Raw genomic sequence first — 57,671 nt, 5'->3', positions numbered from 1 at the left:
CGGAACGATTCAATACAGATTTGAAAAAGGCGCCGGAACGTTTTCCGTCTTCCCTCCATATGATATAGAAGAAACCAGGGCGCAAGAAGTAAAAAAGACTGCCGATTGACAGCAGCCCGGAATGCGGCTAAGAGCCGATAAGATGGATGGCTGTTGCCATCACGAACAAAAAGGCGAAAAATCCGAAGGACACGACAAAACCGACAGCTGAGTCAACAGCATCATTTCGTTTGCTTTGAACGTTTTTTTCAAAATCATTCAATTTCATCCCTCCTGACTTCCCTAAGTATACTGGAATTGTTTTGAAAAATCTAGAAGTGATGGTAACGTTTTCTGTTCTTGTGATTATCGCCTTTTTACAAGCAGACCCGGGAGCTTGTGAATCAGGCGTTTATTATAAATGAGGAAGCTGTCCTTTTTAAAGCTTCCTCTTTACTATTTGCCGAACTCAATTTAGGATAGAAGGGGATCAAGAAAGAGAGGAAGTCATACGATCATGGTATTTGATGTTTGGAAAGCCCTGAAAAAAGGGGATGTCCGCTCCGTTTATTGCTTATACGGAAAAGAAACGTATCTGCTCCAAGAGACTGTCAGCCGGATCAGACAAGCTGTCGTTGATGAGGAGACTAAAGATTTTAACCTGTCTGTTTTTGATCTTGAAGAGGATCCGCTTGACCAGGCCATAACCGATGCGGAAACGTTTCCGTTTATGGGAGAGAAGCGGCTGGTTATCGTAAAAAATCCGTCTTTTTTAACAGGGGAAAAAAAGAAAGAAAAAATAGAGCATAATACAAGCGCTTTGGAGACTTACCTGAAGGAGCCTGCGCCTTATACGGTCTTTGTGATTGTGGCTCCGTATGAAAAGCTGGACGAACGGAAAAAGCTGACGAAAGCGCTGAAGCAAAAAGCCCTTATGATTGAAGCTAAGGAGCTGAATGCAAAGGAGACGACTGATTTTACGATTAATCTGGCGAAATCCGAAAATAAAACGATGGATACAGAAGCTGCCGAGCATTTGGTTCTGCTTGCAAACGGCCATCTGTCTTCCATATATCAGGAAATACAAAAACTCTCCGCCTACACCGGTGACAGACATGAGATCACGCTTGAAGATGTCCGGGAGCTTGTCGCAAGAAGTTTGGAGCAGAATATTTTTGAGCTGATCAACAAAATCGTGAACCGAAAACGGACGGAAAGTCTTCAAATATTTTATGATCTTTTAAAACAAAACGAAGAACCGATCAAAATTATGGCGCTGATCGCCAACCAATTCCGTCTGATTATGCAGACAAAGTATTTTGCGGGACAAGGATACGGCCAAAAGCAAATCGCTTCCAACTTAAAGGTGCACCCCTTCCGGGTAAAGCTGGCGATGGATCAGGCGAGGCTATTTTCTGAAGAAGAGCTGCGGCGTATTATAGAAAGGCTCGCAGTAATGGATTATGAAATGAAAACGGGGAAAAAGGACAAGCAGCTCTTGCTGGAGCTCTTTCTCCTTGAGCTTCTCCGGACTGAATGAAAAAAACGATCCCCGTTAAAGGGATCGTTTTTGTATTATGCAGAAAGTCCGTTCACTTGTTTCGCAAGTCTAGATTTGTATCGAGCTGCGGCATTTTTGTGTACAAGACCTGTTTTCACTGCTTTATCAATGCGTTTCGCTGCTTCAGAAAGAGCAGTTTTCGCTTTATCCGCTTCGTTGTTAGCAACAGAAGCTTCAACTTGTTTGATTGCAGTACGCATAGCAGATTTGATTGTCGCGTTATGAGCGCGGCGTTCGTTGTTTGTTTTTGTACGTTTAATCGCTGATTTAATGTTTGGCATGTGTTTCACCTCCTAAGATACAACCTGTAGCACAGTGTCTTAAGGTTAAATCTTCTTCACAATAGAACAAATTGTATTCTATCAAACAGAACTTTAGATTGCAATATAAATGTAAAGTATTTTTCGTTGATGGGTAAATTCGCATGATTCGTTTTGTAAATGGCCACACTATGTACCACGATGATTGAAGGAGGTCTTTCCTGTGAAAAACAACGAACTGGATGTCAATCAATTTCTGATACGGACGGATTTAGCGGTAGAAACGAAACAGGCGGTAAAAGACGGACAAGCCGGTCAGACAAAAGAAATAAACGGGTTTATTGAAAAAGAACGCGACAAGGGCGGCATTAAAGTCAGAACCGTCGATATTACCAAAGAAGGCGCCGAGCTATCGGGGAAAAAGCAGGGACGCTATGTCACGATCGAGGCTCAAGGGGTTCGGGAACACGACTCTGACATGCAGGAAAAAGTAACGGAAGTGTTTGCCGAGGAATTTTCCGCCTATCTGTCGGCATTAAAGATTCCAAAGGATGCAAGCTGTTTGATCGTCGGTCTCGGCAACTGGAATGTGACGCCGGATGCGCTCGGCCCTCTCGTGACCGAAAACCTTCTTGTGACAAGGCATCTGTTCAGGCTTCAGCCGGAAAACGTGCAGGAAGGGTACAGGCCGGTCAGCGCGCTCGCTCCCGGCGTGATGGGATTAACGGGAATTGAAACGAGCGATATTATTCAAGGTGTGATCAAAGAATCAAAGCCGGATTTTGTGATTGCGGTAGACGCTCTTGCGGCAAGAGCCGTTGAAAGGGTGAACACGACCATCCAATTTTCTGATACGGGCATTCACCCGGGATCAGGCGTCGGCAATAAAAGAAAAGAATTAAGCAAGGAAACGCTCGGCATCCCCGTCATCGCAATCGGGGTACCGACTGTCGTTGATGCGGTTACGATCGCGAGCGATACGGTGGATTATATATTAAAGCATTTCGGCAGAGAGATGAAAGATGACAGCCCGTCAAGATCTCTGGTGCCCGCCGGAATGAACTTCGGCAAAAAGAAGGTGCTGACAGACGAAGACCTTCCCGGAGAAAAAGAACGCCAATCCTTTCTCGGTATTGTCGGCACACTGGACGAAAACGAAAAACGCCAGCTGATTCACGAAGTGCTCTCTCCGCTCGGCCATAATCTGATGGTCACACCGAAGGAGATTGACACCTTTATTGATGATATGGCGAACGTGCTTGCAAACGGGTTAAACACCGCCCTTCATGAAAAAGTGTCACAAGATAACAAAGGCTCTTATAATCATTAAAATGGTTCTACCTCCTCTAGCTTGTTCATAGAGTAATTACTAGACAAGCGCTGGAGGGATTCAAATCATGAGAAAAAAACGCAGAAACCGTCAAATTGTCGTTGCAGTAAACGGTGGAAATGCGCTCAAGGGCATGTTTTTGTTTATGACAAGCCTTATCGTTATTTTCGTATTATCGGGTGTGCTCACATCGCTTCGCCCTGAACTGAGGCTTTCTTCGGATTCTCTTCACGGAATTGCCGGAGAACTTCCGGGTGACGCGTTTGCACACCTCCTCGGTATGGAAAATCATTATTTCGCCTCAGAGCTTCCTGAAAAAGACTCTTTTCAGCTGTCCCGGCTTTCCTTAAAACTGGCGACAAGCATTAATATGGAAGACCCGCGGAGTTTCTTGGGACGTGAGCTGCCGGGATTTGCCCAATACGATACGGAGATCCTTCTGGCGGGGCAGGGGACTGATTATACGAATATGCCTGCTGAATCCCCGCCGCCGTCAAAGGTGATGGAAAAAGAAAAAGAAGTGAACCTGGCAGAAATCGAAAACAAAACGAAAAAAGAAGAAACGGCGCCGCCGAAACATTCAACAGGCAGCAAAAAAGTCGTTTTTATTTACCACACTCATAATACCGAATCCTATCTTCCTCTCTTAAAAGGGGAAACAAATCCGGATAACGCCCGCCATTCGAAGGCCAATGTCACGCTTGTCGGAGATATGTTCGGAAAAGCGCTTGAAGCGCAAGGTGTAGGAGCGACCGTAGATAAAACCGACATTCAGGCCCGCCTGAACAAAGACGGCTTAAATTATGCGCGAAGCTACGACGAATCAAGGCCGGTCGTAAAAAGCGCGCTCGCCAAAAATAAAAACCTGCAATATACCATAGACATTCACCGGGATTCCCGCCGCAAGAAAAATACGACAGCCGACATCAAAGGAAAAAGCTATGCCAGGGTCGCCATCGTCGTCGGCAAAAAAAGCGCTAATTTTGAAGAAAACTATAAACTCGCAAGTGAACTTCATAAGCTGATGGAGAAAAAATACCCAGGCTTAAGCGTCGGTGTTTTATCAAAAGGCTCTCCGGGAGATAATGGAGTGTACAACCAGGATTTAAACGACCGGTCGCTTCTGCTGGAATTCGGGGGCGTGGATAACAATCTTGAAGAACTGAGGCGCGCATCAGATGCCGCGGCCGATGTATTCAGCGAACTGTACTGGGATGCAGACAAGGTCAGCTCGCAATCAGGAGAGAAGAAAAAACAATAGAAATCAGGTGATGCAAATGATCCGTTTTACCGGCAAATGCCTGCTGATCGCTATTGTCATGTTTGTCGGCGTTTTGTTCGGCATGCAGCAGGCAAACAGCGGAATGCTTGATATGAAAGGATACAAAGATCCCTCCTTAAAAGGAGCATTCACGCTCGGCGGCGGAGAAGGACAGGAAAAAGAAGCTTCCATTTTGGGGCAAACCGTTACGGCGAAAGATCTGGAAGAAAAACAAAAACAGCTGGAACAGGCGGAAACCTTCAACCTGTTTTCAAAAGCGGGAGAAACCCTTTCAAATACCGTGACGGACTCGGCACAGGCGATGTATGAGTGGGTTTCGAAACTGAACCGTTAGCATTGATGAAGAGAAAAGCGGATGATTCCTTAAAGGAAGCTTTTCTCTTTCTTGTTTTAATTGAATGTTTACAATCCTATTGATATAATCTAAGCTAGTGTATTTTGCGTTTAATAGTAGGAGTGATAGATTGTGACAGATAAAGAAAAGCGTTTAGAGAGGCAGTCAAGAATCCGGAATTTCTCCATCATCGCCCACATAGACCACGGCAAATCGACCTTGGCGGATCGGATTTTAGAAAAAACATCGGCGATCACCCAGCGGGAAATGAAAGAACAATTGCTTGATTCAATGGACCTTGAACGCGAACGGGGAATTACCATCAAATTAAATTCCGTTCAGCTGAAATACAAAGCAAAAGACGGAGAAGAATATATATTCCATCTCATCGACACGCCCGGACACGTCGACTTTACATATGAAGTTTCGCGAAGCCTGGCTGCCTGTGAAGGCGCGATTCTCGTTGTTGATGCGGCTCAGGGAATAGAAGCGCAGACATTGGCGAACGTCTATCTGGCGCTTGATAATGATCTTGAGATTCTTCCTGTCATTAATAAAATCGATCTTCCGAGCGCAGAGCCAGAACGTGTGCGTCAAGAGGTTGAGGACGTTATCGGCCTTGACGCTTCAGATGCCGTCCTCGCTTCAGCGAAAGCGGGCATCGGCATCGAAGACATTTTAGAACAGATCGTAGAAAAAGTGCCGGCTCCCGCGGGAGATCCGGAAGCTCCGCTGAAAGCGCTCATCTTTGACTCGCTTTATGACGCGTACCGCGGAGTCGTCGCGTATATCAGAGTCGTAGAAGGAACGGTCAAACCGGGCCAGAAAATTAAAATGATGGCAACCGGAAAAGAGTTTGAAGTCATCGAAGTCGGCGTCTTCACGCCGAAAGCGCAGCCGGCTGACGAATTGACAGTCGGTGACGTAGGCTATTTGACAGCCGCAATCAAAAACGTCGGCGACACCCGTGTCGGTGATACGATCACGAGCGCGGTTAAGCCTGCGGCAGAAGCGCTTCCGGGCTACCGCAAACTCAATCCGATGGTATACTGCGGACTTTATCCGATTGACACAGCCAAATATAATGATTTGCGCGAAGCTCTGGAAAAACTTGAATTGAACGATTCATCTCTTCAATACGAGGCGGAGACGTCACAAGCCCTCGGCTTCGGTTTCCGCTGCGGCTTTTTAGGAATGCTTCACATGGAAATCATTCAAGAGCGGATTGAACGGGAATTTAAAATTGACCTTATTACGACCGCGCCGAGCGTTATTTATGACGTTTATATGACGGACGGCGAAAAGATCATCGTGGATAACCCGTCAAACATGCCTGACCCGCAGAAAATAGAGCGGGTGGAAGAACCTTATGTCAAAGCGACGATGATGGTACCGAACGATTACGTCGGAGCGGTTATGGAGCTTTGTCAGGGGAAACGGGGCAACTTTATCGATATGCAGTACTTAGACGCCAACCGGGTCAGCATTGTATATGAGATGCCTCTTGCGGAAATCGTATATGAATTTTTTGATCAGCTGAAATCCAGCACGAAAGGGTACGCCTCTTTCGATTACGAGCTGATCGGCTACAAACCGTCCAAACTCGTCAAAATGGACATTATGCTGAATGCAGAAAAAATTGATGCGCTGTCGTTTATCGTGCACCGCGATTACGCATACGAGCGCGGGAAAGTCATCGTCGAAAAATTGAAAGAATTGATCCCCCGCCAGCAATTCGAAGTGCCCGTGCAGGCAGCGATCGGACAGAAAATCGTGGCCCGCTCAACCATTAAGGCCATGCGGAAAAACGTCCTTGCAAAATGTTACGGAGGAGACATCTCGCGGAAACGGAAGCTTCTTGAAAAACAAAAAGAAGGAAAACGCCGGATGAAGCAGGTCGGCTCGGTAGAAGTGCCGCAGGAGGCGTTTATGGCCGTTCTTAAAATGGATGACAGCCCGAAAAAATAACGGAAGCCGCCGCAGTCCCGCGCTGCGGCTTCTTTCTGTAAAGAAGAAGGTGTTTCAAAATGAAATCAGCTTATATTCATATTCCGTTTTGTGAGCATATCTGCCACTATTGCGATTTCAATAAATATTTTATTCAGAGCCAGCCTGTCGATGAGTACTTAAACTCACTCGAAAAGGAAATGATAAATACAATAGAACGGACGGGACGCCCTGATCTCCGCACGATTTTTATCGGGGGAGGCACGCCGACATCGCTCTCACCCGCCCAGCTGGAAAAATTGATGGATTCCATTCACCGCGTGCTGAAGCCTTCTGACGGACTCATAGAATTTGCCGCGGAAGCGAATCCGGATGATTTGTCCCCGGAAAAATTAAAAATCATGAAAAATGCCGGTGTCAACCGGCTGAGCTTCGGTGTTCAAACCTTTGAAGATGAGCTTTTACAAAAAATCGGCAGAGTGCATAAACAAAAGGACGTATTCACTTCCTTTGAACGTGCGAGGGCTCTCGGCTTTGACAACATCAGTCTCGATTTGATGTTCGGCCTGCCGGGTCAGACGCTGGCCGATCTTGACAATTCCGTCAAAACGGCTTTGTCTCTTGATGCGGAGCACTATTCCGTTTACTCGCTGATCGTAGAGCCGAAAACGGTGTTTTATAATTTAATGCAAAAAGGCCGCCTGCATCTCCCGGCGCAAGAACAAGAGGCCGAGATGTATGAAACGGTCATGAGGCAGATGAGTGAAGCGGGCATCCGTCAATACGAGATCAGTAACTTTGCAAAGCCAGGATACGAGTCGCAGCATAATCTGACGTATTGGAGCAATGAAGCGTATTTCGGTTTTGGCGCAGGCGCTCACGGGTATATCAGCGGCACGCGCACCGTCAACGCCGGGCCTGTGAAACATTACATTCAGCTCATCGAAGAAAAGGGGCTGCCTTACCGTGACACGCACGAGGTGACACGGGAGGAGCAGATTGAAGAAGAAATGTTCCTCGGTCTCAGAAAAATGTCCGGCGTACAAAAGCAAGCTTTTCTCGATAAATTCGGACGCTCGGTCGACGAACTGTTTCCCGATGTTCTCAAAGATTTAACCGAAAAAGGCCTGATCTGTGACACGGAAGAATCGGTTGCATTAACGCATGAGGGCAAATTATTAGGAAATGAGGTTTTTGGCGCTTTTTTGGGTGAGTTATAATTGACATTTTTCTTTTGGTTTGTTACTTTTGATATAGAATTAGCACTCGCTGACCTTGAGTGCTAACAGGGGTGATGATGATGTTAACAAATCGTCAGCTGTTGATCCTGCAAGTGATTATTAATGATTTTATACAATCAGCGCAGCCTGTAGGATCAAGAACTCTTTCAAAAAAAGACGAGATTACATTCAGCTCTGCAACGATCAGAAACGAGATGGCTGACTTGGAGGAATTGGGCTTTATTGAAAAAACCCATTCATCCTCAGGACGGATTCCGTCGGAAAAAGGGTACAGGTATTATGTCGATCATTTGCTGTCACCCGTCAAGCTGACAAAAACCGATCTGGATTTAATTCACTCGATATTTAAAGAAAAAATCTTCGAGCTGGAAAAAACAGTCCAAAAATCAGCGCAAATCCTGTCCGACCTGACAAACTACACATCGATTGTCCTCGGGCCGACGCTGAGCGAGAACTATCTTAAACAGATTCAAATCGTTCCGATCCAGCCGGATAAGGCGGTCGCCATCCTCGTCACGAACACGGGGCATGTCGAAAACCGCACCATCAATTTCCCGGCTAAAGTGGATTTGGCCGATATTGAAAAACTGGTCAATATATTAAACGATCGATTAGCGGGCGTGCCGATGGACGAACTGAATGAGCGCATTTTCAAAGAGGTTGTCACATATTTAAGGCAGCATATCGCCAACTATGACAGCATACTTGAATCGCTCCGCTCCACATTCCATCCGGCGGCCCACGTTGAGAAATTGTTTTTCGGCGGAAAGATCAACATGCTGAATCAGCCGGAGTTTCACGATATTGAAAGGGTCCGCTCGCTCTTATCTTTAATTGAAAAAGAGCAGGATGTTCTGAAGCTGTTTCAGTCATCAAAAGCCGGGATTTCAATCAAAATCGGGAAAGAAAACGACTACGAAGAAATGGAAAACTGCAGCTTAATCACGGCCACCTATACAGTTGATACGAAGCAGATCGGATCAATCGCGATTATCGGGCCGACGCGCATGAATTATTCAAGAGTCGTCAGCCTGCTGCAGCACGTGACTTCGGACTTGTCAAAAGCATTCACAAGTTTGTATGATGAATAAGGGAATTTTGGCAATCATTTTCAGTCATCTTTTTACAGCATTTGAGGGAGGTGAACACAATGTCAGAAGAAAAACAAACCGCAGAACAGGTCGAAGCAGCAGAACAAGAAGAAGTGACAGAACAGGCAGAACAAGCGGCTTCACAAGAGCAGCATGAAGAAACGGCAGGTCAGGAAGAAGCCCTTCAGCACCAAATTGATGAATTGCAGGGTTTGCTTGATGAAAAAGAAAACAAGCTTTTGCGTGTTCAAGCAGACTTTGAAAACTATAAACGACGCAGCCGCCTTGAAATGGAAGCTGCTCAGAAATACCGTTCTCAAAACGTCGTAACGGAAATCCTTCCGGCTCTCGACAACTTTGAACGGGCGTTACAGGTAGAAGCTGAAAGCGAGCAGACAAAAAGCTTGCTGCAAGGTATGGAAATGGTCCGCCGCCAGCTGATGGACGCACTTGAAAAAGAAGGTGTTGAAGCCATCGAAGCTGTCGGTCAGGAATTTGATCCGAACCTTCACCAAGCCGTCATGCAGGTGGAGGATGAAAACTTCGGCAGCAATATTGTTATCGAAGAACTGCAAAAAGGCTACAAACTGAAGGATCGCGTCATCCGTCCTTCAATGGTAAAAGTGAATCAATAACTACATAGCAGGAGGTAATTCAAAGTGAGTAAAGTAATCGGAATTGACTTGGGTACGACAAACTCATGTGTGGCAGTGCTTGAAGGCGGAGAGCCTACAGTTATCGCCAACGCTGAAGGAAACCGTACGACTCCGTCAGTCGTTGCATTTAAAAACGGCGAGCGCCAAGTAGGGGAAGTGGCGAAACGCCAATCAATCACAAATCCTAACACAATCATGTCTGTCAAACGCCATATGGGTACTGACTATAAAGTGGAAATCGAAGGAAAAGACTACACGCCTCAAGAAGTGTCAGCTATTATCCTTCAGCATCTGAAAGCATACGCTGAAAGCTACCTCGGCGAAACAGTTTCAAAAGCCGTTATCACGGTTCCTGCATACTTCAACGATGCAGAGCGCCAAGCGACAAAAGATGCCGGTAAAATCGCCGGTCTTGAAGTAGAGCGTATTATCAACGAACCGACTGCAGCAGCGCTTGCATACGGACTTGATAAAACAGACGAAGACCAAACGATTCTTGTTTACGACCTTGGCGGCGGTACGTTTGACGTATCTGTTCTTGAACTTGGCGACGGCGTGTTTGAAGTCCGTTCAACTGCCGGTGACAACCGTCTTGGCGGGGACGACTTTGACCAAGTCATCATCGATCATCTCGTAGCAGAATTCAAAAAAGAAAACGGCATTGATCTTTCAAAAGACAAAATGGCGCTTCAGCGTTTGAAAGATGCGGCTGAGAAAGCGAAAAAAGATCTTTCCGGCGTATCATCTACACAAATTTCTTTACCGTTTATCACAGCGGGAGAAGCAGGTCCTCTTCACCTTGAGCTGACACTGACCCGCGCTAAATTCGAAGAGCTTTCCGCTCACCTTGTTGAGCGCACAATGGCTCCTGTCCGTCAGGCTCTTCAAGATGCGGATCTTTCTGCGAGCGAAATCGACAAAGTTATCCTTGTCGGCGGATCAACACGTATACCTGCCGTACAGGAAGCAATCAAAAAAGAAACGGGTAAAGAAGCGCATAAAGGCGTAAACCCTGATGAAGTTGTAGCGCTGGGTGCAGCGATTCAAGGCGGCGTCATCACGGGAGACGTAAAAGACGTTGTTCTTCTTGACGTTACACCGCTTTCTCTCGGTATTGAAACAATGGGCGGCGTGTTCACGAAACTGATCGACCGCAACACGACAATTCCGACGAGCAAGTCTCAAGTATTCTCAACTGCAGCTGACAACCAAACGGCTGTTGACATTCACGTGCTTCAAGGTGAGCGCCCGATGTCTGCGGACAACAAAACGCTCGGCCGCTTCCAGCTTACTGATATCCCGCCTGCACCGCGCGGCGTACCGCAAATCGAAGTTTCTTTCGATATTGACAAAAACGGTATCGTAAACGTAAGAGCGAAAGACTTAGGCACAGGAAAAGAACAAAACATTACAATCAAATCTTCTTCAGGTCTTTCTGATGATGAGATCGAACGCATGGTAAAAGAAGCGGAAGAAAACGCTGACGCTGATGCGAAGAGAAAAGAAGAAATCGAAGTCCGCAACGAAGCTGACCAGCTTGTGTTCCAAACGGAAAAAACATTAAAAGATCTGGAAGGCAAAGTGGACGAAGAGCAAGTGAAAAAAGCAAACGACGCGAAAGACGCGCTGAAAGCCGCTATCGAGAAAAACGAAATTGAAGACATCAAAGCGAAAAAAGATGAGCTTCAAACAATCGTTCAAGAGCTTTCTATGAAGCTTTATGAAGAAGCGGCAAAAGCGCAGCAGGCTGAAGGCGCAGCAAACGCTGAAGGCAAAAAAGCGGACGACAACGTTGTCGATGCGGAATACGAAGAAGTAAAAGACGACGAAACGAAAAAATAAGTTCTTTCCCGCATGGCTATAGGCGGAAGAACACACAGCATATTCTGATTCAACAGACAGAAAGTCAAAGTCAGGCATCTCTTGGCTTTGACTTTTTTTCTTGCCCGGGATAAAAGGAATTGAAAAAACATAATTCAAAATGATACAATCTAATTTATGTGAGAAATTCGGGAGAGTGAAGCGAGATGAGTAAGCGTGATTACTATGAAGTGCTTGGGGTAAGTAAGAGCGCTTCAAAGGATGAAATCAAAAAAGCCTATCGGAAGCTTTCAAAAAAATATCATCCTGATATCAATAAAGAATCCGGAGCAGATGAAAAATTCAAAGAGGTAAAAGAAGCGTACGAAGCGCTCTCAGACGACCAAAAACGCGCTCAATATGACCAATTCGGCCATACAGACCCTAACCAGGGATTCGGCGGCGGTTTCGGAGGCGGCGGAGACTTCGGCGGCTTCGGTTTCGATGACATATTCTCAAGCATCTTCGGAGGCGGCACGAGACGCCGTGACCCGAATGCGCCGCGGCAAGGCGCGGATCTGCAGTATACAATGACCCTGTCATTTGAAGACGCGGCTTTCGGAAAAGAAACGATCATTGAAATTCCGCGCGAAGAGAATTGCGAAACATGTAAAGGATCGGGCGCAAAGCCGGGAACAAAGCCGGATACGTGCTCGCACTGCGGAGGTTCAGGCCAGCTGAACGTCGAACAGAACACGCCGTTTGGCAAAGTGGTTAACCGAAGAGTCTGCCACCACTGTGAAGGAACAGGAAAAATCATCAAAAACAAGTGTTCTGACTGCGGCGGCACGGGCAAAGTGAAAAAACGGAAAAAAATCAATGTCACGATTCCTGCCGGTGTGGATGACGGACAGCAGCTGCGCGTTCCGGGTCAAGGTGAACCTGGCGTAAACGGAGGGCCTGCGGGAGATCTGTTTGTCGTATTCCATGTGCGCGCCCACGAGTTCTTTGAACGCGACGGAGACGATATTTATTGCGAAATGCCGTTAACGTTTGCCCAAGCGGCACTCGGAGACGAAGTGGAAGTGCCGACGCTTCACGGAAAAGTGAAATTGAAAATACCTGCCGGCACACAAACCGGCACGAAATTCAGATTAAGAGGCAAAGGCGTTCAGAACGTCCGGGGCTACGGACAAGGCGACCAGCACATTGTCGTCCGCGTCGTCACACCGACGAATCTGACAGACAAACAAAAAGACATCATCCGCGAGTTCGCTGAAGTCAGCGGAAACCTGCCGGATGAACAAGAAATGAGTTTCTTTGACAAAGTAAAACGCGCATTTAAAGGCGAGTAATGATTGGATAGGAGTTGGTAGTTTTGAAATGGTCCGAAATCAGCATTCACACAACACATGAAGCGGTCGAACCCATCTCAAATATTTTGCATGAAGCTGGTGCGAGCGGGGTTGTCATCGAAGATCCGCTTGATTTAATGAAAGAGCGTGAGAATGTTTACGGGGAAATCTACCAGCTCGACCCCAATGATTACCCCGATGAGGGTGTCATTGTCAAAGCGTATCTGCCGATTAACAGTTTCCTCGGCGAAACGGTGGACGGCATTAAAGAGACGATTAATAATCTGCTTTTGTACGACATTGATTTAGGCAGAAACACAATCACCATTTCTGAAGTTAATGAAGAAGAATGGGCGACAGCTTGGAAAAAGTATTATCATCCGGTGAAAATTTCTGAAAAATTCACGATCGTACCCACATGGGAAACGTACACACCCGTGAATACCGATGAACTGATTATCGAAATGGATCCGGGCATGGCATTCGGTACGGGAACGCATCCGACAACCGTTCTGTGCATTCAGGCGCTTGAGCGTATCGTTCAAAAAGGCGATCGTGTCATTGATGTCGGCACCGGTTCAGGAATTTTAAGCATCGCGGCCGCCATGCTTGAGGCCGAATCGGTTCATGCGTATGACCTTGATCCGGTCGCTGTTGAAAGCGCGCGTCTGAATCTAAAATTGAACAAAGTGAGTGATACGGCCGAAGTGAAGCAGAACAATTTGTTAGACGGCATCACGGGCGAACATGATGTCATTGTCGCAAATATTCTGGCGGAAGTGATTCTCCGCTTTACATCACAGGCGTACGACCTGCTCAAAGACGGAGGCCATTTTATTACTTCAGGCATTATCGGCCAGAAAAAACAGGAAGTAAAAGAAGCGTTGGAAAAAGCCGGCTTTACCATCACAGAAATTCTGTCTATGGAAGATTGGGTCAGCATCATCGCGAAAAAATAACAGTTAGTAGGTGTCACAGCGTATGCAACGATATTTTATCGAGCTCACGAAGCAGGAGATGGACGAAACTCCCGATTTTCAAATTACGGGGGAAGACGTCCACCATATAGCGAACGTCATGAGAATGAGTGCGGGAGACCGGATAATCTGCTGTTCGAAAGACGGCCATGAAGCGTTATGCCTGCTCAAAGCGGTTTCTAAAGATCATATATCATGCAGCATTGCTGAATGGACGGGTGAAAACCGTGAACTGCCGTTAAAAATCAGGATTGCCAGCGGCCTTCCGAAAGGCGATAAGCTTGAATGGATTATCCAAAAAGGGACCGAGCTGGGGGCTAGTATGTTCATCCCCTTTCAGGGCGCCAGATCCGTCGTTAAGCTAGACGACAAAAAGGCAAAGAAAAAGCGGGAGAGATGGGCGAAAATCGCGAAGGAAGCGGCGGAGCAATCGTACCGCAATGAAATTCCCGAAGTGAAAACCGTTCATACGTTCCGGCAGCTGCTTGAAATGGCGGAGAATGTCGATAAATGTGTCGTTGCATACGAGGAGTCATCAAAGCAGGGAGAAACGGGCGCTTTCGCCGCGGAGCTTAAAAGCCTTCCGCAAGGTTCGTCTCTTTTAATCGTATTCGGCCCTGAAGGCGGTCTGACTGAGTCTGAAGTTCATCAGCTTTCAGAAAAAGGCGCCGTCTTATGCGGCCTCGGACCGAGAATTTTACGGACTGAAACTGCGCCTCTTTACGCGTTAAGCGCAGTTTCCTATCATACAGAGTTATTAAGAGGTGATCAGTAATGGCAACTGTTGCTTTTCATACCCTTGGCTGCAAGGTCAATCATTATGAAACAGAAGCAATCTGGCAGCTGTTTAAAGATGCGGGTTATGAACGAAAAGAATTCGAACAGACAGCAGATGTATATGTCATTAATACATGTACGGTAACAAACACGGGAGATAAAAAAAGCCGTCAAGTCATCAGACGGGCGATCCGCCAAAATCCTGACGGCGTCATCTGCGTAACAGGGTGCTATGCGCAAACCTCTCCGGCAGAAATTATGGCCATCCCGGGTGTTGACATCGTCGTCGGCACGCAGGATCGTGAAAAAATGCTCGGTTACATTGAGCAGTACAGGGAAGAGCGTCAGCCGATCAACGGCGTCGGCAATATTATGAAAGCACGCGTGTTTGAAGAGCTGGATGTTCCCGCTTTTACTGACCGCACAAGAGCGTCGTTAAAAATCCAAGAGGGCTGCAACAACTTCTGTACGTTCTGCATTATCCCTTGGGCGCGCGGCCTGCTTCGTTCCCGCGATCCGGAAGAAGTCATTAAACAGGCGCAGCAGCTGGTGGATGCCGGCTATAAAGAAATCGTCCTGACGGGGATTCATACGGGCGGCTACGGCGAAGATATGAAAGATTATAATTTCGCCAAGCTTCTCCGCGAGCTTGATACACGTGTAGAAGGACTGAAGCGGATCAGAATTTCATCTATTGAAGCAAGCCAAATCACTGATGAAGTGATTGAAGTGCTGGATGCGTCTGATAAAATCGTCCGCCACCTTCATATCCCGATTCAGTCAGGATCAAACACCGTTCTGAAACGGATGAGACGCAAATATACGATGGAATTTTTCGCGGACCGTTTAAATAAGCTGAAAGAAGCGCTGCCGGGTCTTGCCGTCACATCTGATGTCATCGTCGGTTTCCCGGGTGAAACGGAAGAAGAATTTATGGAAACATACCGGTTCATTAAAGAACATAAGTTTTCAGAGCTTCACGTATTCCCTTACAGCAAACGCACCGGAACACCTGCGGCCAGAATGGAAGACCAGGTTGACGAGAACGTGAAAAACGAACGGGTGCATAAGCTGATTGCGCTGTCTGACCAGCTTGCCAAAGAATACGCCTCCGATTATGAAGGAGAGGTTCTGGAAATCATTCCGGAAGAGGCGTTTAAAGAGTCTGATGAGGCCGGCATGTTCGTCGGCTATACGGACAATTACATGAAAGTCGTCTTCAAAGGCACGGAAGATGTAATCGGCAAACTTGTCAAAGTCAAAATTCAAAAAGCGGGCTATCCGTATAACGAAGGACAATTCGTCCGCGTCGTTGAGGATGAAATGACCCGGAACATGCGCATGTCTTCATAACAGATAAAAAAACCGGTGCCTTCCCGCATCGGTTTTTTTACGGTTTCGGAGGAATCAGCCTGTCAATCAGCCGGTAAAACAAATGTGTGAACGGCAGAAACAATAAGGCGGTGACTACGTTAAATAACAGGCTGAAATGCGCAATCATCTGCGCGGGATCATCAGACAGGCGCTCCGTAATACCTGCTGATGCGGACAGGAAGGGAAAGACGAGCAGCACACCGAGAATATTAAACACTACGTGAGCACCGGCGGTCTGTCTGGCGGCATAACCGCCTGAAACAGCAGCCATGACGGCCGTGACGCATGTCCCGATATTAGATCCCAGAACGACGCTGACCGCTTGTTCAATGCCGATCACCCCTTCGTTCATAAAACTCATCAAAATGCCGATGCAGACGGAGCTTGAATGAATGATTGCCGTCAATATCATGCCGATAAAAAGAGCGGACCAGCTCGAATCATTCACATGGCGCAAAACCTCCGCCCCCGCCTTCATTTCTGTCAGCGGAACGGCAAGCCGGCTGAAGCATGTGATGCAAAAAAAGATGATGCCGAGACCGAGGAAGCTTATACCGATCTGCCTGAACGGATATTTACGGATGAGGGTAAACACAAGGCCTCCGATAAAAAGCACCCAAATGAGCACATCCATCTTTATGGCTAAAAACTCCGTCGTAAACGTGGAGCCGACATTCGTGCCGAGAATCATCGGAATGGTCCGTTTAAAAGATAAAGCGCCTGCGCTGACAAAGCCGATGACAATGACCATGAAGGCTGAGCTGCTCTGAAGAAAACCGGTGAATACGATGCTTATGAGAAAAGCTTTCAAAGGGTGGTCGGTAAATAAGAGCAGGCTTTTCTCAATTTTTGAATACGTTAATGCGATCAGGCCCTGCCTGAGCAGGCTCATTCCGAGTAAAAAAACCAGGATAAGTGCGGTAAAGAGAATCAGTATTATCAAACGAAACACCCCTTTCCATCATTATATAGACAAGCAGCCTTATTCATGACGGAAAAGTGAGCTCGCTTAGTTGACCTGACTGATGGCTTATATTATAATGTCAAAGTACATGTTTATATATGTATCTTTTTAAAGGTAGTCGATTGGTGTATTCGGAGGGAGGGAAAGAGAATGTCAAAAACGGTCGTTAGAAAAAACGAATCGCTTGAAGATGCTCTTCGTCGCTTCAAACGCAGTGTATCAAAGACAGGTACTTTGCAAGAAGCAAGAAAGCGCGAATTTTATGAAAAACCTAGCGTAAAGCGCAAGAAAAAGTCAGAAGCTGCTAGAAAACGCAAATTCTAAAAGAGGGTGGATTTATGAGTCTTCTTGAGCGACTTAACCAAGATATGAAGCTGTATATGAAAAGCCGTGAGAAAGACAAACTGACTGTCGTTCGAATGGTGAAAGCTTCACTTCAAAACGAAGCAATTAAGCTTAAGAAAGACAGTTTGACCGAGGATGAGGAACTTACTGTCCTATCTCGTGAACTTAAGCAACGTAAAGACTCCCTCCATGAATTTTCAAACGCTGATCGTTTAGATTTAGTAGATAAAGTTCAAAAAGAGCTGGACATTTTAGAAATTTATTTACCGAAGCAGCTTTCTGAAGAAGAGCTGCAGACAATTGTAAATGAAACCATCGCTGAAGTCGGTGCGAGCTCCAAAGCGGACATGGGCAAAGTGATGAGTGCTATTATGCCTAAAGTAAAAGGTAAAGCTGACGGCAGTGTAATTAACAGACTTGTCAGCAGTCAATTATCTTAATTGACAAGAAAAAAGACATCTTTCTTAGAGAGATGTCTTTTTTTATACATAAAAAAATGAAACTAAAGTACATTTGTTACGTATATAAAGAAGAACGAAACGGGAAGGAGGGTATATTTGCCTTGTTCCGAAAAAAAAACGGAATTGCTGTTGCTCTATTGGGCTTATTTGTATTATCTTTATTAGGGGTTCAATTGAACGCGAAAGCTGATCACCCATCGGTTTATGTCATCCCGGTTGAGAAAAATGTCGAACAGGGGCTCGCCTCGTTTTTATCGCGTTCTTTCAAAGAAGCGAAGGAGTCCGGCGCGTCACACATTATTCTTGACATCAATACACCGGGAGGCGCCGTTCAATCAGCCTTGGATATTGCGGATATCATCGGCCGCGCGGATGTGCCTGTTACCGCTTACGTTAATAAACGGGCGCTTTCTGCCGGAGCGTATATAGCGCTTCAGGCAGATGAAATCTATATGGCGCCGGGAGGAAAAATGGGTGCCGCAGCCATCATCGACGGAAAAGGAAACGCGGCGGACAAAAAGGCTCAATCACTGTGGCATGCAGAAATGGAGGACGCAGCGGTTAAAAACAACCGAAATCCGAAATACGCCCTTGCCATGGCAGATCCCGCCATCAATGCAAAGGAAGCGGGCGCCCCAAAGGGAAAACTGCTGACACTGACAGCTGAAAAAGCCAAGGAAGTCGGATATTCGGAGGGCACGGTTTCAAACCTTGATGCTTTATATACAAAGCTCGGTTTTGACAAAGCGGATGTTCACCATGCAAAAGAAGGTTTTGTCGGCAAATTGGGCAGATGGCTGACAAATCCGTTTGTTGTCCCCGTCTTATTAACGCTTGCTTTGCTTGGTTTGACCATTGAATTGTTCTCGCCGGGCCTCGGAATACCGGGTGCCGTCGGACTGACGGCCATGCTGCTGTTTTTCACCGGGCATATCGCTGCCGGATTCGCCGGCTATGACAGCGTATTCTTATTTTGCGCGGGCTTGGTTTTTATCCTTTTAGAGATATTTCTGCCCGGAGGCATAATCGGTCTTATCGGTATTGCAGGCGTCATCGCGAGCCTCTTTCTCGCTGCGGGCAGCTTTACCGTAATGGCGGTTTCTCTCTTGATCGCCATTGCTGTGTCTATTACAGCCTTTATCATATTAACAAGGGTGTTGGGGAAACGAATGAAATTCTTTAAAAAATTAATATTAACTGATTCAACAAACACGGAGAGCGGTTATGTTTCAAATCAGAACCGGACGGAGCTGTTGGGGAAAGTCGGCATTACCGCTACAGCCCTCAGACCGTCAGGCACCGTCATTATTGATGATGAACGTCTGGATGTCGTCTCGGAAGGATCATTCACTGAAAAAGACAGACAGGTGAAAGTAGTGAAAGCGGAAGGCTCACGCATTGTCGTGAGAGAAATATAGATGATAACCTTGAGGAGGAATTAGATGGAACTGTCAAGTTTGGCGATTTTAGCAATAGTTGCAGCTGCCATAATCGTGTTAGCCATATTCTTCACCTTTGTACCGGTGATGCTATGGATTTCGGCGCTTGCGGCAGGAGTCAGAATCAGCATTTTCACTTTGGTCGGAATGAGGCTGCGGCGCGTCATACCAAGCCGCGTTGTCAATCCGTTAATTAAAGCGCACAAAGCCGGCCTATCCGCAACAACAAATCAGCTCGAAAGCCATTATCTGGCCGGTGGTAATGTTGACAGGGTGGTCAATGCCCTGATTGCGGCACAGCGCGCCAATATTGAGCTGACATTTGAACGCTGCGCAGCCATTGACCTGGCCGGGCGTGACGTATTGGAAGCCGTGCAGATGAGCGTCAATCCGAAGGTCATTGAAACACCGTTTATCGCGGGTGTCGCCATGGACGGAATTGAAGTAAAAGCAAAAGCCAGAATCACCGTAAGAGCCAATATCGAGCGCCTTGTCGGAGGAGCGGGAGAAGAGACGGTTGTCGCCCGTGTCGGAGAAGGGATTGTCTCGACAATCGGTTCCTCGGGTAATCATAAAAAAGTGCTTGAAAACCCTGATATGATTTCGCAGACCGTACTTGGCAAAGGGCTGGATTCAGGCACCGCCTTTGAAATTCTTTCGATTGACATCGCCGACGTTGATATCGGCAAAAACATCGGAGCGATTCTTCAAACGGATCAAGCAGAAGCAGACAAAAACATTGCGCAGGCCAAAGCCGAAGAGCGCCGCGCCATGGCGGTCGCCCAAGAGCAGGAAATGCGCGCTCGCGTAGAAGAAATGCGTGCAAAAGTCGTGGAAGCAGAAGCCGAAGTGCCGCTTGCGATGGCAGAAGCGCTGCGTGAAGGAAACATCGGCGTCATGGACTATATGAACATAAAAAATATCGACGCGGATACGGACATGAGGGATTCTATCGGCAAGCTGACGAATGACCAGCAAGATGAAGACCAACAATAACCTCTCTATTAAGGAGGGAGCCGCTATATGCACGAGATTCTGACAAATCCGCTCGTCATTGCCGCCGTCATCGGCATTATATCGGCAATATTCGGCAAGAAAAACAAAGATGAAAAACGGCCGCCGGGTACACGCCCCGAAAATCAGGCAAAAAAGCAGGATCAAAAACAGCCGCAGAAAGAGCATAAGCCGGAAGCGGAAGAATTGCCTGCCGTTTCAGAAGAGAACCCTTTTGAGCAAAAAAGAAGGGAAGCTGAAAAGCGCCTAGCGGAGACGGAGCAGATGTTTAACGGGCTTGAACATAAGCTGACATCTCAACGCGCACGAAACGCGTCTCTGAAGAAATCAGCCCTCAAAATAAATAAAGAAACTGCGGTTCAAGGCATTATATTCAGTGAGGTTTTGGGTCCGCCCCGTGCAAAAAAACCGCACCGGACCATGCGGAGCATCGGTAAAAAATAAAGTGTTAGAACCCCTTTTCAAATCATACATATGAGATGAAAGGGGGTTCTTTTTTTATGGGGCAAAGAAAGAATCGTGTAAAGGCATGGCTGACAAGAGCATTGGAAATTCCCCCGGACGTTATGATGGATCTGCCTCGGATTACGATGGTCGGCAGACTTCATATCTACATAGAGAATCACAGAGGCCTCCTGCTGTTCAGCGAAGAAGAAGTCAGGCTGATGCTCAAGCAGGGGCAATGTATCATATCAGGAAAAAACTTGGTCATTAAGGCAATCCTTCCTGAAGAAATTCTTTTGGAAGGCACGATAGATCACGTACGATATGTCGATTCATAAAGCCGGGGGGAAATAATGTGAAAAACAAATGGCTGTCATTTTTTTCGGGTAAAGTCCAAATGGAAGTCAAAGGAAAAGGGATTGAACGGCTGCTGAATGAATGCACGAGAAACGGAATCGCCATCTTTGCGGTGAAAAAAAAGCAAGACTGTGTTCTGCTGATGATTCAGCTTCAAGATGTACATGCTTTCAGAAGAGTCATCAGAAAACATGAATGCAAAGCAAGCTTTACAAAAAGAAAGGGTCTTCCCTTTCTGCTTCTCAAATCAAAATTAAACCTGGGCTTCACTGCGGGATTTGTGATGTTTTTCGTTATATTGTTTCTTTTGTCCAACATGATTTGGGACATTGATATTAAAGGGGCCAAGCCCGAAACCGAGCATCAGATGGTAAAGCACCTTGAAGAAATCGGTGTGAAAAAAGGACGTTTGCAATTTTTAATGATGACGCCGGAGAAAATTCAAAAATCATTAACAAACGGCATTGATAATATTACGTGGGTCGGTGTGGAATTGAACGGGACAGCCCTTCATATGAAAGTGGTCGAAAAAAACGAACCGACAAAAGAAAAGTACGTGAGCCCCCGCCATATCGTTGCCAAAAAGAAGGCGGTCATCAAAAGGATGTTCGTGCAAAAGGGGCAGCCGATGGCTTTTGTGAACGATCATGTTGACAAAGGACAGCTTCTCGTCTCAGGACTGATCGGAAATGAAGATCGGAAAGTCGCCTCAAAAGCGGAAATTTACGGGGAAACATGGTACAAGTCAGAAGTAACCGTGCCTCTTGAAACATCATTTACGCTATATACGGGTAAAGTAAGGACGAAGCACAAGCTGTCTTTCGGATCATGGGGCGTGCCTTTTTGGGGCTTTGAATTTAATGAGGAGCCGCTGAAACATCCGAAAACAGAGGAAGAAAAGCACCCGTTTCAATTTCTGGGGATGAAGCTTCCGATTTCTTACGTTCAAGAACAGACAAGAGAAAGTGAAACAACCGTGCGGACTTATACGAAAGGCGAAGCGGTTCAGGCCGGTATCAAAATGGGAAGACAAGATGTAGAAAAGCGATTAAACGGCAGCGGAGAGGTGGAAAGTGAAAAAGTTTTGCACCAATCCGTTGAGAATGGTAAAGTAAAGTTGATTATTCTCTACCAAGTTATAGAAGATATCGTTCAAACCACACCTATTGTTCAGGGAGACTAAAGAATGGCAGAACATTTACTTGCGATTAATCACAAACTGAAAAGCCCGGACGAAGCACTTTCTTTGTTCGGCAGCCAAGATGCCTTTTTACATTTAATGGAGAAGGATCTGGGCATTAGCCTCATCACGCGCGGTGAAACCATTTACGTTTCCGGGAATGATGAAACATTTGAGATCGCTGACAGATTATTGGGCTCGCTCCTTACTTTAATTCGCAAGGGGATCGAGATTTCGGAACGTGATGTGCTGTATGCCGTGAAAATGGCAAAAAAAGATGAACTGGACTATTTTGAAAGCATGTATGAAGAGGAAATAACGAAAACGGCAAAAGGCAAACCGATCCGTGTCAAAACCCTCGGCCAAAGAGAATATGTGGCGGCGATGAAGAAAAACGACATGGTGTTCGGCATCGGGCCGGCGGGAACCGGCAAAACTTATTTGGCGGTCGTAAAAGCGGTGCATGCTTTAAAAAACGGCCACATTAAAAAAATCATTTTAACAAGACCCGCTGTGGAAGCCGGCGAGAGCCTCGGCTTTCTGCCCGGAGATTTAAAGGAAAAAGTAGATCCTTATCTGCGCCCGCTGTATGACGCGCTCCATGATGTGCTCGGAAGCGACCATACGGAGCGTCTTATGGAAAGAGGGGTTATTGAAATCGCCCCGCTTGCCTATATGAGAGGGCGGACGCTTGACGACGCGTATGTGATTCTTGATGAAGCCCAGAATACCACTCCCGCTCAAATGAAAATGTTTTTGACGAGATTGGGTTTTGGCTCTAAAATGATCATTACGGGCGACGTAAGCCAAATTGACCTGCCGAAAGGCGTCACATCGGGACTTGCAGTAGCGAAGGATATGCTGAAGGACATAAACGGCATCTCCGTGATTGAACTTGACCAGACAGATGTGGTCAGGCATCCGCTTGTTGCAAAAATTATTGAAGCTTATGATAAGCAAAAGTAATGCAAAAATGACCCGATCTCCCGTTATCGGGTCATTTTTATATGATGTGTTCCTGATGTTTCAGGGAGGAGGTTCTTGTTTTGAAAAAGAAGGAAAAGGGCAAAAGCGCCCGGGAACGGTTCCGCAGTTTCAGACATGCCCGCTCAGCCCATGTGCTGCTGTACCTGCTGCTTTCAGCGATCATGTTTGGTTTGCTCTTTATTCATGTAAAACCTGAATCACTTAATTTGGATTTGTTTTCAGTCAGTGATAAGACGATTTACGCGCCCGCCACAGTGGAAGATCAGCAGGCGACGGAATCGAAAAAACAGGCGGCCGAAGATGCGGTGGAAGATCAATACACCCTGAAAAAAGGCTATACCGACAACCGGCTTGACCTGATCACTTCCATTTTTGACAGCATCGGCGAAGTGAAAAAAGATGCGGAAAAAGACAAAAAGTCACCTTCGGAAAAATCATTGGTCAAATCGGTGAAAAACAAGCTGACACAGGATGTCAATGAATCCGTCTCGGAAGATGCCATTAAATCGCTTCTCCATGCAAACAATGAAGATTTCTCATTTGTGAGGGATTCCGTCATTACCGCGGTGAATACGGTGATGAGCAGTGAAATTCCTTCTGAAAAGCTTGCCGAAGCGAAGGATAAGGTCGCAAAAGAGCTGAAAAGCGCTTCTGTGCCGTCAAAATATTTAGCGGCTGCGACTGAAATCGGAAAATACGCGGTCATTCCGAATTACGTATTTGATCCGAAAGCGACGGATGAAAAACGCCAGGAAGCGTCAGACAGCGTCCAGCCGGTACAGATCAAACAGGGACAGGTTCTCGTGGAAGAGAATGACCTGATCGACCGGGAAGTATACAGGAAGCTTGAACTGACGGGGCTTTTGAATAATTCCAACCTGTTAAAGCCGATCAGCGGTCTGCTTCTGATGATCGGGCTGTTTATCGCCACGCTTGTCTACTATTTTGAGAAACAGCAGCAGGAGCTTAAGCTGAAAAATAAATCTCTTTTGCTGTTTTCTATCATTACAACGCTTATTCTCGTCATTATGGAAGTCGTCAGTCTCTTTCAGAAGATTGAATACACCAATATCGGCTATCTTGTGCCGATCGCCGCCGGCGCGATTTTAATCAGGCTGCTGCTCAATGAAAGGCTCGCCATTTTAGGAAGCATCATTCTGGCGATCTGCGGCAGTATGATGTTTAATCAGGGTGTGACGGGAACATTTAATTACGTCATCGGCATTTACTATTTAATCAGCAGCATTTCAGGCATTCTGTTTTTGGGGAAACACAATGCGAGATCAAAAATATTGCAGGCGGGACTGTTCGTCTCATTTATTAATATGATTATCGTGCTGTCGCTTTTATTAATACAAAATACGGCGCTGTCACCTGTTGAAATCGGAACGCTGATGCTGATGGGGGTCGTCTCGGGACTTGCTTCATCCGTTTTGATTATCGGTCTGATGCCGTTTTTTGAGACGGGATTCGGCATTCTTTCAACGATGAGGCTGATTGAACTGTCTAATCCGAATCATCCCCTGCTTCGAAAGATTTTAACGGAAACACCCGGTACATATCATCACAGCGTCATGGTGGCAAATCTGTCGGAAGCGGCTTGTGAAGCCGTAGGGGCAAACGGTCTTTTAGCACGGGTCGGAGCGTATTATCACGATCTCGGCAAAACGAAACGTCCGCAATATTTTATTGAAAATCAGATGAATATGGATAATCCGCATGACAAGCTGTCTCCTCAGCTCAGCAAAAATATCATTATCGCACATACGACAGACGGTGCGAATATGCTCAGAAGCTATAAGTTTCCGAAAGAGCTTGTGGATATCGCGGAGCAGCATCACGGAACGTCCCTTTTAAAATTCTTTTATTATAAAGCGAAAGAAAAGGGCGACCAGATTACAGAGAAAGAGTTCCGCTACCCGGGGCCGAAGCCGCAATCGAAAGAAGCGGCTATTATCTCAGTGGCCGACAGCGTTGAAGCCGCCGTCCGTTCCATGCATAATCCCAATCCCGAGCGGATCGAAAAACTGGTGCGGGGAATTATATCCGATAAGCTTCAGGACGGACAATTCTCAGAATGTGATCTCACGTTCCGAGAACTGGATACGATCGCCAAAACGCTATGTGCGACTTTAAAAGGAATTTTCCACTCCCGGATTGAATATCCGGAGGCTACGAAGAAGGTGAAATAAATGGGTTTACTCATAGATATTGTTGATGAAACGAACAGCGTCTCAGCTGATGCGCTCCAAGAAGTGGAGAAGCTGCTCCAATTCGCGGCGGAAAAAGAAGGCGTTCAGGATCAGGCTGAAGTATCGGTCACGATTGTGACAAATGAAGAAATCAGAGAAATCAACAGAGACTACCGGGGAAAAGACACTCCGACTGACGTCATTTCGTTTGCGCTTGAAGAAGAAGGCGAAGACGAGGTGGAAATCGTAGGCGCCGACATGCCGCCTGTTTTAGGAGATATTATCATCAGCGCAGACAGAACGAAAGAGCAGGCGGAAGAGTACGGCCATTCGTTTATGAGAGAGCTCGGTTTTCTGGCCGTGCACGGCTTTTTGCATTTGCTTGGCTATGATCACATGACAAAAGAAGAAGAGGAAGAAATGTTTTCAAAGCAAAAGGATTTGCTGGATGAGTATGGACTCACGAGATCATAAAAACGAGTGGAGCAGGTTCCTGAAGAGCTTTGTCCATGCATGGAGGGGAATCTGGAAAACGGCGCGGTCAGAGCGGAATTTTCAATTTCATATTACCGCGGCCTGCGCCGTTATCGTTTGCGGTTTTCTCACCGGGCTGAGCACAGCCGAATGGGCCGTTGTTTTGGTGCTGATCGGAGGGATGCTTGCTTTGGAGCTTTTAAATACGGCGATAGAGCATGTTGTGGATTTAGTTACTGATCAGTATCACCCGCTCGCAAAAGCGGCAAAGGACGCGGCCGCCGGAGCCGTTTGCGTCTTTGCCGTGATATCGTGTATCATTGGTTTACTCATCTTCCTGCCGAAGATATGTTAGCAGAAGATTCTTACAATTATTTTACATTGCCAAAAATGGGCGTGAAAAACCGATCATAATTATGTAAAATAAAAGTGACAGCGGTATCATACAGGATAAAGGTAAGAGAGGAATTAAGTACACATGAACAGACAAGAATTGATTGCAGAAGCATTAAAAGCACGGGACACAGCGTATGTGCCGTATTCAAATTTCAGAGTGGGAGCCGCTCTTCTTACCAAAGACGGAAAAGTGTACAGAGGCTGCAATATTGAAAATGCGGCATACAGCATGTGCAACTGTGCTGAACGCACGGCGATATTCAAAGCTGTTTCCGAGGGGGATACGGAATTTGCGATGCTCGCCGTGGCTGCGGATACTCCGGGACCGGTTTCGCCGTGCGGAGCCTGCAGACAAGTAATTTCCGAGCTGTGCTCAAAGGATATGCTTGTTATTCTGACCAACTTACAAGGACAAATAAAAGAAATGACTGCGGAAGAATTATTGCCGGGCGCATTTTCATCGGAGGATTTACATGACGAACGAAAGCTTTAAATCAGGATTTGTATCTATCATCGGAAGACCGAACGTAGGAAAGTCTACCTTTTTAAACAGGGTCATCGGTCAAAAGATCGCCATCATGAGCGACAAACCCCAGACGACAAGAAATAAAGTCCAAGGGGTGCTGACAACCGGCACGTCGCAGACTATTTTTATTGATACACCGGGCATTCACAAACCGAAGCACAAGCTTGGCGACTTTATGATGAAAGTGGCGCAGAATACGCTGAAAGAAGTTGACTTGGTGTTATTTATGATCAACGCCGAAGAAGGGTACGGAAAGGGCGACGAGTTTATCATTGAAAAGCTCGGACAGACGTCCACGCCGGTCTTTCTGATCGTAAACAAAATTGATAAGATCCACCCTGACCAGCTGCTTCTTTTAATTGATGAGTACCGTGCGCGCTATCCGTTTAAAGAAATCGTGCCGATCTCAGCTTTGGAAGGGAACAACGTCGAAACCCTTCTCGCGCAGGTTGAAGCGTATTTACCGGAAGGGCCTCAATTCTATCCGAGCGATCAGGTGACTGACCATCCCGAGCGGTTCATTATTTCTGAACTGATCAGGGAAAAGGTGCTCCATCTGACAAGGGAAGAAGTGCCGCACAGCATCGCTGTCGCTATCGAGTCCATTAAAGGGCAGGAAAACGGCTCCGTCCATGTCGCCGCCACCATTGTAGTTGAGCGGGATTCTCAAAAAGGCATCGTCATCGGGAAAAAAGGAGCGCTTCTGAAAGAAGTCGGCAAAAGAGCGCGGGCTGATATTGAAGCGCTGCTGGGTTCACGCGTTTACCTCGAATTATGGGTGAAAGTGCAGAAGGACTGGCGGAATAAAATGTCTCAGCTGCGTGATTTCGGCTTCAAAGAGGATGAATATTAATTCATCTAAAGCGCATGCCTGATGTGTGGGATTACCTCACAGAAACAGGGCTTCGTTAGCAAAATTTGTTTAACATGAAAAGGAGGACATCAGGTCAAGATAAGGGTAAGAATTTGGATTGGCAAGCTAGTTTAATGATGAAAGGTGGGTTTTTTGTGTTGAATTTTACCTGGAACGTATTTTCTCAAACAGGAAGTGTTGATACGTACCTTCTTTTTAAAGAACTGGAAAAAGAGAACCTGGAAAGACCCGAAGAACCGGAAGATGAGCTAGCCCGAATTGATTTTCCAATTTTGTAAACCTCTTGGCCCCTCCCGTTGTTGGAAGGTGCGGAAATGCTGACTAAATGTGAAGGAATCGTGCTCCGTACGAATGACTACGGGGAGACGAATAAAATCGTGACATTGCTGACGAGGGAACACGGCAAAATCGGCGTCATGGCAAGGGGCGCCAGGAAGTCAGCCAGCCGGCTGTCAGCAGTCAGCCAGCCGTTTTTGTACGGGTCATTTTTAATGCAAAGAACATCCGGACTCGGCACGCTCCAGCAGGGTGAAATGATTCTCAGCATGAGAACGATCAGAGAAGATTTATTTTTGACGGCGTATGCCGCTTTTATCGCTGAACTCACTGACAAAGGAACGGAAGAGAAGAAACCGAACCCCTATTTATTCGAATTGATTCTCGAATCCTTTAAGAGGCTGAATGACGGGACTGACCCGGACGTGATCACATTCATCGTGCAGATGAAAATGCTCGGCGTCATGGGGCTGTATCCGGAGCTGAATCATTGTGTCCACTGCAAAAGCGGGGAAGGGACGTTTCATTTTTCGATAAGAGATAACGGTTTTATCTGCCACCGCTGCTTTGAAAAGGATCCGTACAGAGTTCCGATTTCGCCGCAAACGGCAAGGCTGCTAAGGCTTTTTTATTACTTTGATATCGGAAGGCTCGGCAGCGTCTCGTTAAAACAGGAAACCAAAAACGAAATTAAACAGGTCATTGATCTGTATTACGAGGAATATTCAGGACTTTATTTAAAGTCAAAACGGTTTTTAGACCAGATGGAAAGCATGAAGAACCTTTTGGATGAAAACAAAAGTTGACATTCTGCCCATCTTTTTATATGATCATTTATTATAAAATATGTTGCAGTGACAGAAAGAAGTACTTGCGTCCAACTCATACAAGCGACCTTAGGACAGTGTAAGCTAAGGATGAGCGCGCAACGAAAGGCATTCTCGAGCAACCCTTTAAAAAGAGGCTGAGTGATTCACATCCTCAGCAACTAGGGTGGAACCGCGGGAGAACTCTCGTCCCTATGTTTGCGGCCGGCAAGCATAGAGACGGGAGTTTTTTGGTTGCCGCCGCACTTGTAAAAGAATGGAGAAAGTGGAGGTGCTTGAAATGAACATTCAAGATATGATTTTAACCTTGCAGAAGCACTGGTCGAATGAAGGCTGTGTGCTCATGCAGTCGTATGATGTGGAGAAAGGCGCAGGCACAATGAGCCCGTATACATTTTTACGAAGCATCGGGCCGGAGCCGTGGAGAGTGGCTTACGTTGAGCCGTCCAGACGGCCTGCGGACGGACGGTACGGTGAAAACCCGAACAGGCTCTATCAGCATCACCAATTCCAAGTCATTATTAAGCCGTCGCCTGATAACATTCAAGAGCTTTACCTTGATTCATTGCGTGCGCTCGGCATTGACCCGCTTGAACATGATATCCGTTTCGTAGAAGACAACTGGGAAAACCCGTCTTTAGGCTGTGCAGGTCTCGGCTGGGAAGTATGGCTTGACGGGATGGAAATTACTCAGTTTACATATTTCCAGCAGGTGGGCGGAATTGAATGTAAGCCGGTGTCCGTTGAGATCACATATGGTATTGAACGTCTCGCGTCATATATTCAGGATAAAGAAAACGTCTTTGATCTTGAATGGACGTCAGGATTTACTGTGAAAGATTTATTTATGATGGCTGAATATGAGCATTCCGTTTATACTTTCGAAACATCTGACGTGGATATGCTTTTCCATTTGTTCAGCACCTATGAAAAAGAAGCGATCAGACAAATGGATAACGGGCTTGTGCATCCGGCCTATGATTATGTGCTGAAATGCTCTCACACATTTAATCTGCTTGATGCAAAAGGCGCGATCTCTGTGACAGAGCGGACGGGTTATATCGGCCGTGTCCGCAACTTAGCGAGAAAAGTGGCAAAAACGTATTATGAAGAACGGGAAAAATTAGGGTTCCCAATGCTTAAAGAGGAGGGCTCTTCCCATGAGTAAACAAGACTTGCTTTTAGAGATCGGACTCGAGGAAATGCCGGCGCGGTTTTTACATGACAGCATGGTGCAGCTCGGTGAAAAGCTGACCGGCTGGCTTGCTGAAAAAAATATCGCCCACGGCGAAGTGAAACTTTTTAATACGCCGAGACGTCTGGCAGTATATATAAAAGACGTAGCAGAAAAACAGGCTGATATTCAGGAAGAAGCAAAAGGCCCTGCGAAAAAAATCGCTCTGGATGCTGACGGAAACTGGACAAAAGCCGCTATCGGATTTTCAAAAGGCCAAGGCGCCGGAGTGGATGACCTGTATATAAAAGATGTAAACGGCACGGAATATGTCTTCGTTCAAAAATTCCAGGCGGGACAAGAGACGAAGACACTTTTACCGCAGCTGGAAAATTTGATTGCCGGAATGCATTTTCCGAAAAACATGCGCTGGGGCACGCAGGATCTGCGCTATATCCGTCCGATCAAATGGATTGCCGCCCTCTTTGGAAAAGACGTCATTCCGTTTGAAATCACAAATGTCAAGACGGGCCGGAACACGCAGGGACACCGCTTTCTCGGCCAAGAAGTATCTGTTGATGCGCCGTCATCATACGAAAAGCTGCTGAAAGAACAAAGCGTCATTGCTGACCCGAAAGAACGCAAACAAATGATCCAAAGCCAGCTGGATGCGCTTGCGGCCAAGAAGAAATGGAATATTCCGGTCGATGAGGATCTGCTGAACGAAGTCAACCATCTGGTGGAATATCCGACGGCGCTTTACGGATCTTTTGAATCCGAGTTTCTTTCTATCCCTGAAGAAGTGCTTGTGACAACAATGAAAGAGCATCAGCGCTACTTCCCGGTAAAAGATGAAAACGGGAATTTGCTTCCTCATTTTATTACGGTGCGAAACGGGAACAGCCATGCAATTGAAAATGTTGCCCGCGGAAACGAGAAAGTGCTGAGAGCAAGGCTTTCAGATGCTGCGTTCTTCTACAAAGAAGACCAAAAGCTGAACATTGATGAAAACGTGAAGAAATTGGAAAATATCGTTTTCCATGAAGAGCTCGGCTCCCTTGGAGATAAAGTAAGAAGAGCGGTCACCATTGCGGGCAAACTTGCCGTCCGCCTGAAAGCGGATGAACAGACGCAAAAACTTGTGAAGCGCGCCGCAGAGATTTCTAAATTTGACCTGGTTACACATATGATCTATGAGTTCCCTGAGCTTCAAGGCGTGATGGGAGAAAAATATGCGCGCATGCTCGGTGAAGATGATGCCGTCGCTGCCGCTGTCAATGAGCACTATATGCCGAGAGCGGCCGGGGGAGAAGTGCCTTCAACCTTTACCGGCGCGGTCGTGGCGTTAGCTGATAAACTGGACACGATTGCTTCCTTCTTCAGCATTGACGTAATTCCGACAGGTTCTCAGGATCCGTACGGATTGCGCCGTCAGGCAAGCGGCATTGTTTCCATTCTGATCGACCGCAACTGGGGCATTTCTTTTAAAGAACTGCTGTCGTTGACAGAAACGGAAAAAGAGAATGAGCTCCTCGATTTCTTTACACAGCGTCTGAAATACGTCTTAAACGCCGAAGACATCCGTCATGACGTTATTGAAGCCGTTCTGGACAGCACAGAGCTTGAGCCGTATGCAGCCGTTCATAAGGCAAGAGTGCTTGAGAAGCACCTCGGCACACCCGGCTTTAAAGAAACGGCTGAATCACTCGGCCGGGTTATCTCCATCAGTAAAAAAGGCGAGAGCCGCGATATCAAGCCGGATCTGTTTGAAAATGAACAGGAGAAAAAGCTGTTTGACGCTTATGAAAAAACAAAAGACAGTGTCGCGGAAAGCTTTGCCTCCAAAAACTATGAACAGGCGCTTGCCGTGCTCAGCGGATTAAAAGAGCCGATCGAAGATTACTTTAATCACACGATGGTAAATGCGGACGATGAAGCATTAAAAACCAACCGTTTAGCGCAAATGACCGCTCTTGCAGATGTGATCAAGTCTTTTGCTAATATGAATCATCTTATTGTAAAATAAAGAAAAAGACGGTTGCTGTGTGATCGGCAATCGTCTTTTCCCCTTTTACATAAACATCACAGAATGAAAACATAGATAAAGAAACCCTTCCATAAAGGTGGTGAGTACGATCGAATTAAATAAACGGCAAGAACAAATTTTACAGATTGTAAAGGAAAACGGCCCGATTACCGGAGAGCATATCGCAGAACAGCTCAATTTAACGAGGGCCACGCTGCGGCCGGACTTGGCCATACTCACCATGTCAGGCTTCTTAGAGGCCCGTCCGCGGGTCGGTTATTTTTATACGGGGAAAACGGGAAATCAGCTGCTTGCGGATAAATTGAAAAAGCTGCAAGTGAAAGATTTTCAATCGATCCCTGTTGTCATCAATGAAAATGTCTCGGTATACGATGCCATCTGCACCATGTTTTTAGAAGATGTCGGCACGTTATTTGTCGTAGATCGTGATGCTGTCTTAGTCGGTGTGCTGTCACGCAAAGATTTGCTGCGGGCGAGCATCGGCCAGCAGGAACTTGCCTCAATACCGGTTCATATTATCATGACAAGAATGCCGAATATCGCCGTCTGCCGGCGTGATGATTATGTGATGGACATCGCCAAGTATTTAATTGAAAAACAGATCGATGCCCTGCCCGTTATTAAAGATACGGATAAAGGCTTTGAGGTCATCGGCCGGTTTACCAAAACGAATATGACTAAGATACTTGTCAGTTTATCAGAAAATGAAATCATATAAGCTTGAAAACTAACGGGGGGATAACATGGACAATCGCATCATTTATGTAGTATCAGACTCAGTCGGAGAAACCGCCGAACTCGTTGTAAAAGCCTCGCTCAGCCAGTTTAACGGCTCAGCCGATGATACGCATATCAGAAGAATACCTTATGTGGAAGATATCGGCACCATTAATGAAGTCGTGTCTCTCGCCAAAGCGGACGGCGGCATTATTTGTTTTACGCTCGTTGTTCCTGAAATGCGCAAATACCTGGTTGAACAAGCGGAAAAAGCGAATGTGCTGTATTACGATATTATCGGTCCGCTCATCGATAAAATGGAATCGGCTTACGGTTTGACCGCCAAATATGAGCCCGGCCGCGTCCGGCAGCTTGATGAAGATTATTTCAAAAAGGTCGAGGCGATCGAGTTTGCCGTCAAATATGACGATGGCAGGGATCCAAGAGGCATTTTAAAAGCCGATATCATCCTGCTCGGAGTATCCAGAACGTCTAAAACCCCATTATCACAATATCTTGCCCATAAGCGTCTGAAAGTGGCCAATGTGCCGATCGTTCCTGAGGTCGACCCGCCGGAAGAACTGTTCAGCGTTGATCCGAAAAAATGCATCGGCTTAAAAATCAGCCCTGATAAACTGAACCATATACGTAAAGAACGGTTAAAATCTCTCGGCTTAAATGACAAAGCCATTTACGCCAATATCAACAGAATTAAAGAAGAGCTGGAGTATTTTGAGAAAATCGTGGACCGGATCGGCTGCCAAGTCGTTGACGTTTCGAATAAAGCAGTCGAAGAAACAGCGAACATCATTCATCATCTCAAAACAAAGGGCCGATAACTCAGGACGCTTTATCCTGGGTTTTTGGGTATGCAAATAGGGAATAAACAAAAAGGATGGCATCTTCGCGAAGTTTGTATTATAATAAAAAATTGTGATAAAATGTTTATTTTTAGGTTTAAGCTTCGTGTGATACGAATAAACTATTATGGGTAAGATGTCAAGAATAACTCCCGGAAATTTTTCGACAAAGCTCAAAATAGATCCGCAGTCATGGAGCATATGCGATTTCGCTTGTTTTTATGCAGGAGATTGATGGAGGGATGGAGAATTAGTCTTCTAAATGAAAAAGAAAAGACGATTTTTGTCGATGCAGACGCATGCCCCGTAAAAGAGGAAATAATGCTCATTGCATCGCAATTCAGCGTTCGGGTTATTTTCGTCGCATCATTTGAACACTACCAGATTTCCAGAAGCAAAGACGAGAACTGGGTATACGTTGATCCTCATAAAGAAGCGGCAGATTTATATATCGCAAACCATGTGCGATCGGGAGACGTCGTAGTCACGCAGGATATCGGTTTAGCATCTCTTTTGCTGAACAGAAATATTGCCGTCTTATCGGAAAGGGGCCGTTCTTATACTGAAGACACGATTGACTTCGCTCTGATGAGCCGTCATATGTCAGGCAAAATGAGGAGAAGCGGCATTCATTCCAAAGGACCTAAAAAATTAAATAAAGAAGATCGGAATCGATTTGTTACCCTGCTTAAAAAAATCCTGTCGAATGATGAAGGGATTTCAAATCAAAACATCGAATAATGTACGACGGAGTGTTATAAGATGGGAAACCGCATACCAGATGAAGTAGTTAATCAGGTGCAGCAGTCAGCAGACATTGTTGAAGTCATAGGTGATTATGTCCAATTGAAAAAGCAAGGCCGCAACTACTTTGGGCTCTGTCCGTTTCACGGGGAAAACACGCCCTCGTTTTCCGTCTCCAGCGATAAGCAGATCTTTCATTGCTTCGGATGCGGAGCGGGCGGGAACGTTTTCTCTTTCTTACGGCAGATGGAAGGCTATTCATTTACGGAAGCTGTTTCTCACCTTGCGGATAAATATCAGATTGATTTCCCTGATGATATAACGATTCACTCTGCATCCAGGCCTGAATCTTCCGGAGAGCAGAAGATGGCGGAAGCCCACGAGCTTCTGAAGAAATTTTACCATCATTTGCTAATAAATACAAAGGAAGGCCAGGAAGCGTTAGATTACCTTTTATCAAGGGGTTTTACGAAAGAGCTCATAGATGAGTTTGAAATCGGCTACGCGCTGGATTCCTGGGATTTCATGACGAAATTCTTGAAAAAGCGCGGTTTTGAGGAAGAAATGATGGAAAAAGCGGGTCTGCTGATCAGAAGAGAAGACGGCAGCGGGTATTTTGACCGTTTCAGAAACAGAATTATGTTTCCCATTCATGATCACCACGGAGCCGTGGCGGCTTTTTCAGGAAGGGCGCTCGGAAGCCAGCAGCCGAAGTATATGAACAGCCCGGAAACGCCGCTGTTTCATAAATCTAAGCTGCTGTATAACTTTCATAAGGCGCGCCTGCCGATCAGGAAAGAGGAGAGAGCCGTTCTGTTTGAAGGCTTCGCTGACGTCATATCCGCCGTCAGCTCAGGCGTAAAAGAAAGTATCGCCACAATGGGGACGTCGCTCACCGAAGAGCATGTGAAAATTCTCAGAAGAAATGTTCAGGAGGTCATTCTCTGCTACGATTCGGATAAAGCCGGGTACGAAGCTACGCTGAAAGCGGCCGGCCTGCTCCAGAAAGCCGATTGTAAGGTAAGAGTAAGCATGCTGCCTGACGGGCTTGATCCTGATGATTATATCAGAACCCGGGGCGGAGAAAAATTCCGGACCGATATCATTGATGCAAGCGTTACGGTCATGGCTTTTAAAATGCAATATTTCCGCAAAGGGAAAAACTTATCTGACGAAGGAGACCGGCTCGCTTATATGAAAGAAGTGCTGAAAGAAATCAGCGCTCTTTCCGGGTCGCTTGAGCAGGAAATGTATGTGAAGCAGCTCGCCTCAGAATTTTCTCTTTCGGTAGAATCTTTGACGGAACAGCTTTCCATCTACGCCAGACAAAACGCCCCCGGCGACAAAAACGCCGAACCGCAGACAAGACGGGCCCGGGTGACGACAAAAGCGAAACGGCGCCGTCTCCGTCCCGCCTATGAGAACGCGGAAAGACTTCTGCTCGCTCATATGCTGAGAGACCGAAACGTCATCAAGAAAGTGATTGAGCGTGTCGGCTTTGAATTTAACATTGACGGACATCGTGCGCTGGCAGCATACCTGTACGCTGTTTATGAAGAGGGTGCTGACATGACGCCGCAGCATCTTATGGCGAGAATGCAGGATGAGGAAATCAGCCAGCTGCTTTCAGATATAGGGATGCTCCAAGTAAACGAGGAGCTCTCAGAGGCCGAGTTATCCGATTACGTAAAAAAAGTGTTGGATCACCGAAAATGGTCAATGATAAAGGAAAAAGAAGCAGAAAGAGCAGATGCGGAGAGGCAGAAAGACTTCGTGAAAGCTGCGTCTCTGGCTCAAGAAATTGTTGCATTGAACCGATCATTAAAGTAACAACAAATAGAGGCTTGCGTTCTGATTGGCAATGATTCCTTGCGGAGGAGCAAATAGATCGCTTAACCTCATCATGAATTGTCATTATTATCCGCAGCCCTGCATGCTGAAAAAGAGAGAAGGCTTTCGGGTCGGATAAGAAACATACCGCTTTTAGAATTCGTTGCAAGCTTTGGAAGGAGGGATCCATAATGGCTGATAAACAAACCCACGAAACAGAAACAGAACTTACATTAGACCAGGTAAAAGAGCAGCTTACTGAAACTGGAAAAAAACGTGGCGTTTTAACATATGAAGAAATTGCTGAACGCATGTCCAGCTTTGAAATTGAATCAGACCAAATGGATGAGTATTATGAATTTTTAGGAGAACAAGGTGTTGAATTAATTAGTGAAAATGAAGAAACGGAAGATCCTAATATTCAACAGCTTGCCAAAGCCGAAGAAGAATTTGACCTTAATGACCTCAGCGTACCGCCTGGCGTAAAGATCAATGATCCAGTCCGCATGTACCTTAAGGAAATCGGACGGGTAAATCTTCTTTCTGCTAAAGAAGAAATCACCTACGCTCAAAAAATTGAAGAGGGTGACGAGGAATCTAAACGCAGACTGGCTGAAGCAAACCTTCGTTTAGTTGTCAGCATTGCTAAACGGTATGTCGGCCGCGGCATGCTTTTCTTAGACTTGATCCAAGAAGGAAACATGGGTCTCATGAAAGCCGTCGAGAAGTTTGACTACCGTAAAGGATATAAATTCAGTACGTATGCGACTTGGTGGATCAGACAGGCGATTACACGCGCCATCGCTGACCAGGCGAGAACAATCCGTATCCCGGTTCACATGGTGGAAACCATTAATAAATTAATCCGGGTGCAGCGTCAGCTTCTTCAGGATCTTGGCAGAGAGCCGACACCGGAAGAGATTGCTGAAGACATGGATCTTACGCCTGAAAAAGTCCGTGAAATATTAAAAATTGCTCAAGAGCCAGTTTCTTTAGAAACACCGATCGGTGAAGAAGACGACTCACATCTCGGTGATTTTATCGAAGACCAGGAAGCGACATCTCCGTCGGATCATGCGGCATATGAGCTTTTAAAAGAACAGCTGGAAGATGTGCTGGATACGTTGACAGATCGTGAAGAAAACGTGCTGCGTCTCCGTTTCGGTCTGGATGACGGACGCACAAGAACTTTGGAAGAAGTCGGCAAAGTGTTTGGAGTAACGAGAGAGCGTATTCGCCAAATTGAAGCAAAAGCGCTTCGCAAATTGAGACATCCGAGCAGAAGCAAGCGTCTGAAGGATTTTCTCGAATAGAATGGAACGGGTCTTTTTGATCCGTTCTTTTTTATGTATAAGATATATGGATAATATACCTTTATTTTACTGGATAAGCATATGTTTTGCAAATGAGTTCGGAAAAAATGCGGCATGTCCTGAAAGGGGGAAAATGAGACAAGTTTATTTATATTCTTTATTGTAAGCGTATACAATTCATTATACAATAGAATAAAGATAATTTTGTGGTAAGCAAAACAGTTATTTTTGCTTTTTGTATAAATTGTGAAATCAATAAAATTGCTGAGCAAGACCATTTACTTTTTGTAAAAATAAGTTAGAATTAGAAGTGTTTACATAGGGGAAGAATGAAAAAGGGGGATGGAGATATGAAGTGGAATCCGCTGATTCCTTTTTTGCTCATTGCAGTGCTGGGAATAGGGCTGACTTTCTTTTTAGCTGTAAAAGGCAATGGAGATGCGCATCAGATCGCAAGCGGCGGTGAAAGCAAAAATGCCGAGAAGGAAACTGCAAACGCTTCACCTGAAGAGATTTATAAAGCCAACTGCATCACCTGTCACGGAGAAAACTATGAAGGTGTGTCAGGGCCGAACTTAAAAGGCGTCGGCAAAAGAAAAGATGTCGCTGAGATTAAAACAAAAATTGAAAAAGGCGGCAACGGGATGCCCGCGGGCCTTGTGCCGGCCGAAAAGCTGGATGACATGGCAAAATGGGTTTCTGACATTAAATAAAGCTTTACCGGTCCCTATATAAAAGACATATGAAAAACTCTATCCGCCGCTTGGATTCCGGGCGGTTTTTTTATATGATAGTAAAGGAAAAAGAACCTGAGAAAAGTTGTGATATTGTGAATGAAATGAAGTTATCGAAAAGATTGCAGTCTGTGGCGGAATATATCCCTCCGGGTGCCCTGGTTGCTGATATCGGGTCAGACCACGCGTATCTTCCTTGCTATGCCGTTTTGAATCATTTGGCAAGCCGGGCAATCGCCGGTGAAATTACAGACGGACCGTTTCTATCCGCCAAACAGCAGGTGGAAAAACTGGACTTAAGCACTCTTATCTCCGTAAGGAAAGGTGACGGGCTGAGCGTCCTTGAAAAAGGAGAAGCCGGCGCCATTACGATCGCTGGCATGGGCGGAGCGCTGATCGCTCATATTTTGGAGTCGGGAAAAACGAAATTGACAGGGCGTGAACGGCTGATTCTGCAGCCGAATATTCATGCCGTTCATATAAGAGAGTGGCTGTATCAGGAAGGCTATGAACTGCTTGATGAAGTGATTCTCGAAGAAGACGGAAAGTGTTATGAAATCCTCGTTGCGGAAACTGGCGACCGTGATGCGCCTTATCGGGATGTGCCGATGGCTGTCGGAATGCTTGCGGGTCCGTTTTTGTTAAAAGAGAGGAATGAAGTGTTTCTTCGGAAATGGAGCCAGGAACTTAAGCATACTGAACAAATTTATGAACAGATCAGCCGCAGCGCAAAGCATGAAAATCATGAAAAATTAGCTGAATTGAAAGAGCGGATTTCTCTGCTGAAGGAGGTAATCGGACATGCCTAAACATGTGAACGGACAGGAAATCATCCAGCTGTTTGAACAATTTTCACCGAAGGCTTATGCGGTGGAAGGAGATAAAATCGGACTGCAGATCGGTACATTGAATAAGCCGGTGAAAAATGTCATGGTGACACTGGATGTTTTGGAACAAACGGTAGATGAAGCCATTGAGAAAAAAGTTGACTTAATTATCGCCCACCATCCGCCGATTTTTCGGCCGCTTAAACAGATCACCACTGATCAGCCGGGCGGAAGACTGATTGAGAAATGTATAAAGCATGATATTGCCGTATATGCGGCTCATACGAATCTTGATGTAGCGGACGGCGGTGTTAACGATCTGCTTGCCGAAGCTCTCGGCCTGACAGACACTGAAGTGCTCGTCCCGACATATTCGGACCCGATGAAAAAACTTGCCGTATATGTTCCGAAAGACTATGAAGAAGCTGTAAGAACCGCACTCGGCAACGCCGGAGCGGGACATATCGGCAATTACAGCCATTGCGCGTTCTCTTCTGAGGGAATCGGGAGCTTTAAGCCGCTGGACGGGGCAGACCCGTTTATCGGACAGACGGGAGAGCTGGAACTCGTCCATGAAGTGAGACTTGAGACCGTTTTTCCGGCAAGTATGGAGAAAACCGTCGTAAAAGCGCTGAAAAAAAGCCATCCGTATGAAGAGGTGGCATATGATATTTATCCGGTGGAGCAGTCTCCGCTTGAAAAAGGCCTCGGCCGGATCGGAAAACTTCAGCAGGACATGACGCTTGAAGAGTTTGCTCTGTTTGTGAAAGAAAAGTTTGACGTTAACGGAGTCCGGATGGTCGGAGAGCGAAACAGCAAGGTGAAAAAGGTCGCGGTTCTTGGCGGCGACGGAAATAAATATATTTATCAGGCAAAGCGGAAAGGTGCAGATGTTTACGTGACGGGCGACCTTTATTTTCATGTAGCGCATGATGCGATGATGATGGGATTAAACGTCGTGGACCCGGGGCATTATGCTGAAAAGATCATGAGAAAAGGCACGGCTGAGAAGCTTACGGCAATGGCCGGAGAGAAAAACTATGACGTGCGCATTTTCGCTTCCGAAACAGATACAAACCCATTTACCTTCTTATAAAAAAACTGAGGCCCCGGGCCTCAGTTTTTTATTTTTACTTTCGGAAGAATTTTTTTGAGCGGCACACTGTGTTCAAGCTGCCATGTCGATTCATCGTTGTGGTCAAACTGCTCTAAAAAGCGGATGACTTCCTTTGTAATCGGTGTCGGTGTTGATGCGCCTGCGGTAACGGCGACGGTATTGACGTCTTTCAGCCATTCGAGCTTCAGTTCACTGATGTCTCCGATTCGGTAGGCTTTTGTTCCGGCGATTTCTTCTGACACTTGAGCCAGCCTGTTGGAGTTATTGCTTTTCGGATCGCCGACAACAATGGTTAAGTCCGCTTTTTTTGCCTGCTCTGATACAGCTTCTTGACGAACCTGTGTGGCCAGGCAGATTTCCTGATGGTATTCCACGTGCGGGTGCTTTTCTTTGACTGATTCCATAATATCGTGGACGTCCCACTGGGACATTGTCGTTTGGTTTGTAACGATTAATTTCTCAGCCTGAATATCGAGATTTCTGACGTCTTCTTCTGTTTCAACGAGATGAACGATTTCAGGAGCGACGCCGACGGCTCCTTCAGGCTCGGGGTGGCCTTTTTTGCCGATGTATATGACATGATAGCCTTCAGCTTTTACTTTTCGGATTAAGTCATGTGTTTTCGTGACGTCCGGGCATGTGGCATCAATCGTAACAAGCCCTTTTTCCTCAGCGGCTTTTCTTACTTCCGGAGATACCCCGTGAGCCGTGAAAATAACGGTTCCTTTTTCCACCTGCTTTAAAATCTCCAGACGGTTTGTGCCGTCAAGCGTGTAAATGCCGTCTTCCTCAAACGCATCTGTGACATGCTTATTATGAACAATCATTCCGAGTATATATATAGGTCTTGGCAGTGTTTTATCGAGTGACGCGTTTTTGGCTATGACCATGGCATCAACAACGCCGTAACAGTAGCCGCGCGGCGATATTTTGATAACGTCCAATGTAGATGTCCTCCTATCAAAAGTGAGTGTAGAGGCAATATAAAAAGCCGTAGTTAAACGGCTCAAATCTTGCATTCTTCTGATCTCATTATAGCTAATCTTTCGTGAGATATCAAAGAATGTTAAATATATAATTTCGGCTTTGATCTGCCCGATGTTCTTTTTGGACGCGGCTGTTCCGCTGAGTCTGCCTGTGCGGCGTCTTTTTCTTTTGAAGCGGATGCTTTTTCAGACGTCTTCTTTGATGTGTTGGATGAGGCGTCTGATTTGTTTTCATCTTCTGTTTCATCTGTTTTTTCAGCTTCATCCTTTTTATCCTGTTCGTCTGTTTCTTTTGTCTCGTCAGATTCATTCTCATCATCGCTGCTGCTTAATTGGCTGTAAAGCTTCATCATGGCGGGCAGACTCCGTACTAAAGGACCGTACTGCTGAATCATCGGTGTAACCTGCTGCGCCACGCCGAGCACCTTCTGAACGTTGCCGAGCATGCTCGACAGGGATGCCGGACTTGCCAGGTTCTGTATTCCCTGCAGTCCTGCACCTGCTCCTCCGCTGGCCGCCGGTGCCGACGCGGCAGCGCTTCCTCCTCCTGAACCGGGTAAAAAACGGGAAAGCATCCCTTTTAAGCTCCCTCCGCCGCCCGTGCCTGCGTTTCTCAGGCCCGCTCCGGCAATCTGCTGCTGAGGGAAAAGCTGCCGGCCCTGCTGCATCAGCTGCCGGCCCGGCAATGACGGTCTTCCTCCCATCATCATACGCGGATTCATCAACGGCCGGCCCTGCTGCGCCATATTTCTCATCGGCTGCTGTGGAAACATACTTGTACCTCCTTTCTGTCTCTCTGCTATTACAATATGCATCGGAGGGGGCATTTGCTTTTCTGTCTCGAAAACAGGATTCCCCCAAGACATGGTGTTTTTAAGTAAAATCGGTTATAATGTGATGATGGACACAGAATGTGCCGCTTTAAGGAGCTGGGAAAAATGAAAGAAACTAAATTTGATGGATACAACTTAAAACCGTTTATTATAGATGCAGTTCACCGCCTTGGTTTTTATGAACCGACAGATATTCAAAAGCGGCTGATACCCGCCGTGCTGAAAAACGAAAGCGTGATCGGGCAGTCCCAGACGGGGACGGGGAAAACCCACGCCTATTTATTGCCAATTTTGAATCGGATTGATCCGGGTTCTGATACGGTGCAGGCTGTTATCACGGCGCCGACGAGAGAGCTTGCCAATCAGATTCATCAGGAAGCGCTCAAAATCACACAGGGTGCGGAAGATGAGCCGATCCGGACGAAATGTTTCATCGGAGGGACGGACAAGCAAAAATCAATTGATAAGCTGAAAACACAGCCTCATCTCGTCGTCGGAACGCCGGGCCGGATCGCGGATCTGATTAAGGCGCAGGCATTGAACGTCTATAAAGCGCAGTCTCTCGTCATTGACGAAGCAGATCTGATGCTTGACATGGGCTTTTTAGAAGACGTTGATTATATCGGATCGCGGATGCCGGAAGAACTTCAGATGCTTGTGTTCTCAGCTACGATTCCGGAAAAGCTGAAGCCGTTTTTGAAAAAGTATATGGAAAATCCGAAGTACGCGCATGTTGAGCCGAAAAGAATCACAGCCGAAAAGATTGAACATGTTTTGGTTCCTTCTAAACAGCGTGATAAAGACAAGCTGCTTTTTGATATGATGTCTCATCTGAATCCTTATCTGGGCATTGTGTTTGCCAATACGAAAAACACGGCTGACCATATTGCGAAATACCTGACTGAAAAGGGCATGAGGATCGGTCTTCTGCATGGGGGATTAACGCCGCGTGAGCGTAAGAAGGTAATGAAACAGATTAATGATCTGGAATTCACTTATGTCATTGCGACAGACCTTGCGGCAAGAGGAATTGACATTAAAGGCGTAAGCCACGTCATCAACTATGAGCTTCCGGACGATCTGGATTTTTATGTTCACCGCGTCGGGAGAACCGCACGCGCCGGTTCATCAGGCCAAGCACTGACCATTTATGAGCTTTCTGACGAAGATGCGCTCGTAAGACTCGAAAAGATGGGTATTGTGTTTGACTATGCGGAGCTTGTAAACGGCGAATGGAAGAAAGGCGATGACCGCCATCGCCGCAAAAAACGCAAAAAATCGGAGAATGAGGCCGACCAAATGGCGAAGCGCCTCGTGAAAAAACCGAAAAAAGTGAAGCCGGGCTATAAAAAGAAAATGAGCTACGAAATGGAAAAGATAAAAAGAAAGCAGAGAAGAAACAAATCTAATAAAGGAAAGTAGGGGACTCGGGTTGCTGAAAATAGGTTCACACGTCTCAATGAGCGGAAAACATATGCTCCTTGCCGCAAGCAAGGAAGCTGTTTCGTACGGGGCGAATACATTTATGATCTATACGGGCGCTCCCCAAAACACGCGCCGCAAAAAAATTGAAGACTTGAATATCGAAGCGGGCCGCGCCCATATGAAGGAAAACGGCATCGATGAGATTGTCGTGCATGCGCCGTACATCATTAACATCGGAAATACTACAAATCCGGCAACGTTTGAGCTGGGTGTTGATTTTCTGCGTTCTGAAATTGAAAGAACGGCAGCAATCGGCGCGAAACAGATCGTGCTTCATCCGGGAGCGCATGTCGGAGCCGGGGCTGAGACGGGCATCAAAAAAATCATTGAAGGTTTAAACGAAGTGATTGTTCCCGGTCAAAACGTGCAGATTGCGCTGGAAACAATGGCGGGCAAAGGATCAGAATGCGGAAGAAGCTTTGAAGAGCTGGCCGAGATCATTGCGGGGGTTACGCATAATGAACATCTATCCGTCTGCTTTGACACTTGCCACACCCATGACGCCGGGTATGATGTCGCCAATGATTTTGACGGTGTTCTTAACGAGTTTGATAAAATCGTCGGCATCGATCGGATAAAAGTCCTTCATGTGAATGACAGTAAAAATATTAAAGGCGCCCGGAAAGACCGCCATGAAAATATCGGGTTCGGAGAGATCGGTTTTGACGCTCTGCAGTACATCGTTCATCACGAGCAGCTTGCCGATATTCCGAAAATCCTCGAAACACCGTATGTAGGCGAAGACAAGAAAAATAAGAAGCCGCCGTACCGTTTTGAAATCGAAATGCTGAAAGAAAAGCAGTTTGATCAGGAGCTTCTTGAAAAAATATCAGCTCAATAAAAAAGGAGGGGGAATTGCCCCCTCCTTTTTTATCCTGAGAATTGGTTGAAAAGTTCGTCAACTTTCCGAGCCGTTTCTTTTGAGGTTATCGTTTCTACTTTTTTCAGCAGGCGAAGCCGCTCCTGTTCATCAAAAATATTGATGTTTTTTCCGTGCATCAGAGCCGCTACCTCAGCCGCTTGACTTCTCGTAATGCTGATTCCGTATTGCTTGGAATATTTCAGAAGATCGTCCGCAGTGACTTGATTGAGCCGCTGCAAAATAATTCTTTGTATTAAAATCATCGATACTTTCACCTCTTTAGACATAATGTATTGAGCAAATCATTAAAATGTTACGGCTTTTAATGGTAAAATGAAGTTGCTTACTGTTTAAAATAGTTATTACAGGAAAGGAGATTTTATGACCCCAAATAAACAGCATAAAAGAGAGTCATTTTTACACTTTATCTTCAGGGTCATTATGATTCTGATCGGGGCGGGTTCAGCCGCTGTAAGTATTGAATTGTTTCTGGTCCCTAATAATTTTATCGACGGAGGCATTATCGGTGTTTCATTAATTTTAGACCACCTCTTTATGTCCAATCCCCTCCTCAATTTCGCCTTATTCGTTGTGTTACTCAACATTCCATTTATGATTTTCGGATATAAATATATCGGAAAAACATTTCTCATCTCTACTGTTATCGGAATTGTCGGTTTAGCGCTGATTGAATCCTCCTTGCACCAAGTGGAGGCCATTACGACCCAGCCTATTTTGGCGACGGTATTCGGCGGGCTTTTGCTCGGTTTCGGGGTAGGCCTTGTCATCCGAAACGGAGGCTCGATGGACGGTACTGAAATACTCGGTATCCTTCTCACAAAAAAGCTGCCCTTCTCAGTCGGAGAATTCGTTATGCTCATCAATGTGTTTATTTTTATTTGGGCCGGTTTTGTGTTCGGTCCGGAGCAGGCGATGTATTCTTTCATGACTTATTATATTGCCATGAAAACGATTGACGCCGTCATCCAGGGGCTTGATGAAACAAAAGCGGTCATTATTGTGGCAGATCAGTATGCGGAAATTTCAGACGCAATCTTGCATCGGCTTGGAAGGGGAACCACCAAGCTTCAGGGAAAAGGCGGATATACGGATGAATCCAAAGAAGTCATTTACGCGGTCGTGACAAGGCTTGAAGTGACTAAATTGAAATCCATTGTGTTTGAAATTGATAAAAACGCCTTTATTACGATCATGAATACCCATGAAACGAGGGGCGGTAAGTTCAAAACCGCGATTCACTAGGCTTTCATTTACTTTTCATCATTTTATAGGTATAATTTGATACATCATAAGAAAATGGCCTGCTGTTCAGACAGCTGCCATTTTCTTTTTGGAGCGATACCGTGTTGTAAAGGGGAGGTCCTCATGAACGTACAAGAAGCGTTGAACCTGCTGAAAGAAAAAGGGTATAAATATACGAGTAAGCGAGAAGACATGCTGCAGCTTTTTGCTGATTCTGATAAATATCTGACCGCCAAAAACGTGCTTGCCGCATTAAATGACGACTATCCGGGTCTGAGTTTTGATACCATATACCGAAATCTTTCGTTATATGAAGAACTCGGCATTTTGGAAACGACGGAGCTTTCCGGAGAAAAACTGTTCCGTTTTACATGCTCTTATACCCATCATCATCACCATTTTATCTGTTTAACCTGCGGGAAAACGAAGGAAATTGAGTCCTGTCCGATGGATAAGCTGCACGATGATTTGGAAGGGTATGAAATCAGCGGCCATAAGTTTGAAATTTACGGCACCTGTCCGGCGTGCCGATAAAAAACCTCCTGCTATATACAGGAGGTTTTTTTCAGCTTTTAACATGCTGAAAGCTGTGTTTGTTTTTATTAATCCAGGCGACGGCTTCAAGCCAATTCTGCACCCTGATAATATTGGAATCGATGGGGAGCTGATTATATGGGGAGTTAAAAAGGATAACCGGAATGCCTGATTCTTTTGCGATCATTGTCGCGTTGCCGTGGTGATCTTCGAAAAATAAATCAATGCCGTGTTTTTTGACAGCTTCCACTTTGTGATGGCCTCCGACAAGCTCAATGTGATCGTAATGAATGTCCCGGTTTGCAAACCAGTCCAGCGTAACATCTTCTAAGTGGCTGCGTCTTGCCGTAATGTAGATTAGACGGTGCTCTTCTTTCAGTCCGTCCAGTGCCTGCTTGGCAAATTCCGCGAGCTTCGCTTCTTTATATATGGCTGCTTCATGAACGTTCATCCATTCCCAAAATTCCTCGTCTGTAATGTTCAAAAGCTTCGTCAGATCATAATCAGTCATATCATCCAAGGTAATGGAAAGATGAAATGAGCGGTTTAAATAAGGGACAAATGTATCCTGTGCCGTAACTGTGCCGTCAATATCTATACCTAACCGTAACATGTCCACACTCCTATAGATTCATCCCTTCAAGTGTAACATAAACAATTAACAATACCAGAAAAGTTTAGCAAACATGAATCCGTAAAAAACGCGGAAACTAAAAAAGCTCCTTTCATAAAAGAAAAAGGGGGAATTGAAGGTGGCATACGATTACGAAAATCGAAAAGGCAACGACTATTACGTGGATCATGGATCGGAAGGAACCGATATCACGCGTGATGTTTATTCAGAAGAAACAGCGGCCGAAATCTCAGAGCCATATCGTGCTTCTGACCGGGCAGCAGACCGTGATGATAATCGGGACGGAGTAAGTGAAGGCCGGGGGATAGGGTATGCAGCATTGGCTATTTCTATCATTTCCCTGTTTGTGCTCCCTGTTTTATTAGGGGCATGCGGCATTATCGTCGGCTATATCGCCAGAAGAAGAGGAGCAGGCGCTTTAGGCGGATGGGCGATGGGAATCGGTATTGTTTCCCTTGTGCTTGGCATCTTCATTACACCGTTTTTTTAACACAACGCAAAAAAAAAGCTTGGCGGAATATCCGTCAAGCTTTTTGTGTTTCTTGTTCTGCTTTTGCTTTTTCCGCTTCAAGCTTTGCATAGTGTTCTTCTGCCAGCTTGTCGATTTCTTTTTTCAGCTCTTCGACCATTGTTTCTTCAGGGACTTTGCGGACGATTTGGCCTTTGCGGAAAAGAAGTCCTTCGCCGCGTGCGCCGGCAATCCCGATATCAGCTTCTCTTGCTTCGCCCGGTCCGTTAACGGCACATCCGAGAACCGCTACTTTAATCGGCGCTTTGACTTTAGAAATGTATTCTTCCACTTCATTTGCGATGCTGATGAGATCAATTTCGATCCGTCCGCATGTCGGGCATGAAATAAGCGTAGCCGCGTTTGAAGCAAGACCGAATGATTTCAGCAGTTCTCTGGCTACTTTTACTTCTTCAACAGGATCGGCGCTCAGAGAGATCCGGAGCGTGTTACCGATTCCTTTGCTTAAAATCGCTCCGAGTCCGGCCGCGCTTTTTACCGTTCCGGCAAACAGCGTGCCCGATTCTGTAATTCCGAGGTGAAGCGGATAATCAAATGCTTTTGACGCTTTTTCGTATGCTTCTATGGCGAGGTTGACGTCAGACGCTTTCATACTGACGATGATGTCATGAAAGTCAAGGTCTTCCAGGATTTTGATATGATGAAGCGCACTCTCAACCATTCCGTCAGCAGTCGGATAGCCGTATTTTTCTAAAATGCGCTTTTCCAAAGATCCCGCGTTTACGCCGATCCGGATCGGAATTCCTTTTTCTTTCGCCGCTTTTACGACGGCTTCCACTTTTTCGCGACGGCCGATGTTTCCCGGATTGATTCTGATTTTGTCGGCCCCGCCCTCAATTGCTTTTAATGCAAGCTTGTAGTCAAAATGAATATCGACAACGAGAGGGATGGAAATTTGTTTTTTGATGTCGGCAATCGCGTTAGCGGCGCGTTCGTCCGGACATGCCACCCGGACAATTTGGCAGCCGGCTTCGGCTAAACGGTTGATTTCCGCAACTGTTGCTTCTACGTCGTGTGTTTTGGTCGTCGTCATACTCTGAATGACGACTTCGTTATTTCCGCCTATTGTTAAAGGTCCCACTTTGACGGGACGCGTTTTTGTACGATGTGTGATTTCACTCACTTGTCAATCGCTCCTTAATTGTAGTTACCGCTTTTGCAGGCTGAGCCTTTTACATGTCAGGCAACTTCTATTTACATGTTATATTGTAACAGTGTATTTGCCGAACTGACAAGAAATTAACGTTTAATTGCGGTAGACGGGGAATTTATAAGCGGTGCCTGCCTGAATGGCGTTTGCTTTTACATTCGGATTCAGCGCTTCAAAATCTTGTGCAATATCATCTGGCGCTTTATGTGCGCCGACTATCGACATCACCGTATCGCCTTTTTTGACCGTAACCGTTCTGTATGAAGCTTCCTGTTGGGCTGGCTGTGCCGCCGCTGCGTATGCTGGAAGGTCTTGAGAAGGGATCGTGCCGATTTTAAGATCGTAAAAGATAATGAATATCACAAATAAACTGCCGAATACAAAAGTAAGCCGCTTCATTCCAACCGCCTCCCGCATACATTTTTACTTCATTGTATGCTTGTCCCATTTTGTTCATGACAAAAAAGAAGACCGCCGGGGGCAGTCTTTGTTATACATCTGTTTTACTTCGCGGTATCTCTTTTAAGACGAGGAAAAGGATGATAAAGTTTACAAACCAATTCACTAAAAATTCACTCGGCACCGTAATAACAAGCGCGCGCATGATCGTAAAGAATACGGTCGAAAGTGTAATGGAATAAGCCGAAAGCTTCCAGAGCTGCTGGTAATTCAATGTCTTTCTTTGCGCATTTTTCAATATCAGGCCGATGACGGCGAGAAATGATACTTCAATGAATTTGCCTGCCGCTGTCATGATGAACAGCAAAACGGACAGGACGGTGACGATCATTGTTTTATTTTGGTTTAATGCTGATATGATTTCTTTTTTTGTGATATCGGCAGGCATCAGCGAATAATTCATTTCTGTCGCTTGTCCGTCTACAGCAAGCACCATTTTATTTTTCAAAATGCCGATCGCATTTTGTTTCGCCGCTATTTGTTTCGCGCCGTAAGCATCTGTGGGATCAAAGACGATGACGAACCCGTTCGCTTCCGTTTCCTTAGAGGCGGACGCTTTCGTCTGCAATTCTCCGTTTGAAATGCTGAAATCAGGGAAATCTTTCTTTAACACGGTTTTGAAACCGTTCATTGAGTTTACGGTGCCGGAGCAAAGGTAATAAGCGCTTGGCAGCGTAAAAAGGACAGACAGCAAAAATACATAAAGGATCGCTTTTCCTATCCCCTGAAACCGTGTTTTTGCAATATCTGCCGGAGAGTATGTACTTTTCAATAAAGCCGTAAATATGTTCAACATCTTCACTTCCTAGCCTAAACTGGTATATGTTGCTTATTGTATCGTTCACAGGGGATGAACACAAGTGAGAGTATTTAAAGCGGTGATAAGGAATCATACATAATAAGATAAAGCGGGAAGCGGTGATCGCCCGCAAAACAAAGGAGGGTGTTTTTGTCATGAGTGTTTTGTATTGGCTGATTATCATTGCGGTCTTCATCATTGCTTTTATCGGGCTTGTATATCCGGTGATTCCAAGCGTTATTTTTATTGTGGCCGGTTTTCTTCTCTACGGATTTTTGTTTTCCTTCAGTCCTTATTCTTACCTGTTTTGGCTCATTGAGGCGGTATTTGCGGCCGTTTTATTCGCAGCTGATTATGTGTCAAATTTACTTGGCGTTAAAAGGTACGGAGGAAGCAGGGCGGCAATCTGGGGAAGCACGATCGGATTATTGATCGGGCCCTTCGTTATTCCCGTGGCAGGCATTATATTAGGGCCGTTTATCGGTGCTGTCTGCGCTGAGGTGTTTGTTCATCAAAAGGATATCAAGTCCGCGGCAAAAGTGGGGCTCGGCTCGTTAATCGGTTTTTTAACAAGCGTGGCGGCAAAAGGCGTCATTCAGCTCTTTATGATCGGATATTTCTTATGGACGGTGCTTTAGAAAGGTTTAATTTCGGCAGGGAACGGATAAAGTGTAATATGTCTGCTGGAATCGCCGGATTGTGAGCTTTTTCATTGATTACCATGCTTTCTTTTGTTACATTGAGATTAGAAAAGTTCGCGTTAAGCGGCATTTCAGTACATATATTTAAAGGAGGAAAAAAATTATGGCTTACAAACTTCCAGAATTGCCTTACGCTTATGATGCTTTAGAACCTCATATCGATAAGGAAACGATGACGATTCATCATACGAAGCACCATAACACATACGTGACAAACCTCAACAAAGCGATCGAAGGATCAGCGCTTGCAGAGAAATCTGTAGATGAGCTTGTTGCTGATTTGAACGCAGTGCCGGAGGACATCCGCACAGCTGTCCGCAACAATGGCGGCGGACATGCCAACCACTCTTTATTCTGGACTCTTTTATCTCCGAACGGCGGAGGCGAACCGACTGGTGAGCTTGCTGAAGAGATCAAAAACACGTTCGGAAGCTTCGATCAATTTAAAGAAAAATTCGCCGCAGCAGCTGCCGGCCGTTTCGGTTCAGGCTGGGCTTGGCTTGTTGTAAACAACGGCAAACTTGAAATTACAAGCACGCCAAACCAAGATTCACCGCTTTCAGAGGGTAAAACACCTGTCCTCGGTCTTGATGTTTGGGAGCATGCGTACTACCTGAACTACCAAAACCGCCGTCCTGATTACATTTCAGCTTTCTGGAATGTTGTGAACTGGGATGAAGTTGCCCGTCTTTACAGCGAAGCAAAATAAATAGTTCGATCAAACAAGGTCTCCCGCGGGAGGCCTTGTTTTTTTATTGACTTTGAATCCTTTTACATATCTCAGTTTGAGTGAGACAAACTAATGTGTAGTAAAGGGGAGTCAATGATGAGCAAAATAAAAAAAATTATCGGCGACATCGAAATAAATAAAGGGCTGCTGCTGTTATTGACGATTGGCGGCCTTTACTCATTGGGCATCGCGCTGTCAAATACATTTGTCAACGTGTATTTGTGGAAGCAGTCGGGAAAATTTATTGATTTGGCCATATACAATTTGTCGGTCGTAACGATGCAGCCGGTTACCTTTCTGCTGGCCGGCCGGCTGGCTAAAAAAATTGACAGGGTGTTTATTCTCAGGTTCGGCGTTATCTTTTTGGCCGCTTTTTATTTAAGTGTGCTGCTTGCCGGAGAAACTGCGGCTTCCCGTCTCGTTTTGATAGGGGCCGTGCTCGGAGTTGGATACGGCTTTTACTGGCTGGCTTTTAATGTGCTGACTTTCGAAATTACGGAACCGGAAACGAGAGATTTTTTTAACGGGTTTTTAGGCATTTTGTCTTCATCGGCGGGCATGATCGGTCCGATTGTGGCCGGATATGTCATTTCAAGACTTGAAAACAATACGGGTTATACAATCATTTTCAGCCTGTCGCTCGGCTTATTTGCCCTTGCCGTGGTCATGAGCTTTTTTCTGAAGCGGAGGGAGTCGAAAGGCCGGTTTATGCTGAAAAAAGTTTTTGATGAGCGCCACACGAATCTGAATTGGCGCCGGATTACCAACGCGCACTTTTTTCAAGGCTTGAGAGAGGGGATTTTTGTTTTTTTAATCAGCGTTTTTGTATTCATTGCGACAAACAGTGAGCTGGCGCTCGGAACATTCGGTCTCGTCAATTCCGCGGTTTCTTTTTTTGCCTATTATTTTGCATCAAGGCTCATCAAAAAAAGAGCGCGGAAAAAGGCGATTCTTATCGGCGGATTGATCTTGTACGGCGCCCTGTTTCTTATCATTTTTAAAATGAGCTTCACGACGCTCCTTTTGTACGGAGTGTTTATTGCGATCGGCTATCCAGTTCTGCTCGTGCCGTATGTCTCGCTTACATATGATGTGATAGGCCGGGCGCGGCTTGCCAGAAAAGCCAGAATTGAATACATTGTGCTCAGGGAGTTATTTTTAAATGCGGGCCGGATCGTTTCCATCCTTTGTTTCCTTGTAATCGTTACATTATTCAAGGAAAAAGTGGGAATACCGGCGGCGCTCGTGCTGCTCGGAGCCGGCCATCCGCTGATTTATTACTTTATAAAAGACATCAGACTGGATACGGAAACTTCTGATGAAACAGTAGAAGAAGACCGACAAAAACAGGCGGCGGAACCGAATTTTATAAAAGGAGAAAGATAAAAGGGTTATCTGTAGAAAAATATCGAAAAAACCTTTAGAATGAAAAATGGCACCTGAACAGAAGGTGTCATTTCTTTCTGTAAATAAGAAAAGGTGATGTCATGAGGAGAAATAAAAAGAAAATAGCTGTAAACAAAGAAAAGAAAAAATCACTGCCGATCCGGCTTAATTTTTTGTTTTTGGCCGCGTTTCTTATTTTCACTTGGATTATCGTCGAGCTTGGCATCAAGCAGATCGTTCAGGGTGATGATTATAAAAACGCAGCTAATAAGCAGGAGGAGTCTGATGTCAGCACGGCGGTTCCGAGAGGGAAAATATACGACCGGAACCTAAATCCCATCGTAACGAATAAAGCATTAAATGCGATTACATATACACGTTCAGCCTCAACCACCCAGGCGCAGCGTTTAAAAATCGCAAAAAAACTGTCGGGTATGATTAAGGTAAGCACCAAAAAGGTGACTGAGCGGGATAAAAAAGACTATTGGATGTTAACGAGGCCTGATGAAGCGAAAAAACTGATTACGGCCGAAGAAAAGCAAAAAGCTGAAGACAAAAAACTGTCTGAAGATGATTTATATCAGCTTCAGCTGAAACGTATCACAGACAAACAGCTGAATGAGCTCACTTCAAAAGATATGCAGATCCTTGCGATCAAAAGGCAGATGGATTCAGGCTACTCACTGACGCCTCAATACATCAAAAATGAAGGGGTGTCGGCAAAAGAAATGGCCGTCGTCAGCGAACATTTAGATGAACTGCCGGGAGTTGACGTGACGTCTGACTGGGAACGGTCTTATCCTTATAAAAGCCTGATCCGGACATTGCTCGGCAGTGTATCCAGTGCGAACGAAGGTCTTCCTTCCAATCTGCTGGATCACTATCTGTCACTCGGCTACAGCCGGAATGACAGGGTCGGAAAAAGCTATTTAGAATATCAATATGAAAGCCTGCTGCAGGGTCAAAAAGAGAAAGTGCAGAACTTAACCGACTCATCCGGAAATGTCACGGGCAGCAAAGTGATTTCAAAAGGACAGGCCGGTAAAGACCTTGTATTATCCATTGATATGGACCTGCAGAAATCCGTTGAAAAAATCATTGAGAAAAATTTAAGATCGGCAAAAGCGAGACCGAGCACGAAGCTTCTTGATCGGGCCTTCGTCGTCATGATGAACCCGAAAAACGGAGAAGTGCTGACGATGGCCGGCAAACAGATTACGAATGATCATGGAAAGTACAAAATTAATGATTATGCCCTCGGCGCAATGACTTCCTCCTACGCAATGGGATCGGCGGTCAAAGGAGCGACGGTGTTGACCGGACTGCAGACGGGCGCGATTAATTTGAACACCGTTTTCCAGGATGAACCTATGTATTTCAAGGGAAGTAAAAACCCGAAAAAATCATGGACGAATTTAGGTCCCGTAGATATCCAAAAAGCGCTTCAGGAATCCTCAAACGTGTTCATGTTCAAAACGGCGATTGCTGTCGGTAAAGGGGAGTACAAAAAAGGCCAGTCCCTGCCGCTTGATATGAAGGCATTCGATACTTTCAGATACTACTTCAATCAGTTCGGACTCGGAGTTAAGACTGGGATTGATCTTCCGAATGAAGCAACCGGGTACCAAGGGACACAGCGAATTTCCGGTCTTCTGTTAGACTTTGCCATCGGGCAGTACGATACGTTTACACCGCTGCAAATGGCGCAGTATGTATCAACGATCGCCAATGGAGGCTATCGTTTGAAACCTCAGCTTGTAAAAGAGGTCAGACAGCCTGATTCGAAAAAAGGAATCGGAGCCGTTGTAGAGTCTGTTCAGCCTCAAGTACTGAACAAGATTGATATGAATCATGCAGACATTAAAGAAGTGCAGGCAGGTTTCAGACGTGTCATGACAAAAGGGACAGCCGCAACTGATTTTGCGACGGCGACATACAGTCCTGCCGGTAAAACGGGTACGGCGCAATCTTTCTATGACGGTCCTGACAAATCAGAGACGGGTGAAGGAACGTATAATACGACTCTTGTCGCGTATGCACCTGCTGATAATCCGGAAGTGGCTATTTCTGTAGTCGTTCCTTGGGCCTATATTAATTACAGCGATCGATATTCGATTACGAATGATATAGGAAGAGCAGCTCTGGACAAATACTTTGAGCTGAAAAAGAAACAAGAAGATAATAATACGAAGCAGAAAAACGAAGATAAAATTCAGGAAGACGCTGAAAACGGCAATACAAGCAACTAACAGAAAAACGCTCACAACCTGTGAGCGTTTTTTTTATACAAAAAAACATCCGGATTTACAAAACCTTAACACTTGATTTATACGCATTTTACAAGAACCCTTTACTCTATACGTGTAGGACAAATTACACATTAAATGCAGGGGGAATTCAGGAAATGAAAAAAAACAAATGGATGCTTACGCTTCTGATGGCTGCTGTTATGATTGTTGCTGCAGCATGCGGAAATGCAAAGGAAAGCGGCAAGACAGACAGTCAATCTGCAAGTGAGGATAAAAAAGCATCAGGTTCTTTAACCATTTCTGGTTCATCAGCCATGCAGCCGTTAGTACTGGCAGCGGCGGAAAAGTTTATGGAAAAACATCCGGATGCTGATGTGCAGGTGCAAGCGGGAGGTTCAGGAACAGGACTTTCGCAAGTGTCTGAAGGGGCAGTGCAAATCGGCAACTCAGATGTCTTCGCTGAAGAAAAAGAAGGCATTGATGCGAAAGCCCTAAAAGACCACCGAGTAGCGGTAGTGGCGATGGCGGCTGCGGTCAACCCCGGTGCGGGCGTAAAGGATATAACCAAAAAACAGCTGACAGACGTCTTTACAGGCAAAATTAAAAACTGGAAAGAACTTGGCGGTAAAGATCAAAAAATTACACTCGTGAACCGTCCTGATTCATCTGGAACACGCGCTACGTTCGTCAAATATGCTCTTGACGGAGCAGAGCCTGCAGAGGGCATTACAGAGGATTCCTCCAATACAGTCAAAAAAATCATTGCGGAAACGCCGGGAGCAATCGGTTATCTGGCATTCTCTTATATAAACGATGACAAAGTAACGCCTTTATCGATCGGAGGCATCAAACCGGAAGAGAAAAACGTCGTCACAGGCGAGTATCCGATTTGGGCTTACGAGCACTCTTATACGAAAGGTGAAGCGTCAGGCCTTACAAAAACGTTTCTTGACTATATGAACAGCGATGAAGTACAGAAAAGTATCGTAAAAGATCAGGGCTACATTCCGATCTCTGATATGAAAGTCACACGTGACGCAAACGGCAAGCAAAGCTGAGGGGAGGGCGGGCTCCCCGCCTCTTCTTCTTTATAGGAGTGTAAACAAATGATAAATCACAGAGAAAAAGAGTCTGTAAGCGAACGCTTAATAAGCTCAAAACAAAACAGGCAATTGGATGAAGTCCGCGGAAGGGTGATTGTGTCTGTGTGTGCCGCGATTATCATTGCGGCATCAGCGGCGATCACAATTTTTCTCGGCATAAAGGGGCTGCAATCTTTTTTTGTAAATGGTGTAAGCCCGATTGAGTTCTTAACAAGTCTGAATTGGAATCCAACCCAGGCAAAACCTGAGTTCGGCGCGCTGCCTTTTATTTTCGGATCATTTGCGGTCACGATTCTGTCCGCTCTGATCGCAGCGCCCCTCGGTATTGCGGGTGCCGTGTTTATGACGGAAATTGCGCCGACTTGGGGAAAAAAGGTGCTGCAGCCGGTAATTGAGCTGCTTGTCGGCATTCCGTCCGTCGTTTATGGATTCATAGGTCTTACAGTATTGGTTCCGTTTATCGGCTCTTTTAAATCAAGCGGAACGGGTCACAGCCTTCTGGCGGGGACGATCGTACTCTCGGTAATGATTCTGCCGACTGTTACATCGATTTCCGCTGATGCGCTTGCGTCACTTCCGAAACACCTTCGCGACGGTTCATATGCGCTTGGTGCGACGAGGTGGCAGACAATCAGAAAGGTGCTTATCCCGGCGGCGTTTCCGACATTGCTGACCGCTGTCGTGCTCGGGATGGCAAGAGCGTTCGGAGAAGCACTCGCCGTACAGATGGTTATCGGAAATACAAAGCTTCTGCCGGAAAGCCTGCTTGATACGGCGGGAACATTAACGACGATTATCACGTTAAACATGGGCCATACCACATACGGCAGTATTGAAAATAATACGTTATGGTCTATGGGGCTTGTTCTTCTCATCATGTCGTTTCTGTTTATATTGCTCATACGCTACTTGTCATCTAGGAGGAAAGTGTAATGAACCGGAAAATAACGGATAAATTGGCCACCGGTGTATTCGGGTTATGCGCCGCTGTAATCGCGGCGATTTTGGCAGGATTGTTTTTGTACATTCTTATTCACGGCGTCTCTGAAATCTCCTTGCGTTTTCTTACGTCAAAATCGAGCGCCATTGCCTCAGGCGGCGGAATACGGGATCAGCTTTTTAACTCCTTTTACATTCTGTTTATCACCATGCTGATCACGATACCGCTTGGTGTGGGGGGCGGCGTCTTTATGGCTGAATATGCGCCCCAAAATAAAATCACCGATTTTATCAGAACGTGTATTGAGGTGCTGTCTTCGCTTCCGTCCATTGTCATCGGGATGTTCGGCATGCTGATGTTTGTAAACCTGACCGGATGGGGCTACACGATTATCGGGGGCGCGCTCGCATTAACGGTCTTTAACCTTCCCGTTATGGTCCGGGTGACAGAAGGCGCGCTCACTGCAGTCCCTAAGGAGCTGAAAGAAGCTTCTCTTGCTTTAGGCGTATCGAGATGGCATACCGTCAAAACGGTGCTGATTCCGAGTGCGATTCCTTCAATTTTAACCGGAGCCATTCTGGCATCAGGAAGAGTATTCGGAGAAGCGGCCGCATTGTTATTTACAGCGGGGCTGACAACGCCGCGGCTGAACTTTACGGATTTGAACCCGTTTTCTGAATCATCTCCTTTCAACATTTTCAGGCCGGCTGAGACGCTGGCGGTTCATATATGGAGTGTCAATACGCAGGGAATCATCCCTGACGCCGAAGCGATTGCAAACGGCGGCTCGGCGGTGCTGGTGATTTCGGTTCTCTTGTTTAACCTTTCTGCGAGATGGCTCGGGTCTGTCATTTATAAAAAGCTTACGGCAAATTAATCGGAAAGAGGCGAAAACATGATTGATCACATCATCAGGGAACAAGCGGAACAAACAAAGCGTTTGCC

At 45.9% G+C, this 57,671-nt stretch carries 60 protein-coding genes and 3 pseudogenes (2 of these 63 running past the window's edge); 53 read left to right on the top strand and 10 right to left on the bottom strand.

The window, feature by feature from the left end; genetic code table 11:
• A protein-coding gene (locus HAP68_RS12340; protein WP_024085624.1) for a DNA internalization-related competence protein ComEC/Rec2 crosses the window boundary here: on the top strand, positions 1-109 show its 3' portion. The gene continues 2,243 nt to the left of window position 1, outside the view; 109 of the gene's 2,352 nt are visible here — the last part of the coding sequence; the start codon falls outside the window, past its left edge; the stop codon is at positions 107-109.
• 18 nt (positions 110-127) lie between these two features.
• Here HAP68_RS12340 and HAP68_RS12335 read toward each other — a convergent pair whose 3' ends face one another.
• Positions 128-262 carry a YqzM family protein gene (locus tag HAP68_RS12335; protein WP_003152870.1) on the bottom strand — a complete coding sequence of 45 codons (135 nt, stop codon included), beginning with the start codon at positions 260-262 and terminating at the stop codon, positions 128-130.
• A gap of 40 nt (positions 263-302) precedes the next feature.
• On the opposite strand from HAP68_RS12335, the pseudogene HAP68_RS12330 reads away from it, so the two are divergent.
• Both HAP68_RS12330 and holA read left to right on the top strand, forming a co-directional pair.
• Positions 303-457: pseudogene (locus HAP68_RS12330) on the top strand (hypothetical protein).
• Positions 458-496: 39 nt separating this feature from the next.
• Positions 497-1,538, top strand: a pseudogene (gene holA, locus HAP68_RS12325) (DNA polymerase III subunit delta).
• Positions 1,539-1,554: 16 nt separating this feature from the next.
• Here holA and rpsT read toward each other — a convergent pair.
• Positions 1,555-1,821, bottom strand: coding sequence for a 30S ribosomal protein S20 (gene rpsT, locus HAP68_RS12320; protein WP_003152876.1), 267 nt, complete (start codon positions 1,819-1,821; stop codon positions 1,555-1,557).
• Positions 1,822-2,023: 202 nt separating this feature from the next.
• Here rpsT and gpr point away from each other — a divergent pair, with 202 nt between their 5' ends.
• The 12 genes from gpr (at position 2,024) to mtaB (ending at position 15,943) form a co-directional block, all read left to right on the top strand.
• Positions 2,024-3,130 (top strand): GPR endopeptidase, encoded by a 1,107-nt coding sequence (gene gpr / locus HAP68_RS12315; RefSeq protein WP_003152878.1) that lies wholly within the window; start codon positions 2,024-2,026, stop codon positions 3,128-3,130.
• Between the two features lie 67 nt (positions 3,131-3,197).
• Positions 3,198-4,391: a stage II sporulation protein P gene (gene spoIIP / locus HAP68_RS12310; protein WP_024085623.1), complete on the top strand. Its 1,194-nt coding sequence runs from the start codon at positions 3,198-3,200 to the stop codon at positions 4,389-4,391.
• A 16-nt stretch (positions 4,392-4,407) separates the two neighbouring features.
• Complete coding sequence (locus HAP68_RS12305) at positions 4,408-4,746, top strand: YqxA family protein (protein ID WP_003152882.1); 339 nt, start codon at positions 4,408-4,410, stop codon at positions 4,744-4,746.
• 132 nt (positions 4,747-4,878) lie between these two features.
• Positions 4,879-6,714, top strand: a complete 1,836-nt coding sequence (gene lepA / locus HAP68_RS12300; RefSeq protein WP_013352938.1) for a translation elongation factor 4 — start codon at positions 4,879-4,881, stop codon at positions 6,712-6,714.
• A 59-nt stretch (positions 6,715-6,773) separates the two neighbouring features.
• Positions 6,774-7,913, top strand: a complete 1,140-nt coding sequence (gene hemW / locus HAP68_RS12295; RefSeq protein WP_003152887.1) for a radical SAM family heme chaperone HemW — start codon at positions 6,774-6,776, stop codon at positions 7,911-7,913.
• 80 nt (positions 7,914-7,993) lie between these two features.
• Entirely contained in the window at positions 7,994-9,025 is a 1,032-nt protein-coding gene (hrcA, locus tag HAP68_RS12290; protein ID WP_003152889.1) for a heat-inducible transcriptional repressor HrcA, read from the top strand.
• 59 nt (positions 9,026-9,084) lie between these two features.
• Positions 9,085-9,660, top strand: coding sequence for a nucleotide exchange factor GrpE (gene grpE / locus HAP68_RS12285; RefSeq protein WP_003152892.1), 576 nt, complete (start codon positions 9,085-9,087; stop codon positions 9,658-9,660).
• 24 nt (positions 9,661-9,684) lie between these two features.
• The gene (gene dnaK / locus HAP68_RS12280) at positions 9,685-11,523 is read left to right on the top strand and encodes a molecular chaperone DnaK (protein WP_003152893.1); all 1,839 of its coding nucleotides are present in this window, start codon (positions 9,685-9,687) and stop codon (positions 11,521-11,523) included.
• Positions 11,524-11,708: 185 nt separating this feature from the next.
• Complete coding sequence (gene dnaJ, locus HAP68_RS12275) at positions 11,709-12,836, top strand: molecular chaperone DnaJ (RefSeq protein WP_003152895.1); 1,128 nt, start codon at positions 11,709-11,711, stop codon at positions 12,834-12,836.
• A 23-nt stretch (positions 12,837-12,859) separates the two neighbouring features.
• Positions 12,860-13,795, top strand: coding sequence for a 50S ribosomal protein L11 methyltransferase (prmA, locus tag HAP68_RS12270; RefSeq protein ID WP_003152897.1), 936 nt, complete (start codon positions 12,860-12,862; stop codon positions 13,793-13,795).
• A 22-nt stretch (positions 13,796-13,817) separates the two neighbouring features.
• Positions 13,818-14,588, top strand: a complete 771-nt coding sequence (locus tag HAP68_RS12265) for a 16S rRNA (uracil(1498)-N(3))-methyltransferase (protein ID WP_003152900.1) — start codon at positions 13,818-13,820, stop codon at positions 14,586-14,588.
• Positions 14,588-15,943 carry a tRNA (N(6)-L-threonylcarbamoyladenosine(37)-C(2))-methylthiotransferase MtaB gene (gene mtaB / locus HAP68_RS12260; RefSeq protein WP_003152902.1) on the top strand — a complete coding sequence of 452 codons (1,356 nt, stop codon included), beginning with the start codon at positions 14,588-14,590 and terminating at the stop codon, positions 15,941-15,943. The genes HAP68_RS12265 and mtaB overlap by 1 nt, the downstream gene beginning before the upstream one ends.
• Positions 15,944-15,980: 37 nt before the next feature.
• Here the strand turns inward: mtaB and HAP68_RS12255 are convergent, their stop codons facing one another.
• On the bottom strand, positions 15,981-16,907 hold the full coding sequence (locus tag HAP68_RS12255) for a Na/Pi symporter (protein ID WP_024085622.1): 927 nt from the start codon (positions 16,905-16,907) through the stop codon (positions 15,981-15,983).
• 171 nt (positions 16,908-17,078) lie between these two features.
• Here HAP68_RS12255 and rpsU point away from each other — a divergent pair, with 171 nt between their 5' ends.
• From rpsU to HAP68_RS12130, 25 genes and pseudogenes are all read left to right on the top strand, one after another.
• Entirely contained in the window at positions 17,079-17,252 is a 174-nt protein-coding gene (rpsU, locus tag HAP68_RS12250; protein WP_003152957.1) for a 30S ribosomal protein S21, read from the top strand.
• 14 nt (positions 17,253-17,266) lie between these two features.
• Positions 17,267-17,713 carry a GatB/YqeY domain-containing protein gene (locus tag HAP68_RS12245; RefSeq protein WP_003152958.1) on the top strand — a complete coding sequence of 149 codons (447 nt, stop codon included), beginning with the start codon at positions 17,267-17,269 and terminating at the stop codon, positions 17,711-17,713.
• Between the two features lie 122 nt (positions 17,714-17,835).
• On the top strand, positions 17,836-19,152 hold the full coding sequence (locus tag HAP68_RS12240) for an NfeD family protein (protein WP_024085621.1): 1,317 nt from the start codon (positions 17,836-17,838) through the stop codon (positions 19,150-19,152).
• Positions 19,153-19,176: 24 nt separating this feature from the next.
• Complete coding sequence (floA, locus tag HAP68_RS12235) at positions 19,177-20,169, top strand: flotillin-like protein FloA (RefSeq protein WP_003152961.1); 993 nt, start codon at positions 19,177-19,179, stop codon at positions 20,167-20,169.
• A gap of 27 nt (positions 20,170-20,196) precedes the next feature.
• Entirely contained in the window at positions 20,197-20,631 is a 435-nt protein-coding gene (locus tag HAP68_RS12230) for a hypothetical protein (RefSeq protein ID WP_024085620.1), read from the top strand.
• Positions 20,632-20,687: 56 nt separating this feature from the next.
• Positions 20,688-20,969, top strand: coding sequence for a sporulation protein YqfC (yqfC, locus tag HAP68_RS12225; RefSeq protein WP_003152966.1), 282 nt, complete (start codon positions 20,688-20,690; stop codon positions 20,967-20,969).
• Positions 20,970-20,986: 17 nt separating this feature from the next.
• Positions 20,987-22,211 (top strand): annotated as a pseudogene (gene yqfD / locus HAP68_RS12220) (sporulation protein YqfD).
• Positions 22,175-23,134, top strand: a complete 960-nt coding sequence (locus HAP68_RS12215) for a PhoH family protein (RefSeq protein WP_003152970.1) — start codon at positions 22,175-22,177, stop codon at positions 23,132-23,134. Before yqfD ends, HAP68_RS12215 begins: the two are co-directional and overlap by 37 nt.
• Before the next feature lie 80 nt (positions 23,135-23,214).
• Entirely contained in the window at positions 23,215-25,347 is a 2,133-nt protein-coding gene (locus HAP68_RS12210) for an HD family phosphohydrolase (protein ID WP_003152972.1), read from the top strand.
• A complete protein-coding gene (gene ybeY, locus HAP68_RS12205) occupies positions 25,348-25,821 on the top strand; it encodes an rRNA maturation RNase YbeY (protein WP_003152973.1) in 474 nt (157 codons plus the stop codon).
• On the top strand, positions 25,802-26,176 hold the full coding sequence (locus HAP68_RS12200) for a diacylglycerol kinase family protein (RefSeq protein WP_003152974.1): 375 nt from the start codon (positions 25,802-25,804) through the stop codon (positions 26,174-26,176). Before ybeY ends, HAP68_RS12200 begins: the two co-directional genes overlap by 20 nt.
• A 123-nt stretch (positions 26,177-26,299) precedes the next feature.
• Positions 26,300-26,710 carry a cytidine deaminase gene (locus tag HAP68_RS12195; RefSeq protein WP_003152976.1) on the top strand — a complete coding sequence of 137 codons (411 nt, stop codon included), beginning with the start codon at positions 26,300-26,302 and terminating at the stop codon, positions 26,708-26,710.
• On the top strand, positions 26,691-27,596 hold the full coding sequence (gene era / locus HAP68_RS12190; RefSeq protein ID WP_003152978.1) for a GTPase Era: 906 nt from the start codon (positions 26,691-26,693) through the stop codon (positions 27,594-27,596). Before HAP68_RS12195 ends, era begins: the two co-directional genes overlap by 20 nt.
• Before the next feature lie 155 nt (positions 27,597-27,751).
• Positions 27,752-27,895, top strand: coding sequence for a YqzL family protein (locus tag HAP68_RS12185; protein WP_007408286.1), 144 nt, complete (start codon positions 27,752-27,754; stop codon positions 27,893-27,895).
• A gap of 36 nt (positions 27,896-27,931) precedes the next feature.
• The gene (gene recO / locus HAP68_RS12180) at positions 27,932-28,699 is read left to right on the top strand and encodes a DNA repair protein RecO (protein WP_003152982.1); all 768 of its coding nucleotides are present in this window, start codon (positions 27,932-27,934) and stop codon (positions 28,697-28,699) included.
• Between the two features lie 301 nt (positions 28,700-29,000).
• A complete protein-coding gene (gene glyQ / locus HAP68_RS12175; protein WP_003152984.1) occupies positions 29,001-29,888 on the top strand; it encodes a glycine--tRNA ligase subunit alpha in 888 nt (295 codons plus the stop codon).
• Entirely contained in the window at positions 29,881-31,920 is a 2,040-nt protein-coding gene (gene glyS / locus HAP68_RS12170) for a glycine--tRNA ligase subunit beta (protein WP_024085617.1), read from the top strand. The genes glyQ and glyS overlap by 8 nt, the downstream gene beginning before the upstream one ends.
• A 100-nt stretch (positions 31,921-32,020) precedes the next feature.
• Complete coding sequence (gene ccpN, locus HAP68_RS12165) at positions 32,021-32,659, top strand: transcriptional regulator CcpN (protein ID WP_003152989.1); 639 nt, start codon at positions 32,021-32,023, stop codon at positions 32,657-32,659.
• 25 nt (positions 32,660-32,684) lie between these two features.
• Positions 32,685-33,497, top strand: a complete 813-nt coding sequence (locus tag HAP68_RS12160; protein ID WP_003152991.1) for a pyruvate, water dikinase regulatory protein — start codon at positions 32,685-32,687, stop codon at positions 33,495-33,497.
• 255 nt (positions 33,498-33,752) lie between these two features.
• Positions 33,753-34,259: a YaiI/YqxD family protein gene (locus HAP68_RS12155; RefSeq protein ID WP_003152993.1), complete on the top strand. Its 507-nt coding sequence runs from the start codon at positions 33,753-33,755 to the stop codon at positions 34,257-34,259.
• 21 nt (positions 34,260-34,280) lie between these two features.
• Positions 34,281-36,092, top strand: coding sequence for a DNA primase (gene dnaG, locus HAP68_RS12150; RefSeq protein ID WP_003152996.1), 1,812 nt, complete (start codon positions 34,281-34,283; stop codon positions 36,090-36,092).
• Positions 36,093-36,283: 191 nt separating this feature from the next.
• The gene (gene rpoD / locus HAP68_RS12145; protein ID WP_003152998.1) at positions 36,284-37,405 is read left to right on the top strand and encodes an RNA polymerase sigma factor RpoD; all 1,122 of its coding nucleotides are present in this window, start codon (positions 36,284-36,286) and stop codon (positions 37,403-37,405) included.
• 350 nt (positions 37,406-37,755) lie between these two features.
• Complete coding sequence (gene cccA, locus HAP68_RS12140) at positions 37,756-38,118, top strand: cytochrome c550 (RefSeq protein ID WP_003152999.1); 363 nt, start codon at positions 37,756-37,758, stop codon at positions 38,116-38,118.
• A 125-nt stretch (positions 38,119-38,243) separates the two neighbouring features.
• Positions 38,244-38,948, top strand: coding sequence for a tRNA (adenine(22)-N(1))-methyltransferase (locus HAP68_RS12135; RefSeq protein WP_032865765.1), 705 nt, complete (start codon positions 38,244-38,246; stop codon positions 38,946-38,948).
• Positions 38,941-40,062 (top strand): Nif3-like dinuclear metal center hexameric protein, encoded by a 1,122-nt coding sequence (locus HAP68_RS12130; RefSeq protein ID WP_024085615.1) that lies wholly within the window; start codon positions 38,941-38,943, stop codon positions 40,060-40,062. Before HAP68_RS12135 ends, HAP68_RS12130 begins: the two co-directional genes overlap by 8 nt.
• 20 nt (positions 40,063-40,082) lie before the next feature.
• Here the strand turns inward: HAP68_RS12130 and HAP68_RS12125 are convergent, their stop codons facing one another.
• Together HAP68_RS12125 and vrrA are read right to left on the bottom strand one after the other, a co-directional pair.
• Positions 40,083-41,027, bottom strand: coding sequence for a 4-hydroxy-3-methylbut-2-enyl diphosphate reductase (locus tag HAP68_RS12125; protein ID WP_024085614.1), 945 nt, complete (start codon positions 41,025-41,027; stop codon positions 40,083-40,085).
• 122 nt (positions 41,028-41,149) lie between these two features.
• On the bottom strand, positions 41,150-41,842 hold the full coding sequence (vrrA, locus tag HAP68_RS12120; protein ID WP_024085613.1) for a VrrA/YqfQ family protein: 693 nt from the start codon (positions 41,840-41,842) through the stop codon (positions 41,150-41,152).
• Positions 41,843-42,007: 165 nt separating this feature from the next.
• Between vrrA and HAP68_RS12115 the strand changes: the two genes are divergently transcribed.
• Positions 42,008-43,324 carry a DEAD/DEAH box helicase gene (locus HAP68_RS12115; RefSeq protein ID WP_003153010.1) on the top strand — a complete coding sequence of 439 codons (1,317 nt, stop codon included), beginning with the start codon at positions 42,008-42,010 and terminating at the stop codon, positions 43,322-43,324.
• 10 nt (positions 43,325-43,334) lie between these two features.
• Positions 43,335-44,228, top strand: a complete 894-nt coding sequence (locus HAP68_RS12110) for a deoxyribonuclease IV (RefSeq protein WP_024085612.1) — start codon at positions 43,335-43,337, stop codon at positions 44,226-44,228.
• 29 nt (positions 44,229-44,257) lie between these two features.
• Here HAP68_RS12110 and HAP68_RS12105 read toward each other — a convergent pair whose 3' ends face one another.
• A complete protein-coding gene (locus HAP68_RS12105) occupies positions 44,258-44,512 on the bottom strand; it encodes a DUF2624 domain-containing protein (protein ID WP_003153013.1) in 255 nt (84 codons plus the stop codon).
• Positions 44,513-44,630: 118 nt separating this feature from the next.
• Between HAP68_RS12105 and HAP68_RS12100 the strand changes: the two genes are divergently transcribed.
• Positions 44,631-45,512 carry a YitT family protein gene (locus HAP68_RS12100; RefSeq protein WP_024085611.1) on the top strand — a complete coding sequence of 294 codons (882 nt, stop codon included), beginning with the start codon at positions 44,631-44,633 and terminating at the stop codon, positions 45,510-45,512.
• Positions 45,513-45,635: 123 nt separating this feature from the next.
• Entirely contained in the window at positions 45,636-46,046 is a 411-nt protein-coding gene (gene zur, locus HAP68_RS12095) for a zinc uptake transcriptional repressor Zur (protein WP_003153018.1), read from the top strand.
• A gap of 31 nt (positions 46,047-46,077) precedes the next feature.
• Here zur and HAP68_RS12090 read toward each other — a convergent pair whose 3' ends face one another.
• Positions 46,078-46,659, bottom strand: coding sequence for a 5' nucleotidase, NT5C type (locus tag HAP68_RS12090; RefSeq protein ID WP_024085610.1), 582 nt, complete (start codon positions 46,657-46,659; stop codon positions 46,078-46,080).
• Positions 46,660-46,792: 133 nt separating this feature from the next.
• On the opposite strand from HAP68_RS12090, the gene HAP68_RS12085 reads away from it, so the two are divergent.
• The gene (locus HAP68_RS12085) at positions 46,793-47,170 is read left to right on the top strand and encodes a DUF308 domain-containing protein (protein WP_087920773.1); all 378 of its coding nucleotides are present in this window, start codon (positions 46,793-46,795) and stop codon (positions 47,168-47,170) included.
• Positions 47,171-47,204: 34 nt separating this feature from the next.
• On the opposite strand, the gene ispG is transcribed toward HAP68_RS12085, so the two are convergent.
• From ispG to HAP68_RS12070, 3 genes are all read right to left on the bottom strand, one after another.
• The gene (gene ispG, locus HAP68_RS12080) at positions 47,205-48,323 is read right to left on the bottom strand and encodes a flavodoxin-dependent (E)-4-hydroxy-3-methylbut-2-enyl-diphosphate synthase (protein WP_169510269.1); all 1,119 of its coding nucleotides are present in this window, start codon (positions 48,321-48,323) and stop codon (positions 47,205-47,207) included.
• A 132-nt stretch (positions 48,324-48,455) separates the two neighbouring features.
• On the bottom strand, positions 48,456-48,758 hold the full coding sequence (locus HAP68_RS12075; protein ID WP_003153022.1) for a LysM peptidoglycan-binding domain-containing protein: 303 nt from the start codon (positions 48,756-48,758) through the stop codon (positions 48,456-48,458).
• A gap of 91 nt (positions 48,759-48,849) precedes the next feature.
• Positions 48,850-49,614 (bottom strand): DUF1189 domain-containing protein, encoded by a 765-nt coding sequence (locus HAP68_RS12070; RefSeq protein ID WP_032856877.1) that lies wholly within the window; start codon positions 49,612-49,614, stop codon positions 48,850-48,852.
• A 158-nt stretch (positions 49,615-49,772) separates the two neighbouring features.
• On the opposite strand from HAP68_RS12070, the gene HAP68_RS12065 reads away from it, so the two are divergent.
• From HAP68_RS12065 to pstB, 8 genes are all read left to right on the top strand, one after another.
• On the top strand, positions 49,773-50,255 hold the full coding sequence (locus tag HAP68_RS12065) for a DUF456 domain-containing protein (RefSeq protein ID WP_014305430.1): 483 nt from the start codon (positions 49,773-49,775) through the stop codon (positions 50,253-50,255).
• Between the two features lie 166 nt (positions 50,256-50,421).
• Positions 50,422-51,027 (top strand): superoxide dismutase SodA, encoded by a 606-nt coding sequence (gene sodA, locus HAP68_RS12060; protein ID WP_024085608.1) that lies wholly within the window; start codon positions 50,422-50,424, stop codon positions 51,025-51,027.
• A 117-nt stretch (positions 51,028-51,144) separates the two neighbouring features.
• Entirely contained in the window at positions 51,145-52,434 is a 1,290-nt protein-coding gene (locus HAP68_RS12055; protein WP_014305429.1) for an MFS transporter, read from the top strand.
• A gap of 101 nt (positions 52,435-52,535) precedes the next feature.
• Entirely contained in the window at positions 52,536-54,683 is a 2,148-nt protein-coding gene (pbpA, locus tag HAP68_RS12050; protein WP_014305428.1) for a penicillin-binding protein 2A, read from the top strand.
• A gap of 155 nt (positions 54,684-54,838) precedes the next feature.
• Positions 54,839-55,741 (top strand): phosphate ABC transporter substrate-binding protein, encoded by a 903-nt coding sequence (locus HAP68_RS12045; protein ID WP_003153032.1) that lies wholly within the window; start codon positions 54,839-54,841, stop codon positions 55,739-55,741.
• A 48-nt stretch (positions 55,742-55,789) separates the two neighbouring features.
• Positions 55,790-56,719: a phosphate ABC transporter permease subunit PstC gene (gene pstC / locus HAP68_RS12040; protein ID WP_003153034.1), complete on the top strand. Its 930-nt coding sequence runs from the start codon at positions 55,790-55,792 to the stop codon at positions 56,717-56,719.
• Positions 56,719-57,603 (top strand): phosphate ABC transporter permease PstA, encoded by an 885-nt coding sequence (gene pstA, locus HAP68_RS12035; protein WP_003153036.1) that lies wholly within the window; start codon positions 56,719-56,721, stop codon positions 57,601-57,603. The genes pstC and pstA overlap by 1 nt, the downstream gene beginning before the upstream one ends.
• A gap of 18 nt (positions 57,604-57,621) precedes the next feature.
• Positions 57,622-57,671: the beginning of a phosphate ABC transporter ATP-binding protein PstB gene (pstB, locus tag HAP68_RS12030; RefSeq protein WP_024085607.1), read on the top strand. The gene runs 757 nt beyond the window's last position; 50 of the gene's 807 nt are visible here — the first part of the coding sequence; it begins with the start codon at positions 57,622-57,624; the stop codon falls past the right edge of the window.

This window comes from Bacillus sp. Bvel1 (genome assembly GCF_014872755.1).
In the GTDB taxonomy this organism is placed as follows: domain Bacteria; phylum Bacillota; class Bacilli; order Bacillales; family Bacillaceae; genus Bacillus; species Bacillus velezensis.
This window is presented reverse-complemented; position numbering and strand designations above follow the sequence as displayed.

Coding starts and splice junctions, on each gene's coding strand:
- rpsT (WP_003152876.1), bottom strand. CDS start 1,821: ATGCCAAACATTAAATCAGCGATTAAACGTACAAAAACAAACAACGAA.
- spoIIP (WP_024085623.1), top strand. CDS start 3,198: ATGAGAAAAAAACGCAGAAACCGTCAAATTGTCGTTGCAGTAAACGGT.
- HAP68_RS12305 (WP_003152882.1), top strand. CDS start 4,408: ATGATCCGTTTTACCGGCAAATGCCTGCTGATCGCTATTGTCATGTTT.
- hemW (WP_003152887.1), top strand. CDS start 6,774: ATGAAATCAGCTTATATTCATATTCCGTTTTGTGAGCATATCTGCCAC.
- hrcA (WP_003152889.1), top strand. CDS start 7,994: ATGTTAACAAATCGTCAGCTGTTGATCCTGCAAGTGATTATTAATGAT.
- grpE (WP_003152892.1), top strand. CDS start 9,085: ATGTCAGAAGAAAAACAAACCGCAGAACAGGTCGAAGCAGCAGAACAA.
- dnaJ (WP_003152895.1), top strand. CDS start 11,709: ATGAGTAAGCGTGATTACTATGAAGTGCTTGGGGTAAGTAAGAGCGCT.
- HAP68_RS12265 (WP_003152900.1), top strand. CDS start 13,818: ATGCAACGATATTTTATCGAGCTCACGAAGCAGGAGATGGACGAAACT.
- mtaB (WP_003152902.1), top strand. CDS start 14,588: ATGGCAACTGTTGCTTTTCATACCCTTGGCTGCAAGGTCAATCATTAT.
- rpsU (WP_003152957.1), top strand. CDS start 17,079: ATGTCAAAAACGGTCGTTAGAAAAAACGAATCGCTTGAAGATGCTCTT.
- HAP68_RS12245 (WP_003152958.1), top strand. CDS start 17,267: ATGAGTCTTCTTGAGCGACTTAACCAAGATATGAAGCTGTATATGAAA.
- floA (WP_003152961.1), top strand. CDS start 19,177: ATGGAACTGTCAAGTTTGGCGATTTTAGCAATAGTTGCAGCTGCCATA.
- HAP68_RS12230 (WP_024085620.1), top strand. CDS start 20,197: ATGCACGAGATTCTGACAAATCCGCTCGTCATTGCCGCCGTCATCGGC.
- yqfC (WP_003152966.1), top strand. CDS start 20,688: ATGGGGCAAAGAAAGAATCGTGTAAAGGCATGGCTGACAAGAGCATTG.
- HAP68_RS12215 (WP_003152970.1), top strand. CDS start 22,175: ATGGCAGAACATTTACTTGCGATTAATCACAAACTGAAAAGCCCGGAC.
- ybeY (WP_003152973.1), top strand. CDS start 25,348: ATGGGTTTACTCATAGATATTGTTGATGAAACGAACAGCGTCTCAGCT.
- HAP68_RS12200 (WP_003152974.1), top strand. CDS start 25,802: ATGGACTCACGAGATCATAAAAACGAGTGGAGCAGGTTCCTGAAGAGC.
- HAP68_RS12195 (WP_003152976.1), top strand. CDS start 26,300: ATGAACAGACAAGAATTGATTGCAGAAGCATTAAAAGCACGGGACACA.
- era (WP_003152978.1), top strand. CDS start 26,691: ATGACGAACGAAAGCTTTAAATCAGGATTTGTATCTATCATCGGAAGA.
- recO (WP_003152982.1), top strand. CDS start 27,932: ATGCTGACTAAATGTGAAGGAATCGTGCTCCGTACGAATGACTACGGG.
- glyQ (WP_003152984.1), top strand. CDS start 29,001: ATGAACATTCAAGATATGATTTTAACCTTGCAGAAGCACTGGTCGAAT.
- glyS (WP_024085617.1), top strand. CDS start 29,881: ATGAGTAAACAAGACTTGCTTTTAGAGATCGGACTCGAGGAAATGCCG.
- HAP68_RS12160 (WP_003152991.1), top strand. CDS start 32,685: ATGGACAATCGCATCATTTATGTAGTATCAGACTCAGTCGGAGAAACC.
- HAP68_RS12155 (WP_003152993.1), top strand. CDS start 33,753: ATGGAGGGATGGAGAATTAGTCTTCTAAATGAAAAAGAAAAGACGATT.
- dnaG (WP_003152996.1), top strand. CDS start 34,281: ATGGGAAACCGCATACCAGATGAAGTAGTTAATCAGGTGCAGCAGTCA.
- rpoD (WP_003152998.1), top strand. CDS start 36,284: ATGGCTGATAAACAAACCCACGAAACAGAAACAGAACTTACATTAGAC.
- cccA (WP_003152999.1), top strand. CDS start 37,756: ATGAAGTGGAATCCGCTGATTCCTTTTTTGCTCATTGCAGTGCTGGGA.
- HAP68_RS12135 (WP_032865765.1), top strand. CDS start 38,244: ATGAAGTTATCGAAAAGATTGCAGTCTGTGGCGGAATATATCCCTCCG.
- HAP68_RS12130 (WP_024085615.1), top strand. CDS start 38,941: ATGCCTAAACATGTGAACGGACAGGAAATCATCCAGCTGTTTGAACAA.
- vrrA (WP_024085613.1), bottom strand. CDS start 41,842: ATGTTTCCACAGCAGCCGATGAGAAATATGGCGCAGCAGGGCCGGCCG.
- HAP68_RS12115 (WP_003153010.1), top strand. CDS start 42,008: ATGAAAGAAACTAAATTTGATGGATACAACTTAAAACCGTTTATTATA.
- HAP68_RS12105 (WP_003153013.1), bottom strand. CDS start 44,512: ATGATTTTAATACAAAGAATTATTTTGCAGCGGCTCAATCAAGTCACT.
- HAP68_RS12100 (WP_024085611.1), top strand. CDS start 44,631: ATGACCCCAAATAAACAGCATAAAAGAGAGTCATTTTTACACTTTATC.
- zur (WP_003153018.1), top strand. CDS start 45,636: ATGAACGTACAAGAAGCGTTGAACCTGCTGAAAGAAAAAGGGTATAAA.
- HAP68_RS12090 (WP_024085610.1), bottom strand. CDS start 46,659: ATGTTACGGTTAGGTATAGATATTGACGGCACAGTTACGGCACAGGAT.
- HAP68_RS12075 (WP_003153022.1), bottom strand. CDS start 48,758: ATGAAGCGGCTTACTTTTGTATTCGGCAGTTTATTTGTGATATTCATT.
- HAP68_RS12070 (WP_032856877.1), bottom strand. CDS start 49,614: ATGTTGAACATATTTACGGCTTTATTGAAAAGTACATACTCTCCGGCA.
- HAP68_RS12065 (WP_014305430.1), top strand. CDS start 49,773: ATGAGTGTTTTGTATTGGCTGATTATCATTGCGGTCTTCATCATTGCT.
- sodA (WP_024085608.1), top strand. CDS start 50,422: ATGGCTTACAAACTTCCAGAATTGCCTTACGCTTATGATGCTTTAGAA.
- HAP68_RS12055 (WP_014305429.1), top strand. CDS start 51,145: ATGAGCAAAATAAAAAAAATTATCGGCGACATCGAAATAAATAAAGGG.
- pbpA (WP_014305428.1), top strand. CDS start 52,536: ATGAGGAGAAATAAAAAGAAAATAGCTGTAAACAAAGAAAAGAAAAAA.
- HAP68_RS12045 (WP_003153032.1), top strand. CDS start 54,839: ATGAAAAAAAACAAATGGATGCTTACGCTTCTGATGGCTGCTGTTATG.
- pstC (WP_003153034.1), top strand. CDS start 55,790: ATGATAAATCACAGAGAAAAAGAGTCTGTAAGCGAACGCTTAATAAGC.
- pstA (WP_003153036.1), top strand. CDS start 56,719: ATGAACCGGAAAATAACGGATAAATTGGCCACCGGTGTATTCGGGTTA.